Raw genomic sequence first — 57,671 nt, 5'->3', positions numbered from 1 at the left:
GAGGGGCCGCTGCCGTCCGCGGTCGCGGCGCGCCTCACGGTGCTCGTCGACGGTGTCTCGGAGAGCGGCGGCACGCCCCTGGTCGTCGCGGTGAAGGACGCCCACGGCGCCCGCCTGCTCGGCGTCGTGCACCTGAAGGACGTGGTGAAGGACGGGCTCGCCGAGCGCTTCTCGGAGCTGCGCGCGATGGGCATCCGCACCGTGATGATCACGGGCGACAACCCGCTGACCGCGAAGGCGATCGCGGCGGAGGCGGGAGTCGACGACTACCTCGCCGAGGCGACCCCCGAGGACAAGCTCGCCCTGATCCGGCGCGAGCAGGAGGGCGGCGCGCTGGTCGCGATGACCGGCGACGGCACCAACGACGCCCCGGCCCTCGCGCAGGCCGACGTGGGCGTGGCGATGAACACCGGCACCTCGGCGGCGAAGGAGGCGGGCAACATGGTCGACCTCGACTCCGACCCCACCAAGCTCATCGACATCGTGCGGATCGGCAAGCAGCTGCTGATCACCCGCGGCGCGCTCACCACGTTCTCGATCGCGAACGACGTGGCGAAGTACTTCGCGATCATCCCGGCGATGTTCGCGGGGGTCTTCCCCGGGCTCGCGGTGCTGAACGTGATGCAGCTGCACTCGCCGGCCTCGGCGATCCTCTCGGCGATCGTGTTCAACGCGCTGGTGATCGTCGTGCTGATCCCGCTCGCGCTGCGGGGAGTGGCGTACCGCCCGGTCGCCGCCTCGCGCATCCTCAGCCGCAACCTCCTGGTCTACGGGCTGGGCGGAGTGATCGCTCCGTTCCTCGGGATCAAGCTCGTCGACCTGATCGTCGCCGCGATCCCCGGCTTCTGACCCGCCCGACCCGACCACCGAAGACAGAGAGAAGAGACCATGTTCCGTCCCTACGGTGTCGCGCTGCGCGCGATGATCGTGCTCACCGTGCTGCTGGGAGCGGCGTACCCGCTCGCGGTGCTCGGGATCGGGCAGCTCGCCCTGCCCGCCCAGGCGAACGGCTCGCTGCTGCGCCAGGACGGCGCGGTGATCGGCTCGTCGCTGATCGGCCAGTCGTTCACGGACGCCGACGGAGCGCCCCTGCCGGAGTGGTTCCAGTCGCGTCCCTCCGCCGCGGGCTACGACGCCGCGGCCTCGACCGGCAGCAACCTCGGCCCCGAGAACGCCGACCTGGTCGCGTCCGTCGAGGAGCGCCGGGCCGCGATCGCCGCCTTCGAGGGCGTCGACCCGGCCGCGGTGCCGGCCGATGCGCTGACCGCCTCCGCCTCGGGGCTCGACCCCGCGATCAGCCCCGCCTACGCGCAGCTGCAGGCGCCCCGCGTCGCCGCCGCCCGCGGGCTCGACGTGAGCGCCGTGCGCGCGCTGGTCGAGGAGCACACCGCGGGCCGCGAGCTCGGGTACCTCGGCGAGCCGACGGTGGACGTGCTCGAGCTCAACGCCGCTCTCGCGCGGCTGTGACCGCTCCGGTGGCGCCTCCGGCTCGTAGAATCGCGATCGGCTCGTCGGGACCGTCCGATCGAGCGGATCGACGCCGGTCCCGCGAGCCCGGGACGCCCCGGAGCCGCGAGCACGAGGGGAGGCCGGGAGCATGACGAAGGGCCGCCTGCGCGTGCTCCTCGGAGCCGCGCCCGGAGTGGGCAAGACCTACACGATGCTCGAGGAGGGCCGCCGGCTCGCCGCCGAGGGTCGCGACGTCGTGGTGGCCGTGGTCGAGACGCACGGCCGCTCCGCCACCGCCGCGATGGTCGAGGGGCTGGAGGTCGTGCCGAGGAGGGCCGTCGAGCATCGCGGCGTGCTGCTCGACGAGATGGACCTCGACGCGGTGCTGGCCCGCCGGCCCGACGTCGCGCTGGTCGACGAGCTCGCGCACACCAACGCCCCCGGCTCCCGGCACGAGAAGCGCTGGGAGGACGTGCGGACGCTCCTCGACGCCGGCATCACCGTCTTCTCGACCGTGAACATCCAGCACATCGAGTCGCTCAACGACGTGGTGCACGCGATCACCGGAGCGCCGCAGCGCGAGACGATCCCGGACGCGGTCCTCCGCGCCGCCGACCAGATCGAGGTCGTCGACCTGGCGCCCCAGGCGCTGCGCGACCGCCTCGCCGACGGCCGCGTCTACCCGCCCGAGCGCATCGACGCGGCGCTGTCCAACTACTTCCGGCTCGGCAACCTGACCGCCCTGCGCGAGCTCGCGCTGCTCTGGCTCGCCGACGAGGTCGACAGCGCGCTGCGCGACTACCGCGTCGAGCACGGCATCGACAGCACCTGGGAGGCGCGCGAGCGCGTGGTCGTGACCCTCACCGGCGGGCCGGAGGGGGAGACCCTGCTGCGGCGCGGCGCGCGGATCGCGGCCCGCGCCTCCGGGGGCGACCTGCTCGCCGTGCACGTGGTGACCCCCGACGGCCTCCGCACCCCACGCCCGCACGTGCTCGAGGCGCAGCGGGTGCTGGTCGAGAAGCTCGGCGGCAGCTACCACCAGGTGGTCGGCGAGGACGTGCCGCGCACGCTGGTCGAGTTCGCCCGCTCGGTGAACGCGACGCAGCTGGTGATCGGCGTGAGCAGGCGGAGCCGCCTCGCCTCGGCGCTGACGCCCGGCACCGCGTCGACGGTGATCCGGGAGTCCGGCAACATCGACGTGCACATCGTCAGCCACTCCGCCGCCGGGCGCACCGCGGTGCTGCCGAGGCTCGACGGGGCCCTGACGCTGCGGCGCCGCCTCCTGGGACTGGCCCTCGCCCTCGTGGGCGGCCCGCTGGTGACCTGGCTGCTCTCGAGCCTCCGCAGCGACGAGTCGATCACGAGCGACGTGCTCTCGTACCAGCTGCTGGTGGTGGTGGTCGCGCTGGTCGGCGGGCTCTGGCCGGCCCTCTTCGCGGCCGTGCTCTCGGGGCTGACCCTCGACTTCTTCTTCGTCGATCCGCTCTACACGATCACCGTCGACGAGCCTCTGCACGCGCTGGCGCTGGTGCTCTACGTGCTCAACGCGGCGCTCGTCAGCGCCGTGGTCGACCGCGCGGCCCGGCGGGCGCGGGCCGCCAAGCGCTCGGGGGCGGAGTCGGAGCTGCTGGCGACGATCGCCGGTGGCGTGATCCGCGGGCAGGGGGCGCTGCAGGCGATCCTCGAGCGCTCGCGCGAGGCGTTCGGGCTGACCGGCGTGCGGCTGCTGCGCGGCGGCGAGCTCGTCGCGGCGGACGGTGAGCCGCAGCCGGAGGGCGATCCCGCGCGCATCGCGGTGGGCGAGGGCGCGGTGCTCGAGCTGCACGGCCGCGAGCTGGAGGGGAGCGAGCGGCGGCTGCTCCAGGTCGTCGCCGCCCAGCTGGACTCGGTGCTCGAGAACGCGGCTCTCAGCGAGACGGCCAGCTCCCTCGCTCCGCTGGCCGAGACCGACCGGGTGCGCAGCGCCCTGCTCTCGGCCGTCAGCCACGACCTGCGCCGGCCCCTCGCCGCGGCCACCGCGGCCGTCAGCGGACTGCGCTCGCCCGAGGTGGTCTGGAGCGAGCGCGACCGGGAGGAGCTGCTCGCCACCGCCGACGAGAGCCTCACCGTGCTGGCCGCGCTGGTCACCGACCTGCTCGACGTGACGCGACTGGAGGCGGGGGCGCTCGCCGTGGCGCTCGCTCCGCTCGACGCCGCCGACGTGGTGCTCCCCGCGCTCGACGAGCTCGGTCTCGGACCCGGCGAGGTCGACCTCGACCTCGATCCGGAGGGCCCGGCGCTGCTCGCCGACGCGGTTCTGCTGCAGCGCGTCGTGGTCAATCTGCTCGCGAACGCCGTCCGCTACGCGCCGTCCGGCACCCGGGTGCGCGTGGCCGCCAGCGCCTTCGGCGGGAGCGCGCAGCTGCGGATCGTCGACCACGGCCCCGGGGTGCCCGAGGAGCGCCGCGCGGAGATCTTCGTGCCGTTCCAGCGACTCGGCGACGACGACAACCTGACGGGCCTGGGCCTCGGCCTCGCGCTCTCGAAGGGGTTCACGGAGGGGATGGGCGGCACGCTCGAGACGGAGGACACTCCGGGGGGCGGGCTGACGATGGTGGTGACGCTGCCGCTGGCGCCGGAGACTGCTGCCGCTGCTCCTGCGGTTCACGTCGCTCCGGCCGCCCCGCACGACGGCGGGTCGGGCGCCGCCCCGCACGAGGACTCCGGAGGAGCCGCATGAAGATCCTGATCGCCGACGACGACCCGCAGATCCTGCGCGCCCTGCGCATCACCCTCACCGCCCGCGGATACGACGTGGTGACAGCCGGCGACGGCACCGAGGCGATCAACCGTGCGGTGGACGAGCATCCGGACCTCTACATGATCGACCTCGGCATGCCCCGGCTCGACGGGGTCGAGGTCATCCACGGACTGCGCGGCTGGACGAGCGCGCCGATCCTGGTGGTGTCGGGGCGGACGGGCGCGGCCGACAAGGTGGGCGCGCTCGACGCCGGCGCGGACGACTACGTCACCAAGCCGTTCTCGATGGACGAGGTGCTCGCGCGCATCCGGGCCCTCTCGCGGCGGGTGCAGCCGGCCGACGGCGAGCCGCTGGTCGTGATCGGCGAGGTGACCGTGGACCTGGTGGCCAAGAGCGCGACGCGGGACGGCGTCTCCGTGCGGCTGACTCCGACGGAGTGGCAGGTGCTCGAGATCCTCATCCGCAACGCGGGCAAGCTGGTCACCCGCCGATCGCTGCTGGCCGAGATCTGGGGCCCCGCGCACGTCACCGACACCGGCTACCTGCGCCTCTACCTCGCGCAGCTGCGCAAGAAGCTCGAGCCCGACCCCGCGCATCCGCGGCACCTGCTGACCGAGGCGGGCATGGGCTACCGCTTCGTGCCCTGACCGGCCTGTGCCCGGCGGGGGGAACCCCGGACCGTCGAGGGGGCCCGCTGGCCGTGGCTCCCTCGACGGTCCGGGATCGCCTCGGCGGAGGGGGGCAGGTCACCAGTCGTGGACGGTGCCGTCGGCGAGGCGGTTGAAGGGCAGGTACGCGCGCACGTAGGGGTACTTCCCGGCGGCGTCGACGTCGAGCTCCACGCCCAGACCCGGGGCGTCGCCCGGGTGCAGCCGTCCCTCGCTCCAGGTGAACGACTGCTGGAAGACGCTGTCGGTCCGCTCGCCGTGCTTCATGTACTCCTGGATCCCGAAGTTGTGGATCGCCAGGCCGAGGTGCATCGCGGCCGCCATGCCCACCGGGGAGACGTCGGTGGGTCCGTGCATCCCTGACTTGATCTGGTACTGCGCGGCGTGGTCGAGGATCCTCCGGAGGTGGGAGACGCCTCCGGTGTGCGTGACCGCGCTGCGGATGTAGTCGATCAGCTGCTCGCGGATCAGGAGCTGGTAGTCCCAGACGGTGTTGAAGACCTCGCCGATCGCCAGGGGTGTGGTGGTGTGCTGCCGGACGAGGCGGAGGGCCTCCTGGTTCTCGGCGGGCGTGCAGTCCTCGAGCCAGAAGAGGTCGTACGGCTCGAGGGACTTGCCGAGGGCCGCGGCCTGGATCGGTGTCATCCGGTGGTGGCCGTCGTGGAGGAGGGGGAGCCCCGGCCCGAACTCGTTGCGGACGGCCTCGAAGACGCGGGGGACGTGGCGCAGGTAGGCGCGGGTGTCCCAGTCCTCCTCGGTCGGCAGGCCGCCGCGCTGCGCCGGCTCGTGGTCGTAGCGCACGCCGGCGTTGCCCTCGAGGACGGCATTGGAGGCGATGCCGTAGATCGAGGTCAGCCCCGGCACCGCGGTCTGCACGCGGATCGCGCGGTACCCCTGCTCCTGGTGCTCGCGGATGCTGTCGAACAGCTCCGCGTCCGTCCGCCCGGACGCGTGGCCGTAGGCGAGCAGGCCGGTGCGGGACGCGCCTCCGAGCAGCTGGTAGAGCGGCATGCCCGCGGCCTTGCCCTTGATGTCCCAGAGGGCGGTGTCGACCGCCGCGATCGCCGCCATCGTGACCGGCCCGCGGCGCCAGTAGGACGACCGGTAGAGGAACTGCCAGGTGTCCTCGATGCGCGAGGCGTCGCGGCCGAGGAGCAGCGGCACGACGTGGTCGGCGAGATAGGAGACCACGGCGAGCTCGCGGCCGTTGAGGGTCGCGTCGCCGAGGCCGGTCAGCCCGTCGTCGGTCGTGAGCTTGAGGGTGACGAAGTTGCGGTCGGGACTGGTGACGACGACCTCGGCCTTGTCGATCTTCATGGGGTGCCTTTCGTGGTGGGGGATCGGGTCAGGGGTTCCGGCCGGGAGCGCGGTCCATCGAGAACGCGGCGGTCGAGAGGCCGGGCGCCACGGGCGCGGCCTGCCCCGTGCTCTCGCGGCGCTCGGCGATCTCGGCGACGATCTGCGCGTGCCGACGGTCGGTCAGCGGGTAGAACGCCATGATCAGCACCGCGAGCAGGGCCGCGACGGCCGGGATGAGGCCGGCGGCGGCGCGGATGCCCCACTCGGCGTGCTCGCTCTGCTCCGCGGCCCCGGCCACGTAGCCGCCCCAGGCCAGCGCGTACGCGGCGAGGGCGCCTCCGACCGCCTGGCCGGTCTTGCGGGTGAAGGAGAACAGGGCGTAGATCGTGCCCTCGGAGCGGATGCCGGTCTTCCACTCCCCGTACTCGACGGTGTCGGCCTCGATCGCCCAGACGAGCATGTTGACGAGCTGGATGCCGACGTAGGCGAGGACCAGTCCGCCGAAGCCGACCGCCACCGCGTCGCCCGGGGCGAGGAAGACGACCGTTCCGCCGCTGATCAGGACCCCGACTCCGGCCATGTAGGCGTTGCGCTTGCCGAACCGCCGCACGATCGTCGGGACGAGGGCGGCCAGGCCGAAGGTCAGGGCGAGCTGGATCAGCGACATCGCGGCGTAGAGCTGGACCGATCCGAGCACGTCGCGCAGGTAGTAGAGCTGCACGGTCTGGAGCGCGAGCGTCCCGGTGAGGAACAGGAACGAGCTGAGGCAGAGGAAGAGCAGCGGCCGGTTGGAGCGGAGGGTCGTCATGCTCTGACGGAACGTGACGTGCGCGACGTCGCGCTGGACGCGCTCCTTCGCGGTCAGGATCGTGAAGAGGTAGAGCGCGGAGCCGACGACGACGAAGCTCAGCGTGACGATCGAGAAGAGCGACTGCAGATCGGCGCCGGGGACGACCAGCGGGGCCATGAAGGTGCCGAGCCCGGCCCCCACGATCGCGCCGCCGATGGCGCGGGCGCTGGCGAGCTTCGCGCGCTCGGTGCCGACCTGCGTCATCGCTCCGGCGAGCGAGCCGTAGGGGATGTTGACGAGGCTGTAGGCGAGGCCGAGCGCGGCATAGCTCAGGTAGGCGTAGAGCAGGGTTCCGCTCTCGCCGATCTGCGGGACGGAGAAGGTCGCGGCCGAGAGCAGCAGGAGCGGGACCGACCCGAACATCAGGAAGGGCCGGAACTTGCCGAAGCGCCTGCTGTAGGTGCGGTCCACGATCCGGCCGGCGAAGACGTCGGCGAACGCGTCGAAGATCCGCACGACGAGCAGCAGCGTGCCCGCCGCGGCCGCGGAGATCCCGGCGACGTCGGTGTAGTAGACGAGCAGGAACATCGTGGCGGTGGTGAAGGCGAGGTTGTTCGCCGTGTCGCCGGCGCCGTAGCCCACGATGCTCAGCTTCGAGAGCTTCTCAGCGGCGGGCGCTCCGGGCGCGGTGGTGCGGGGGGTCATGCGGGCTCCTTTACCCGGGCGCGGACCCGTCGGGGATCCGCGCCGCATCGAGACGGTGCGAGGGTGGCAATCGGTTGCCGACGGCGCCGGGAGGCGCCGCGCGGAGAGGCGGGGTGGAGGTCTAGGCCGCCTGAGCGGCGACCGCGGCGGCGAGGGCCGGGTCGTCGGCGAGGCGCGGGTCCACGAGCCGCAGCAGCGCCTCGACGGGCCGGGCGGAGCCGAGGGCGCGGTCGAGGGCGGGGCGCTGCGCATCGGGCAGGCGGTCGCCCTGGAGCAGCAGTGCGATCCAGTCGGCGACGGCACGGAGGGAGGCGGCTCCGCCGTGTCCGCCCGCGCGCTCGGCGAGGAGCACGGGCACGATCCGGATGCGGAGCTTGGCGGTCGCGTCGGCGCCGATCTGCTCGAGCCGGTGCTCGATCCGGGGGTTGCCGAAGCGCTCGAGGAGGGCGGCGCAGTAGGCGTCCGCGTCGAGACCGGCGGGGAGGCCGGCCGCCGCCTCCGCCCAGAACGCCTCGACGGCGCTCCGGCAGGCGGGGTCGGCGATCGCCTCCGCGACGGTGGCGAGACCCCGCCGGCGGCCGGTGGCGGCGAGGAGCGTGTGCGCGCCGTTGAGGAGTCGCAGCTTGCGCCGCTCGAAGGGCTCGATGTCGTCCACGAAGCGGGCTCCGGCGCGCTCCCAGGCGGGTCGGTCGGCGGGGAAGCCGCCGCAGAGGACCCAGTCGCGGAACGGCTCGGTCACGACGGCCGCGGCGTCGCTGATGCCGGTGAGCTCGGCCGCCGCCTCCCGGTCCGCCGCCGTGGTGGCCGGGGTGATCCGGTCGACGGAGGTCGACACGAACGAGACGGTGCGGTCGATCCAGTCGGCGAGCGACGGGTCGAGCCGCTCGGCGAGCAGGAGCAGTCCACGGCGCACGAGAGGGCCGTTGCCGGAGAGGTTGTCGCAGGGGACGACGGCGAGAGGGCCGGAGCCGGCGTCGCGCCGGGCGGTGAGGCCGAGGAGGAGGCGGCCGAGCGCGGTCGTCGGCGCTCCTCCCGATCGGAGGGCATCGAGGTCGCTCCGGACGGCGGGGTCGTCCAGGTGGGGGCCGCCGTCCGCGGCGAGACGGTACCCGGCCTCCGTGATCGTCAGCGTGACGATCGCCGTCCCTGGAGCTGCGACGAGCTCGACGAGACGCGTGACGTCCGCGCCGTCGACCGCCTCGACGATGCTGCCCACGACCGTCGCCGAGTCGCCCTCCGGTCCGCGCTCGATCAGCGTGAACAGGCCGTCCTGCGCGGCGAGCTCCTCGGCCGCGCGGGGGCTCCGGCCGGTGAATGCGGCGATGCCCCACTCGTGGTCGTCGTCGACGGCGTGCGTGTACCAGGCCTGGTGCGCTCGGTGGAAGGCGCCGAGGCCGAGGTGGACGATGCGGACGGGAGCCGTCGGCAGGCCCGCGGACGCGCGATCGAGACCGCCTCCTCCGCCGTGCCCGCTCACAGCTTGAAGACCTTCCGCGGCTGGGCGTCGACGAGGTCCAGGATGACGGCGCTCGCCGTCTCGGAGTCGATGCGCCCCTCGGCGACCAGGCGCGCGAGGAACGCGGCGTCCAGCCTCCGCGCCATGTCGTGACGGGCCGGGATGGAGAGGAACGCGCGGGTGTCGTCGATGAAGCCGGAGCTCCGCGAGAAGCCGGCGGTCTCCGTCACGGCGGCGCGGAAGCGCAGCACCGCGTCGGGCGCGTCGAGGAACCACCACGGCGCTCCGAGGAACACCGACGGGTAGTAGCCGGCGAGGGGAGCGAGCTCGCGCGAGTGGGTGCTCTCGTCGATCCCGAAGAGGACGAGGTGGAAGCCCGGTGCGTTGCCGAGCTCCTGCAGCAGCGGGCGGAGGGGCTCGGCGAACCGGGTCGCGACGGGGATGTCGTGGCCGGTGTCGGGACCGAAGCGCTCGAACGTCGGCCGATCGTGGTTGCGCAGCACGCCGGCGTGGACGGTCATCACCAGGCCGTCGTCGACGCTCATGCGGGCGGACTGCAGCAGCAGGTGCGCGGCGAGGACGCGGCTGCCCTCGGCGTCGATCGTGCCGGCGCGGGCGCGGGCGAAGAGGGACTGCGCCTCGGCGGGGTCGAGGTCGACGGTCAGCGGCTCCAGCACTCCGTGGTCGGCGGAGACGGCGCCGTGGTCGAGGAAGTACCGGCGCCGGGCGCGGAGGGCCTCGAGGAATCCGGGGAAGCTGGACTCCTTCGTTCCGGTGGCGGCGGCCAGGGCGGCGACGCGCTCGGGCCAGCCGGGGGTGGAGGGATCGAGGTAGGCGTCGGGGCGGAAGGTCGGCAGCACCCGGCCCGGGAACGCCGGATCCTCCGCCAGAGCCCGGTGGACGGCCAGGTCGTCCAGCGGATCGTCGGTCGTCGCCAGCACCTCGATCCCGAACCGCTCGAAGAGCGCCCGCGGGCGGAAGGCGTCGGACGCCAGCCGGGCCCCGATCGCCGCGAAGAGGGCGTCGGCGGTGGAGGCGTCGGGCTGCTCGGTGATGCCGAACTGCTCGGCGAGGATCGACTGGAGCCAGTAGCCCGAGGCGGTTCCCGCGAAGATCCGCCAGTGCGCGCAGAACGTGCGCCACACCTCCTCCGGGCCGGCGAGGCGCTCGCCTCCGGGGATGCCGAGATCGCCGAGGTCGATCCCGGCGGAGTGGAGCAGCCGGGTGACGTAGTGGTCGTGCCGGAGGAAGAGCTCGGCCGCGTCGGCGAAGGGGCGGTCCTCGAGCAGGAGGCGCGGATCCACGTGCCCGTGCGGGGAGAGGATCGGCAGGTCGGCGACGCTCGCGTGGAGGTCGCGGGCGATCGCCCGGGTCGTCGGGTCGATCGGCAGGAGTCGGTCGGGATCGTTCAGCAGCTTCGTCGGCACGGGGCCATCCAAGTATGGGTACGGGGGAGTGTCAACCGATTGCCACGGCTGTCGCACCGGTTGGCGCGCCGGGGCGCGGACCGGGGTCAGGAGTCGCGGCGGGGTCCCGTCGAGGCGCGCGGGACGAACTCCGTCGGCAGGTCGTCGGCCCGCTCCGGAGGCTCCTCGTCGCCGAGCACCCGGCGGACCGCCCGCTCGCCCATCCGGCCCAGCGGTGCGCTGATGGTCGACAGCGGCGGCGAGGTGAAGTCGCTCCCGAAGATGTCGTCGAAGCCGATGATGCTGAGCTGCTCCGGGATCGCGACGCCCGACTCCTGAGCCGCGCGCATCAGTCCGATGGCGACCAGGTCGTTGTAGGCGATCACCGCGCCGACGCCGGAGGCGGTCACCCTCGCGAGCGCGCTCCTCCCGCCCTCGAGGGTCGAGACGCCCGGCCCGATCTCGACGACCGTCATGCCCCGCTGCGGAGCGCGGTCGAGGAGGAGCTCCCATCGCGCGGCGCTCATCCACGAGTCGGGCGGACCGGCGATGAAGGCGAGGGAGCGGTGGCCGAGGGCCGCGAGGTGGTCGAGCGCGGCGTCGATCCCGGGGGCGAGATCGGGCACGATCCCCGCGACACCGGGGACCACGCGGTTGAGGACGACGACCGGGATGCGCCCGGCCAGCGCGATGATCTCCTCGTCGCTGAGGCGGGTGCTGACGAGGACGAGCCCGTCGGTGGAGGCGGCGATGCGGTCGGCCGCCTCGGCCTCGCGCTCCCCGGACTCCTGCGACTCGGCGAGGATCATCGTGAAGCCGCGGAGCGACGCCGCCCGCTCCGCTCCGCGCACGGCGGGGAAGAAGGCCGGGTTGGTGATGTCGGCCACCAGCAGCCCGAGGGTCGAGGTGCGGCCCGTCGGCAGCGCGCGCGCCATCGGGTTGAGCCGGTAGCCCAGCTCCTTGGCGGCGGCGCGGATCCGCTGCTCGGTCGCGGCGTTCAGCCGTCCGGGCGTGCTCAGCCCGCGCGAGACGGTGGAGGGGGCGACGCCGGCGAGTCGGGCGACGTCGTAGATCGTCGTCGCGGAGCGGCCGCGGCGTCTCGCGGCGGAGGGGCCGGTGGGCGCGTCTTCGCTGGGCACGATCGCGGTCTTCTCTCGAGGGGCACGGCGGCGGACGGGGCGCCGTCCGCCGCCCATGCTGCCACAGGGCCGAGAAGCCCGCCCGGCCCGTTGCTCGCGTCCGGGTCGGGCCGGATCGGGGAGCCCGCGCTCCGGGAGGCCGCCGTCAACGGCCGGCCGCCCACCGCTCCGGCCCCTCCAGCGCGGGTCCGCGCGGCTCCGCCCCGTCAGCTCCGCTCCGGGAACGCCCCCTCCTCGCGGATCCGCTCGTTGAGCGCCGCCAGGAACACGCCCTCGTCGAGGTCGAGCGGTACCTCGCGTTCCGTCCAGCTCGAGTAGTGGATGGCGTTGGCGAGCCGGACCCCGAGGATCCCCTCCGCCCCGGGTGCGAGCAGCGGCGTGCCGTGCAGGATGCTGTCCGCGAAGTCCTGCAGGACGGCCGTGTGCTGCTCGCCCCAGACCGACGCCGACTCGATCCGCTCCGTCGTGGAGAGGCCCGCGGTGTCGTAGCGACCGCTGAGCAGGAGGCCCACGTCCTCGGCGCTGAGGGCGGCGCTGACCTCGCGCTCGGGGGCGCTCAGCCGGGTGATGGTCGCGACCCGGGAGTCGTCGACGACGATCCGGCCGCGGTCGCCGACGATCTCGAGGCGGTCCGTGCCGATCGGGTCGTGCGTCGTGGTGACCAGCACTCCGGTCGTGCCCCCGCCGAAATCGGCGAGCACCGTGACCTCGTCCTCCACCGCGATGTCGCGGCACCGCCCGTAGCCGGCTTTCGCGACCACCGACTCCGGCACTCCGCACAGCCACTGCCACAGGTCGAGCTGGTGGGGCGCCTGGTTGACCAGGACGCCTCCGCCCTCGCCTCCCCACGTCGCACGCCACGCGCTCTGGTCGAAGTAGGCCTGCGGCCGCCACCAGGTCGTGATGATCCAGTTCGAGCGCAGGATCCGGCCGATCCCGCCCTCGTCGACGACCTCCTTGAGCCGGCGGTAGAGCGGGTTCGCCCGCTGGTTGAACATGATCGCGAAGCGCTGACCGGGACGGGCGGCGGCGGCCTCGTTCAGCTCCGCCACCTGCGCGGCGTAGACGCCCGCCGGCTTGTCGACCAGCACGTGCAGCCCGTGCTCGAGTGCGTCGATGCCGATCCCGGGGTGGAGGTAGTGCGGAGTGCAGACGACGACGGCGTCGACCTCCCCGCTCGCGAGGAGGGAGCGGTGGTCGGCGTGGAAGGACGCTCCGGGCGCGAGCGCGGCGGCCGCCGCCTCCCGGGCGGGGTCGACGTCGGCGACGGCGGTGACGACGAGGTCGCGCACCCTGCCGTCGGCGAGGAAGCGGGCGTAGGAGGAGCCCTGGGCGCCGAATCCGATGATGCCGAGGCGGACGGTGGTCATGGGAGGAGTCCTTCGTTCGGGGTGGAGTGGGGGATCCGCGCGGGCGCGCTCGGGGCGTAGGCGGCCTGGACGATCGCGAGCGACCTCGCCGCCTCGCGGGGCGAGATCCAGAAGGGCTCGTCCTCGCCGAGGCGGGCGTAGAAGTCGTGCACGAGCAGCTCGTGCGAGGCGCCCCAGTACGAGCGCCCGCCGGATCGGCGCTCCGTGTCCGGGACGACCTCGACGGATCCGTCGTCGCGCCGCACGGTGAGGGCACCGCGCAACGAGACGGTGGCGCGCTCGGTGCGCAAGCGGAGCTCGACCGGCTCGTCCCACGCGTTCGCCACGGTCGCGTAGAGGACGCTGCGCGCGCCGGAGGCGTGGGTGAGCACCAGGTCGGCGGTGTCCTCGACCTCGATCGGCAGCAGGCGCGTGGAGGCGGAGCCGCTCACCGCGACCACCTCGCCGAGGAGCCACTGCAGGAGGTCGACGGTGTGGATCGCCTGGTTCATCAGCATCCCGCCGCCGCCCTCGGCCCGCATCCCGCGCCAGGGGCGGTCGAGGTAGTAGCCGGGAGCGCGGTGCCAGAGCACGGTCGCGGCCGCACCTGTCACGGCACCCAGGGAGCCGGACGCCAGCAGCTCGCGGAGGCGCTGCACGGGCGGGTTGTAGCGGTTCTGGAAGCAGACGCCGATGCGCGCCCCGCCCCGCTCGGCCGCGGCGATCACCTGCTCGCCCTCGGCGACGGAGGAGGCGAGCGGCTTCTCGAGGAGCACCGCGACGCCGCGGTCCAGGGCCGCGACCGCCAGCGCGGCGTGCGTGCTGTGCGGAGTGCAGACGTGCACGACGTCGGGGCGGACGGAGTCGAGCATCCGGACCGCCTCGGGGAAGCCCGGCACCGCGTGCCTCTCGGCGGCCGCGGCGAGCCGGCCCGGGTCGGTGTCGCAGACCGCCACCAGCGCCGCGCCGGGTGCGGTGCCGATCGCCGCGAGGTGGACGGAGGAGATGTCGCCGCAGCCGATCACCGCCGCGCGGACGGTCATCGCAGGTCGATCCCGAGCGAGGAGGCGAGCCCCCGGAAGGCCCGAGCGGCCACTCCGAACGACTCGGGGCCGGAGAATCCGCCGAGGGCGTCCGTGATCGCGAGGTGCGGCTCCAGCGAGGCGACGCCCGTCCAGCCGTCGTCGCGCAGGGCGGTGAGCGTCTCGCGCAGCTGGCCGTCGCCCTCGCCGGCGGGCACCACGGTGCCGGTCGCGGCCACCGCGTCCTTCACCTGCAGGTAGTCGACGTAGGGCCGGAGCGCCGCCCAGCCGTCGTCGAAGGGCCGCACCCCGCACTGCACGAAGTTCGCGTTGTCCCAGGCGAGGCGCAGGGCGGGCGAGCCGACGGACTCGATCAGATCGAGGATCCGCTCGGGGACGTCGCCGTAGATGTCCTTCTCGTTCTCGTGCAGCAGCACCACGCCCTCGCGCTCGGCGCGATCGGCGAGCCTGCGCATGCGCAGCAGGACGTCGTCGCGGATGCTCTCGACCGGCACTCCCTCGCCCCGGTAGAACGAGAAGACGCGGATGCTCGGTGTGCCGAGGGCGTGCGCGGCGCGGATGACGCGGTCGAGGCGCGCCACCTCGAGCTCGGGGTCGAGGGCGACGTCGACCTTGCCGATGGGCGAGGCGACGGCCGAGACGGACTGGCCGCCGCGCTCGAGCACGGCGGCGAGGCGGGCGAGGCGCTCGTCGTCGAGGTCGACGACGTTCCGGCCCCAGGCGCTGCGCACCTCGATGCTGTGCGCGCCGAGCGCTCGGAGGACGGCGACCTGGACGACCGGGTCGGGGTCGATCTCGTCGCCGAAGCCGGAGAGGGTCCAGGGTGCGGGGTTCGCGGGTGCGGTCGTCACGGGTGCGGTGGTCACGGTGCGTGCCTCGTTCTCGTCGTCGGGAACCGGCGGGCAGGAGCGCCGCCGTGCCACGACCATACGCGTATTGGCAACCGATTGACAAGATCGGAGACAGGCCTCTACCGTCGGGGGCGTTCCGGGCCGCGGAGACGCCGGCCCCCACCGCGACCGGGAGGACTGCCGTGACCAGGATCGGCGTGCAGGCGATGATGCTGAAGGACGCGTTCGCCTCGGCGGGCGCCTTCGCGACGCTCCGGGAGGTCCGAGCGATCGGCTACCGGTCGGTGGAGATCTCGCAGATCCCGCTGACGGCGGCCACCGTGGCCGAGCTGCAGCGGGCGCGGGACGAGCTCGGCGTGGAGATCGCGGCGATCTCGGCGGGCCTGGCACCGGAAGACTCCCCGGGCGCCGCGCTCGAGGGCGGGCTCGCCGGGATCGTCGCCGACGCCCGTGCGCTCGGCACGCGCACGGTCCGGATCGGCATGCTGCCCGCCTCCGCGGCGGCCTCGCCGGCCGCCCTGCTCGACTTCGCCGACCGCTGCCAGGCCGCCGCGGCGAGGCTCCGCGACGACGGGCTGCGGCTGCTGCTCCACAACCACCACCACGAGTTCGCGCGGCACGGCGGCCGCCTCCTGCTCGACGTCGTCGCCGGCCGGGCTCCGCTGCTGGGGCTCGAGCTCGACGTGCACTGGGTGCAGCGGGGCGGGCTCGATCCCGTGACGACGCTGCGCCGGTACGGGGAGCGCGTCGCCCTGGTGCACCTGAAGGACTACCGGGTCGGGCCGCCCGCCGATGTGTCCGGCGGGTGGTCCGTGCACGCCTTCACCTCGAACGTGCAGTTCGCCGAGGTGGGGGAGGGCAACCTCGACTTCCCGGGGATCATCGGGACGAGCCTCGCGCTCGGCGTCGACCACCTCCTCGTCGAGCAGGACGAGCGCTACGGGCGGAGCGCGCTCGACTGCCTGCGGACCTCGCACGCGAACCTCGTCGCAATGGGGTTCTCGGACCTGTTCTGAGGAGCGGCCGAGGCTCCTCCCCAGGGATCGGAGCGGCCCGTAATTCACTGATCAGGGGCCTGGTTCCCCGCCGCGCAGGGCGCGACGTCATGCTCGACCCGTCGACGGAGGAGGTGGCGGCGATGGTCGTTCCTGACAGTGTGCTCGGCGTGACGGCGCTCGTCGCGCTGGTGCTGCCCGGGGTGCTCCACTCCTCCGTGCGGGGCGGCGGGTCCCGCTGGACGACCGCACGGTCTCCGCGCGCCTGTTCGAGGCGGTCCTGGTGAGCATCGCGCTCGACGCGGCGTACCTCGTCGTGGCCGGCGAGGAACTCCTCGCATCCGGGCGCAGCCCCGGAGAAGAAGCAGCCGGATCCGCCGGGGTCCGCCTCCGCTCCGCGGAGCGGAGGACAATGGAGGGACCCCCAGCGAAGGAGACCACCGTGGATCAGCCGCGCATGAACGTCGAGTCGTTCAACCTCGACCACCGCACCGTCGCCGCGCCGTACGTGCGCCTCGCCGACGCGAAGACGCTGCCCGCAGGCGACCACCTCGTCAAGTACGACGTGCGCTTCACCCAGCCCAACCGCGGGCACCTCGAGATGCCCACCGTGCACTCGCTCGAGCACCTGTTCGCCGAGAAGTCCCGCAACCACTCCGACCGCGTGATCGACTTCTCGCCGATGGGCTGCCAGACCGGCTTCTACCTGCTCCTCTCGGGCGAGCCCGAGCTCTCCGAGGTGCTCGGCCTGGTCGAGGCGACGCTCCAGGACATCACCGAGGCCGACGAGGTCCCGGCGGCCAACGAGACCCAGTGCGGCTGGGGCGCCAACCACTCCCTCGAGGGGGCGCAGGAGGCGGCGCGCACGTTCCTCGCGCACCGCTCGGAGTGGGAGACGGTCACCGCGTGAGCACGGCGATCGTCCTGGTCGCGATGGACGAGGAGGCCGCGCCGTTCCTCGCCGCCGCGTCCAGCGCCTCCGAGCCGCGCGCCGTCGGCAACGCGCTGCAGTGGGAGCTCGAGCTCGACTCCCGCGCGGTGCTGCTCGTCCGCACCGGCATCGGCCTCGTCAACGCGGCCGGCGGTCTCACCGCAGCGATCCTTCGGGAGGCCGGCGAGCGGCCGCTCGTGGTGAGCGCGGGGACCGCCGGCGGCCTGGGCGCCGACGTCCGCGTGGGCGAGGTCGTGATCGGCGCCGAGTACGTGCAGACCGACGCCGATGCGCGGGCGTTCGGCTACGCGCTCGGGCAGGTCCCGGGGATGCCCGCCCGTTACTCCGGGGACGACGCGGCGCTCGCCGCGGAGCTCGAGTTGCCCGAGGGGCCCCGGGTGCGCCGCGGCGTGATCGTCTCGAGCGACGTCTTCGTCTCCAGCGCCCACGTGGACCGCGTGCGGAGCGACTTCCCCGGCGCGCTCGCCACCGACATGGAGTCGGTCGCGCTCGCGCAGACGGCGCACGTGCACGGGCTGCCGTTCGTCTCGGTCCGCGGGATCTCGGACCTCTGCGCCCCCGGCGAGTTCGAGGCGCACGTCGACGACGCGGCCGATCGCTCCGTCGCCGTGGTGCGGGCGCTGCTCGGCGGGCTCGGCGTCCGGGACTGACGGACGGGCGGCCCTCCGCGACTGCGCGGAAGGGCCGCCCCGGGGTCAGTCGTTGCCGACGTGCTGGTCGCCGGCCTCCTGGGCCTTGTCGACCTGCCCGGCGAACCTCCCGCCGGTCGCGGAGTCGGCGGCGTCGCCCGCCTTGTCGAGTCCCTTGTCGGTCAGCTCCTCGCCCTTGTCGCTGCTCGCGGCGTTCTTCGCCTTGTCCGCGAGTCCTCCGAGATCCACCATGGGGTCGTTCCTTCCGTCGATGAGCGCCCGTCGAGCAACGGGCCGTCGCCAGTCTCCGCCGCTCGGCGAGGGTCTGCGCGGGGGTTGCGGCTCACGGCCGCGCCGAGGACGATGCGCCTCCGGATCCGCTGTTCCCCCGGGGCCGCCGACGCGCCAGAGTGAGCGGTGCGCCCCCGCGCACCGACCCCAGGGAGACCCGATGAAGTACATGCTGATCATGCGCGCGACCGATGCGGCGAAGGAGGCCTACGCCTCCATCCCGTTCGACGAGATCATCACCCGGATGGGGCAGTACAACGAGGCGATGATCGAGGCGGGCGTGCTGCTCTCGGGCGACGGCCTGGCCGACGACGTCGCCTCCTCCGGCTTCGTGGTCGACTTCTCCTCCGAGCCGCCGACCGTCGTCGACGGCGCCTACGGCCCGACCGAGTCGCTCTTCAACGGCTTCTGGATCATCGGGGTCGACTCCAAGGAGCAGGCCCGCGAGTGGGCGCTTCGCTGCCCGCTGGTGCCCGGCAACCGCCTCGAAGTGCGCCGGATCACCGACGAGAGCGACTTCGCGGAGTTCGCCGACAACGAGTACGTGCAGAAGGAGGCCGGCTGGCGCGAGGACGAGGCGGCCCGCGCCTCCGGGGACTGACGCGGCGGCGGGCGTCACGCCTCCGTGACGACGCCCGCCTCGACGTGCCAGTGCCGCGTCAGCTGCACCGTCTCGAGCATCCGCCGGTCGTGGGTGACCAGCAGCAGGGTGCCCTCGTACGCCTCGAGCGCCTCCTCCAGCTGCTCGATGGCGACGAGGTCGAGGTGGTTGGTCGGCTCGTCGAGCACCAGGAGGTTCGTGCCGCGGGCCTGGAGGAGCGCCAGGGCGGCCCGCGTCCGCTCGCCCGGCGAGAGCTCGCCGACGCGGCGGCCGACGTGGTCGGCCTTCAGCCCGAACTTCGCCAGCAGCGTGCGGACCTCGGCGGTCGGCCACTCGGGCACCAGCGCCTCGAACGCGTCCGCGAGCGGCACCTCGGCGGCGAGCATCCCGCGGGCCTGATCGATCTCGCCGATCGCCACGCTCGCTCCGAGGGAGGCACCGCCCTCCTCCGGCTCGGCGCGGCCGAGGAGGAGCGACAGCAGCGTCGACTTGCCGGCGCCGTTGGGCCCGGTGATGCCGATCCGGTCGCCCGCGTCGACCTGGAGCGACACCGGCCCGAGCGTGAAGGCGCCGCGGCGGGCGACCGCGCCGTTCAGTGTCGAGACGACCGAGCTCGAGCGCGGGGCGCTGCCGATCGTGAAGGCGAGCTGCCACTCCTTGCGCGGCTCCTCGACCTCCTCGAGCCGCGCGATCCGGCTCTCCATCTGGCGCACCTTCTGCGCCTGCTTCTCGCTCGACTCCGCCGAGGCCTTGCGGCGGATCTTGTCGTTGTCGGGGGCCTTCTTCATCGCGTTGCGCACGCCCTGGCTCGACCACTCCCGCTGGGTGCGGGCGCGGGAGACCAGGTCGGCCTTCTGCTCGGCGAAGTCCTCGTACTTCTCGCGGCGCTGGCGGCGCGCGGTCTCGCGCTCCTCCAGGAACGCGTCGTAGCCGCCTCCGTAGACCCGGTTGGTGCCCTGCGCGAGATCGAGCTCGAGCACGCGGGTGACGCTGCGGGCGAGGAACTCGCGATCGTGGCTCACGAGGACCGCGCCGCCGCGGAGTCCGCGGACGAAGGCCTCCAGGCGCTCCAGGCCGTCGAGGTCGAGGTCGTTGGTCGGCTCGTCGAGCAGCACCACGTCGAAGCGCGAGAGCAGCAGCGCCGCGAGGCCCACCCGCGCCGCCTGCCCGCCGGAGAGGGAGGTCATCGTCGAGGAGGCGGCCGCGGCGCCGAGCGACAGGCCCAGGTCGGCCAGGACGACCGGGGTGCGCTCGTCGAGGTCGGCCGCGCCGCTCGCGAGCCAGCGGTCGAGCGCGAGGGCGTAGCGGTCGGCGATCGAGCCGTCGGGATCGGGGTCGGCCAGGGCGGAGGCGGCGGCGTCGAGCTCGGCGGAGGCCTCGGCGCAGCCGGTGCGGCGCGCGATGTAGCCGGCGACGGTCTCGCCCTCGCGGCGCTCGTGCTCCTGCGGCAGCCAGCCGACGAAAGCGTCTCCCGGCGAGAGAACGACGGAGCCCTCGAGTGGAGCCGTCTCGCCCGCGAGGATGCGCAGGAGCGTCGACTTGCCGGCTCCGTTCGCCCCCACGACGCCCACCACGTCCCCGGGGGCGACCGTCAGGTCGAGTCCGTCGAACAGGGTGCGGTGCGCATAGCCTCCGGAGAGGCCCTTGGCGACGAGGGTGGCGGTCACCGGTCCAGCGTAGGCGCGGGCGACTCGCTAGACGGCCTGGTGATCAGCCGGTCTAGGATGTGCGGATGAGCGACACGAGCCTGCGGAGCGGCGCCGGGTACTGGTACCCGGACGAGTCGTCCACCCGCCGCGCTGTCGAGGTGCTGAGCGCGATGCGCACGTACCGCGTCTCCGAGGTCTCGATGCGCCGCCGCACGCGCGAGCGGATGGCGATGGGCGAGACGGACCTGATCGCCATCCAGTACCTGCTCCGCCAGCAGCGCAAGGGCGAGCTGGTGACCGGCAAAGACCTGGCCTCGCACCTCTCCATCTCGTCCGCGTCGACCACGGTCCTCATCGACCGCCTGGTCCGCAGCGGCCACCTCGTGCGCAAGCCCAACCCGACCGACCGGCGCGGGATCGTCGTGGAGGCGACCGTCGACAGCGACGACGAGGTGCGCGCCACGCTCCAGGAGATGCACCGCCGGATGCTCGAGATCGCCGAGGACCTGGACGCCCCCGAGGCCGAGGTCGTCGTCAACTTCCTCCGCCGGATGAGCGCGGCCGTCGACGAGATCGACGCGGAGCACGGCGACGGGCACGATACGGACGAAGCCGACCCGGCGGAACCCTCCGCGGCGAAATAGCTAGACGGACTAGTAATAAGCCGAGGGGCCTATAGTCTGGCGGCATGGGTCAATTCCTCTACGGCACTCCTCCCGCCGTCATCGAGATCGAGGACCGGACCCTGGCCCACCTCCAGATCGTGATCTACGCGAAGTTCCGCCGCGACGAGCGCTTCAGCCTCACCCTCGACTCGATGCCCGAGGGGGCGCGCGGCCGCCACTCCTTCTGGATGAACCCGAACATCGCCCTGCAGTTCCACTTCGCGGGGAGCCGGCAGCCGACGATCAACCCGACCTGGGTCGAGCTCCTGATGGACGCGGCGAACAGCGGCGGCGGGCTGCGCCTGCTCCCCGAGCCCCCGTCCTGACCAGGTCCCGGTGAGGCCGACCCGGTCCGGACGACCGCGGAGCTCCCGGCACGACGGTGGATCCGCAGCACCGGCCTCCTGCGACAGCGCACGTGCCCCCTGCCGCCAGGTCTCCTAGGGTGGAGCGGGCGCCGCGGGGCGCGCGGAGGGCGGGGGACATGCGCAGGACGGTCATCGGAGCGACGGCACTGTTTGGTGTGCTCGCGCTCGCAGGGTGCTCGGCGCCCGCTCCGGCTCCCACGGTCACGGTCACCGTGTTCGCCACGGCGACGCCGACCCCGGTGCCGGACCCGACCGTCACGGCGGCGCTCCCGCAAGCGACGGCCACGGTCTTCGCGCCGGTCCCCGAGGCGACGGTCACCTTCACGCCGAACGCTACGCCGGACATCCCCGAGACGGCCTTCGCCGTCGACAACGGCGCGGTTCCCGGGGCGAACGGCCAGCCGACCCGCGACGGCGCGGGCGACATCGTGAGCTACACCGTGGTGCAGGGCGACACGTTCTTCGACATCGCGCAGCGCTTCGGGATCCCGGTGCAGCAGCTGCTCCGGATGAACCCGACGATCGCCGGAGCCGGCGAGGCGGTCTACATCAATGCAGTCGTCAACCTCGACGCGAGCACGCTGGGCTGAGCGGAGCGGCGAGCCGCGGAGGCGGCCGCCCGGAGCGACCCGGCTACTGCGACTTCGGCAGGACGTGGAACGCGACGGCGAGCGATCCCGAGATCATCAGGATGCCGCCGACGAAGAGGAATCCGGCGATGTCGGGCAGCAGGAACGAGTTGCCGAGAACGAGGATCCCGCCGAGGAACAGCACGAACGAGAGGACGACGCCCAGACCAGTCATGCCCTCATCGTACGCAGGTCACGGGAGCAGGAGGTCCGCGAGCTCCTCGGCGCCGGACACCAGCGCGATCGTCCCGACCGCCTCGAGCGGCGATCCGTAGCCCCACTCGACCATGATCGTCGGCACGCCGTGGGCGGCGGCGCCCTGCACGTCGTGCTCGCGGTCGCCCACCATCACCGGCGCCGAGAGGTCGACGCCGAGCTCGCGGAGCCGGCGCAGCGCCTCCTCCACGACGTCGGCCTTGGCGCTGCGGACCTCGTCCTCGGAGGCGCCGCAGATCACCGTGAAGTACTGCGCCAGTCCGTAGTGCTCGAGGATGCGCGTGGCCGCCGACTCCGGCTTGGAGGTCGCGAGCGAGAGCGGCACGCCGGCCTCGGCGATGCGCGCGAGCACCTCGGGCAGCCCCGGGTAGACCGAGGAGTCGAACAGTCCGCCCGCGTTGTAGCGGCGGCGGTAGACCACGAGCGCGGCCTGCGCCTCCTCGACGGTCATCCCGCCGAGCTCGCGGAACGCCTCGAGCAGCGGAGGGCCGACGTAGGCCAGCAGCTCGGCCGGAGCGGGCACGGGGCGGCCCAGCTCGACGAAGGTCTCGACGAGGGTGCCGGTGATGCCGGGGGCCGAGTCGGTGATCGTGCCGTCGAGGTCGAACAGGATGCAGGACCAGGTGCCGGCTCGCGCGTCGAGGCCGGTGGCGGCGAGGGTCGTGTCGGACATGGCGGGCTCCTGACCTCGGAGGACGGGGTGACGCCGGCGCTGCCCCGCCGGGGGCCACACTCTACGGCCGTTCGGCGTCCAGAGCCCGTTCGACGAACGAACGGGTGACGACCTGGGCGATCGAGCCGGGGTCGAGCTGCACGGCGACGAAGTCGGCGGTGCGGATCAGCGCGAAGGCCTCGCGTCCGGGGAGGACCAGCATCTGCACCCGCGGATGCTGCTGCCGGGGGACCGCGGTGCGCACCTCGTCCGTGGAGGTGAACAGCGGCAGGACCTGCTCCCCGGTGGTCGTCGCGACGGTGCGGACGTGCGGCACGCCTCCGGGCTGGGAGCCCGTGACGTCGACCACGAGGGAGCCGTCGAGGCAGGCCTCGAGCAGCCGGTCGACGGCCTCGGCGGTGGGAGCGGCGACGAGCGCCTCCAGTGCTTCCCGAGCCTCCGCATTGCGGTACGGACCGGGTCGCGCCGGGCGTGCAGGGGGTCCGCCTCGTCGTGCCATGGCTCCACGCTAACGAAGACCGGGGCGTGATCGGAATCGCCGGGTCCGGTTCCCGGGAATGCGCGCGATCGGTGTCCGGAATCGTTACGGCCGTCTGCGGACACCGTGTCCTCTATTCGACGGCTGGCGGCGAACAGCTCGATTCAGCCGTGATTGCCTCCGCTTATCCTGAACATTCCCCTCGACATGGCGCGAGAAAGGGACGAATGGCGCCATTCATGGCGCACTCGATTGTGAAAGGGGGTAATGTCTCTCCCGGTCCGGGTCGAGACAGTCCGGTCCCGCGAACTCCAGGAGGAAAAGTGGCCCAGAAGATCACGCTTGTCGACGATATCGACGGAACCCTTATCGATTCCGGTGACGGCGGTACCGTCCGCTTCAGCATCGAGGGCGCCAACTACGAGATCGATCTCGGCCCCGACAACATCGCCGAGCTCCACTCGGCGCTCGAGAAGTTCGTCTCGAGCGCCCGCCGCGTCGGCTCGCGCCCCGCGGCCGCCACGAGCGTCGCGACCGCCTCCAAGAGCGACCCCAAGCAGCTCAAGGCCATCCGCGAGTGGGCGAACGCCAACGGCCACCCCGTCTCCGACCGCGGACGCATCCCCTCCGAGGTCCAGGCCGCCTACCAGGCCGCCCACAAGTAGCGGCCGCCGGGCTCTCGACCCGGTGAGACGCCGCATTCCCGGGCCTCGCGCCCGGTGAGCGGAAGGCCCCCGTGATCCGATCGCGGGGGCCTTCGCCGTGCCTGTCGCCGTGCCTGTCAGAACAGGCGCGTGTGGGAGTCGTCGGTGCCGCGCATGGCCTCGTAGTCGAGCACCACGCAGCGGATTCCGCGGTCCTCGGCGAGAGTCCGCGCCTGCGGCTTGATCTCCTGAGCGGCGAAGACTCCCGTCACCGGGAAGAGGTGCGGATCGCGATTCATCAGCTCGAGATAGCGGGTGAGCTGCTCCACTCCGTCGATCTCGCCGCGGCGCTTGATCTCGACGGCGACGGCGGCTCCCGAGGAATCGCGGGCGAGGATGTCGACCGGGCCGATCGCGGTCATGTACTCGCGCCGGACGAGAGTGTGCCCCTCTCCGAGGAGGCCGATCTGCTCGGCGAGAAGGCGCTGGAGATGCGACTCCACTCCGTCCTTCACGAGTCCCGGATCGACGCCGAGCTCGTGCGCCGAATCGTGCAGCACCTCGTGGATCGAGACGACGAGAGCGTCGCCGGTCTTGCGGTGCGCGACGGTCCACTGCTGCGTCACTCCCGCGGCGCGCGCCTCCTCGTCGGGCTCGCCCGTGATCAGCGTGCAGGGCGGGCTCATCCAGTTCAGCGGCTTGTAGGAGCCGCCGTCGGAGTGGATGAGGACGCTCCCGTCGGCCTTGACGAGCAGGAGGCGGGTGGCGAGCGGGAGGTGGGCGCTGAGACGGCCGGTGTAGTCGACGGAGCAGCGCGCGATGACGAGACGCACCCGTCGAGGATAGACGGCGCGGCTCCGGCGGGCTCCGGCAGGCTCCCGGCTCAGCGCGCGGCGACGGGAGGCCGGCGGCCGAGCGGAGGAGCGGGCGGCGGCACCGAGAGCGAGGCGCGCAGCGCGACCGCGAACTCGGCCGGCGCCTCCGCCCACGGGTGGTGGCCGCTCGACTCGATGACGGCCAGGCTCGCCTGCGGCAGGAGCGCGGTGAGCGCCTCCAGAGCGGCGACGCCCGTCACCGGATCGTCCTCGCCGCCGAGGACGACCGCGGGGCAGTCGAGGCGCTGCAGAGCGTCGCGGATCGCCGCGGTGTCGTCGGAGCCGGCGGGAGCGGTGTGCTCCTCACGGGGAGCGTGGTCGTCGATCCCGAGCCAGGCGGTGCCGGGGGCGATCAGGAGCAGGTGGGCGACGCGCTCGGGCGCGCCCACGGCGGCGAGCAGGACGGCGCGGCAGCCGGAGTCGTGCGCGGCGAGATCGAGCTCGTCGACGCCGAGGTGACGGCGCAGGTCCTCCACGTCGGCGGCCGTCGTGGCCGGGGGAGCGGGAGGCAGCTCCGCGGAGCCGCCCACTCCGCGCGGGTGCAGCACGAGGACGCGGCGCGTGCAGGCGATCGAGGCGAACGAGCCGAGGTAGGAGGGGTGGCGCTCCGGCTCGCCGGGGACGACCACCAGGGGCCGCCCCTGACCGGCTCCGTGCTCGTCGACGTGGAGCAGGGCGCCGTCGCGCGCTCGGTACCGCATCCGCTCCCCCTCCGCCGCCGTCCTGGGAAGCCTAGGGGGAGGCGCGTCGGGGCGCCCGGGCCGCACGGGGGCTTGCGGCGGCGGCGGTCAGCTCCGCCGGCTGCGGGCGGCGGGGGAGGCGAGCCCCGCCACGACCACCAGGGCCAGAACCAGGAAGAGGGCGTTCAGCAGGCCGTAGTGCTCGCCGAGGAAGCCGATCGCCGGCGGTCCGACCAGGAACGCGACGTAGCCGAGCATCGCCACCGCGCTGACGCGGGCGGCCGAGTGCGGCCCCTCCGCCGCGGCCGACATGCCCACCGGGAAGCCGAGCGAGCAGCCCAGACCCCAGGCGACCGCGCCGACGACGACGAGCGCGTCGACCGGGGCGAGGATGAACAGCAGGATGCCGACGATCGCGAGCCCGGCGGAGGCGCGCAGCACCGGGACGCGGCCGAAGCGGTCGAGCACGGGTCCGCCGATCACGCGTCCGACGGTCATGGCGGCGACGAACACGCCGAACACGACGGCGGCGGTCGTCTTGTCGGTGCCGTGGCCGTCGACCATCGCCAGGGTCAGCCAGTCGTTCGCGGAGCCCTCGGCGAAGGCCATGCCCAGCATGATCAGGCCGATGAGGACGAGGCGGCCGTCGCGCCAGACGCCGAGGGAGGCGGCGACGCGCTCGCGGACCGGCGGCTTCACCGTGGTCGCCGCGCCGGAGGTGTCGAGCTCCTCGCGGACCGGGACGAAGCGGATCGCGATCACCGCGGTCACGGCGATCACCACGGCGATCGCGCCGAGGTGGACGGCGACGGGCACGGCCAGGGCGGAGGCGCCCGCGCCGATCAGTGCGCCGGCCACGGTGCCGAGGCTGAAGAAGGCGTGGAACAGCGGCAGGAGCGTCTTGCCGAAGGCCTTCTCGTTGGCCGCACCCTCGACGTTCATCATCACGTCGACCGCTCCGTTGCCGAAGCCGAGCATCGCCATGCCGGCGAAGGCCGCGGGGAGGACGCCGATGACGTCGGCCGAGACGCCCAGCACCGCGAGGCCCGCCGCCGAGACGGTGAGGCCGAGCGCCATGCCGCGCCGGGCGCCGATCGCGCCCATGACCGGCGTCGAGAACGCGAGTCCGACGATCGCGCCGATCGACATCGAGAGGATCAGCAGGCCCACTCCGGCGGTCGAGAGCTGGAGCTCGTCGCGGATGGCGGGGGTGCGCGAGACCCAGGTGGCGATCGAGATCCCGCTGAGGACGAAGATCGTGAAGACGGCGTTGCGCCAGGCGACCAGCTGCGGGCGCGTGAGCGCGGACGTCGAGGTCATGGCGGTTCTCCTGGTGCGGGCGGGATCCGGACACCGGATCGAGAGGCACGGTCGAATCGATTCGAAGCGAGCCGGTCTAAGCTATCCGGAACCCCGGGGACGGTCAACCGACGACGAGCGCGCCGCCCCCACGAGGAGGAACGTGGAACCCCGCAAGAGCCCCCGGCCGACGCTCGCCCGCGTCGCGAGCCGGGCCGGAGTGTCCCCCTCCACCGCCTCGCTGGTCTTCAGCGGCTCCGGCCCCGTCTCGGAGGCCACGAAGGAGCGGGTGCTGCGCGCGGCGTCCGAGCTCGACTACGCCGGCCCCGACCCGCGGGCGCGCTCGCTCCGCCGCGGCCGCTCGGGGATCGTGGGGGTCGTCGTGGACGAGCGGATGCTGCACGCGTTCCGCGACCCGATCAAGATCGCCATGCTCGACGGGATCGCCGACGTGCTCGGCGGGGTCGACGCCGGGATCCTGCTGCTCACCGAGACCGGCGACGGCGCGGGCCTGCTGGCGACGGCCCCGGTCGACGCGATGATCCTGGTCGGCTGCAGCCCGTCGGTCGACGACTCCGTCGCCGTGCTGCGTCGCCGGGGGGTGCCGGTCGTCGTGGTCGAGGGCCTCTCGGAGCTGGGCGGCGCCGTGATCTCGCTCGACAACCGCGAGGCCAGCCGCACCCTCGCGGAGCACCTGCGCGAGCTCGGCCACGAGCGGGTCGCGGTGGTCTCGCTCCCGTTCGCGAAGGACCGCCGTCGCGGCGCGATCCCGGCGGGCTGGCGCTCGAGCCCCAGCATCACTCCGGTCGACCGCCTCCTCGGCGTGCAGGACGTCTTCCCGGACGCGTCGGTCGCCGCCGCCGCGGCGAGCTCGGTCGACGAGGGCGTCGCCGCGGGCCGCACGCTGCTCGAGGGGGCGGAGCCGCCGACCGCGGTCGTCGCGCAGAGCGATCTGCTGGCCGCGGGCGTGATCCTCGCGGCGGAGGAGCGCGGGCTGCGCGTGCCGGAGGACCTCTCGGTGGTCGGCTTCGACGGCGTGCAGGTGCCCGGTCTCGCGGCCGAGTACGACCTCACGACGATGGCCCAGCCCGCGGTCGAGAAGGGCCGCGCGGCGGGACGGGCCGCTGTCGCGCTCCTGGCCGACGAGGAGGCGGAGGCGGTCTGCTTCCACGCCGTCTTCCACCGCGGGAACACCAGCGCACCGCCGCGCTGACCGGAGTTGTCCACAGGCTTCTCCACAGGGGAGGAGTGCGGTCAGCGGAGCCAGACGTCGCTGCGGACCCGGAGCCCGAGGGTGACCGCGCGGGCGCCGAGGAAGCCGACGGCGAAGGCGAGCCAGAGCGCGAGGAGGCGCCATTCGGCGGGCGCGGCGGGGGCGAGCAGGGCGAGCGGGACGAAGACGGCGAGGTTCGCGAGGCCGCTGAGCGCCAGGTAGCGGCCGTCGCCGGCGCCGATCAGCACGCCGTCGAGCACGAAGACGTAGCCGCCGAGCGGAGCGGTGAGGCCCACGGCGGCGATCGCCGCGGGCAGCAGCCGCAGCACCTCCGGGTCGCTCGAGAAGACGTACGGCAGGACACCGCTCAGACCGGTGACCAGCGCTCCGAGCACTGCTCCCGCACCGATTCCCCAGGTCACACAGCGTTTCGTGACGGCTCGGGCCTGCTCGGCGTCGCCCGCGCCGAGGAGGCGGCCCAGCAGAGCCTGCGCGGCGATCGCCACCGCGTCGAGGGCGAAGGCGACCGTCGAGAACAGCGTCATCGCCACCTGGAAGGCGCCCAGCTCCTCCGCCCCGAGCGAGGTGGCGGTCGCGACCGCGAGCAGGATCGCCGCGCGCAGGCTCGCGGTGCGCAGGAGCATCCAGCCGCCGGATCCCGCGGAGGAGGCCAGGCCCGCGAGGTGCGGCCGCAGCGGCGCGCCGACCCGCCGGGCGAGCCGCAGCGCGACTCCCGCGTAGGCCGCGAGCATGGCCCACTGCGCGATCACCGTCCCCAGTGCGGAGCCGGTTATCCCCAGGCCGGCCGGGTAGATCAGCACAGCGTTGAGAGCGGCGTTGAGAGCGAATCCGCCGGCGGCGATCACCAGCGGAGTGCGGGTGTCCTGGAAGCCGCGGAGGAGCCCGGTGAGCGCGAAGACGCCGAGCATGGCGGGGATCCCGGCCATGCTCACCGCCAGGTACCGCACGCCCGCCTCGGCCACCGCCGGCTCCGCGCCGAAGAGCGCCACGACGGCCGGAGCGGTCAGCGCGCCCACCACGGCGATGCCGGCGCCGAGGACCAGGGCCAGCCAGCCGCCGTCGATCCCGGCCGCCACGGCCCTCCGCTCGTCGCCCTCGCCGAGGGCCCGGCCGACCCGCGGAGTGGTGCTGTACGCGAGGAAGACCATCAGGCCGACGATCGTCTGCAGCACCGTGCCGCCCAGCGCGAGCCCGGCGAGCGGGACGGCGCCGAGATGGCCGACCAGGGCGGAGTCGGTGAGCAGGAACAGCGGCTCGGCGACCAGCGAGCCCAGCGCCGGGACGGCGAGCCGGAGGATGCTGCGGTCGAGGGCGGAGGTCACCGCTCGACGCTAGCGGCTGCCGCAGCTCCGGGACGGGCGTACCGTGGGCGGGATGCAGCGCTTCGGGATCGGGCTGGCGGCCGTGGGCCGGCCGGCGTACATCACGGCAGGGCGCGACGACGACCTCGGCCCCGCGGCTGAGCGGAGCGTCGACGCGCTGCGCGAGCGCACGCACCTGCTGCTCGACGCGGCGTGGGACGCCGGCGTCCGCTTCCTCGACGCCGCGCGCTCCTACGGGCGGGCGGAGGAGTTCCTCGGCGGCTGGCTCGCCCGGCATCCGGAGCGGCGTGCGGCGCTCACGATCGAGTCGAAGTGGGGCTACGAGTACGTCGGCGGGTGGGCGATGGACGCGCCGGTCCACGAGCGCAAGGAGCACTCGGTCGCGATGCTCGACCGCCAGTGGCCGCTCACGCTCGACGCGCTCGGCTCGGCGCCCGACTCCTACCTCGTCCACTCCATCACTCCCGAGAGCCCGGCCCTCACCGACCGACCGCTGCTGGACCGCCTCCGCGGCCTCGCCGGCTCCGGAGTGCGCGTCGGCCTCTCCACCAGCGGACCCGAGCAGGCGCGCGTGATCGAGCTCGCCCGCGCGATCCCGGAGTCGCCGTTCAGCGCGGTCCAGAGCACCTGGAATCCGCTCGAGCAGTCCGCGGGCCGGGCGCTCGCCGCCGCGCACGACGACGGCTGGCTGGTGGTGGTCAAGGAGGCCCTCGCCAACGGGAGGCTCGTGGCGCACCCGATCGAGCACGCCGGCGCCGCGCCGGACGCCGTCGCCCTGGGGGCCGCCCTCGCGCAGCCCTGGGCCGACGTCGTGCTGAGCGGCGCGGCGACTCCGGGGCAGCTGCGGGCCAACCTGCGCGCGCGGCCCCTGGAGCTCCCGGACCTCCCGGCGCTCGCCGTGGATCCGGTCCGCTACTGGGCCGAGCGCTCCGCTCTCGACTGGACCTGAGAGCACTCGAACGAAGTGAGGCGTGCGCTCCGGCGCCGCACGGGATAGCGTTCCTCTCAGCGCCCCGTCTGCCCTCTCTGCGAGGGCTGGCGCGCGGATCGGCCCTCGTGATATCGCCCGAGGGGATCCGCCCCGGCCCGCCACCCCTCTTCGAGTGCGGCCGAATCGAGCTTTCCTCCGCACCCTTCCGAGCACCTCCGCCGGTCCTAGCGTGACGCGCAGGTCGTCGATGCGGCCGGCTCGCCACCACCCCCAGGCGAGCGTTCGATCCTCGATCCGACGCCCAGCGGAGTGCCCCCATGTCCCGTGCCCGAACAGTCCTCCTCGTCACCGCCGCCCTCGTCGCGGGCCTGCTCACGGCGCCGAGCGCCGCGTCGGCCGCGACTCCCGGGACCAGTCCCGTGACGGGCTTCGAGAGCGGCTCGCCCGCGCTCGCGACGGTGACCGGCACGGCCTCCACGGCCGTCTCCGACGACAGCACGGAGGGCGACTCGTCGCTCGAGGTCTCGTACGACGTCACCGGGGGGCTCGCCGAGCTCGGCTTCGATCCGCTGCAGGCGCCCGTCATCCCCGCGCCCGCCTCGTCCCTGACGGTCGACCTCCGCGGCGACGGCTCCTACAACACCGTCTACCTGCGGGTCCGCGACACGAGCGGCGAGACCTTCGTGCACCGCGTCGACGCGATGCGCTCGACCCAGTGGCAGACGCTCACCGTCGACCTGACCGCGGAGCCGGTGGCCCGCGACGGCGGCGACGGCAACGGAGTCATGGACGCGCCGCTCACCGTGGCCGGCGTCCTCGTGGTCCGCAACGGCGAGCAGCCGCCGACCGGCACGTTCGCCCTCGACGACCTGCGCGCGGACACCACCGGCTGGACCCTCCCCGTCGCCGCGTCGACCTACATCGCCGCCGGGGCGAGAGCCGCGCTCGCCTTCGACGCCGGGTCCGCGGGCGACTGGGAGCTGCGGCTCGCGGACGCCGCCGGGCTCTCGCGCACCCTCACCGGCACGGCCGCCGCGGCGGGGCCCGTCGCCGTCGACTGGGACGGACGCGACGACTCCGGAGCCGCGATGACCGGCGACGTGCGCGCGGTGCTCCGCCAGGACGACTCGGCCGACGGCTCCCTCGGCGCCGCGACGACGACCGGCGTCCCGTTCCTGCTCACCCTGGCCGCGGCCGACGACCCCGACGCGACCTCGGTGGTCGAGGCCTTCGACGGCGGAGACGCCGGCTGGGGAGTCGCCACCGGATCCGCCACCCTGCGCCGCGCCTCCGCGGCCGGGGGCGGCGCGGCCGGCATCGAGGGCACCGACGCGCTCGCCGTCGACTACGACCTCACCGACGGCATGGCCGGCATCACGCGGACCGCTCCGCTCGACGTCGCCACCGGCCCGGTCACGGGGCTGAAGGTCGACCTCAAGGGCGACGGCAGCTACAACACGGTCTACCTCCGCGTCACCGACGCGAGCGGCGAGGCGTTCACCTACCGGATGGACGCGATGCGGCAGACCACCTGGACCACGGTGCCCATCGACCTCACCCAGGACCCGGTGCTCGCCGAGGGAGGCAACGCCGACTCCGTGCTCGACATGCCGCTGACGCTGACCGGCTTCTACGTCGTGCGCAACGGCGAGCAGTCCGCCACCGGCTCGCTCGTGCTCGACAACCTGCGCGCGGTGAGCAGCCGGTGGACGATGCCGGTCGCCGACACCGAGTTCCTCGTGCCGTCGGAGGGCGGAGTCGCGAGCCTCGCGTTCTCGGCCGCCACGGCCGGCGACTGGATGATCGTCCTCCGCGACGGCACCGGCCGCAGCCGCTCCCTCACCGGCACCCTCGCGGAGCCCGGCGAGACCGCCGTGCAGTGGGACGGGAAGGCCGAGGACGGACAGGAGATGGACGGCCCGATCCGCAGCACCTTCCTGCAGGACTCGACCCCGGACGGGCAGTTCTCCGCGTCGCGGACCCGCTCGGCGACTCCGACCCTGCTGACCGTCGCCGCGGCGCAGCCGTCGACGACCAGCGTGGTCGAGGGATTCGAGGGCGCGGCGTCGGGCTGGAGCGTCGCAATGGGCTCGGCGGCCGTCTCGCGCACCAGCGCGCAGAAGACCCAGGGCTCCTACGCGCAGCGGATCGACTACGACGTCTCGTCGGGCCTGGTCGAGACGGTGCAGAGCACCCCCGCGACCGTGATCGCGAAGCCGGCCTCGTCGCTCCGGATCGACCTCAAGGGCGACGGCACCTACAACACCGTCTACACGCGCCTCCGCGACGCCTCGGGCGAGACCTTCACCTACCGGCTCGACGCGATGCGCTCGACGGCGTGGGCGACGATCGACGTCGACCTCACCGCTCCGGCCGCGCTGATCGAGGGCGGCGACGGCGACCAGGTGCTCGACTTCCCGGTGAAGCTCTCCGGCGTGATCATCGTGCGCAACGGCAGCCAGCCCGCCACCGGGACCGTCGTGCTCGACAACCTGCGCACCCTCGCCACCGGCTGGTCGCTGCCGACGGCCGCGACCGCGTTCTTCACCCCCGGCGCCTCGGCGACCACCTCGTTCTCCTTCACCGCGGCAGGCCCGGGCGACCACCGCCTCGAGCTGCGCGACAAGGAGGGGCGCGTGAAGACGATCACCGGGCGTGCGGCCGCGGCCGGCCCGGTCACCCTGACCTGGGACGGCTCGGACGACTCCGGGACCCGCATGCGCGGCGACGTCAGCGGCGTCTTCTCGCAGGACGGGACGGACGACGGCGTCCTCGCCTCGAACGCCACCCGCAGCGGGATCCCGCTCCTGCTGACCCTTGCGGAGATCGACGCGGACGCGAGCCTCGCGCAGTCCTTCGACTCCGCCGGGACCGACTGGGTGCAGGCCGCCGGCACCGCGACCCCCTCGACCTCGGCCACCCGCACCGAGGGCTCGGGCGCGCTGAGGATCGCCTACGACCTCTCCCGCGCCGACGCCGAGATCGAGACCGCGACGACTCCGGTGCCGCTGCTGACGCAGCCCGCGACCGCGCTCAAGGTCGACCTGCTCGGCGACAGCAGCTGGAACACCGTGTTCCTCAAGCTGCGCGACGCGACCGGCGAGATGTTCTTCTACCGCGTCGACGCGATGAGCCTCAGCCGGTGGACGACCGCGACGATCGACCTCCGGTCGCCCGCCGCGAACACCCACCTCGGCAACGACGACGGCGTGCTCGACTACCCGGTCTCGCTGGTGCGGATCAACGTGGTGCGCAACGGCGCCTCGGCCCCCGCCACCGGCACCGTCGTGCTCGACAACCTGCGCGTCCTCGACAAGGACTGGACGCTGCCGACCGCGAGCGCCGCGCGCTTCTCCCGCGAGAACGCGGCCACCACGACCGTCCGCTTCACGGCGGGCGGGCCCGGCGACTACGCCCTGGTGCTGCGCGACAGCGCCGGCCGCACCCGCACCTTCGGCGGGACCGCCGCCGCCGCGGGCGAGATCACCGCGGCCTACGACGGCACCGACGACAGCGGAGCCGCGATGGCCGGCAGCATCGCCGGCCGCCTCACCTGGGACACGACCGCCGACGGCGCGCTCTCGGGAGCCGCCACGGCGACCCGCCCCTACCTCACCGGAGTGAGCGCCCGGGTCACCGAGGCGTCGCCCACGTCGATCAGCGGCATCAACAGCTTCCTCACCGAGCAGGACTCGCCCGTCGAGGCCGACCGGCAGGCCGCCCTCCTCGAGGACGCGCAGGTGCGCTGGGCCCGCGAGGAGTTCGAGTGGAAGCGCGTCGAGCCGCGGAAGGGGTTCTACGACTGGGCGAAGTTCGACCAGGCCGTCGCGATCAGTCAGGCGCGCAACGTCGACATGATCGGCAAGCTCGCCTACTCGGCGCCCTGGGCCTCGTCGGCCCCGGCCGGCACCGCGGCGGAGGACGCGCAGTACTACCCGCCGCGCAGCAACGCCGACTTCGCGTCGTACGCGGCGGCGACCGTGGCCCGGTACAAGGACCGCGTGCACGTCTGGGAGGTGTGGAACGAGCCGAACACCGACTACTACTGGCGCGGAGGCGCCACGGCCGGCCAGTACGGCGAGATGCTGAAGGCCGCGTACACGGCGATCAAGGCCGTGGACCCGACCGCGACCGTGCTGGTCGGCGGGCTCGACCAGTTCAGCGACCCGTTCATGGCCGACGTGCTGGCGGCCGGGGCGGGCGACTCCTTCGACGGACTCGCGATCCACACGTACACGGTCGACGGAGCGCCCGAGACCGGAGCGATCCCGACCTACCTCGACGCGGCGCAGAACTTCCTCACCCGCAGCGCGCCGGGCCGGAGCCTGTGGATCACCGAGGTCAGCTGGGCGACCTGCACCACCTGCACCGGCGCCACCAGCGAGGCCGACCAGGCGTCGTACCTCTCGCGCTCCTACCTCGACGCCGCGGCCCGCGGGATCAAGGCGATCGCCTGGTACAACCTCGTCGGAGGCCCCGACCCGCAGGCGCCGCTGGACACCTTCTCGGTGACCGAGCGCTCCGGACGGCAGAAGCCCGCGTACGCGGCGCTGAAGGAGGTCGGCGCGGTCCTCGCGACCGGCACCGCGGTCGGCCGGGCGAGCGCGACCGCCTCCGCCTCGCCGGTGAAGGTCGACGACCTCTCCTCCACGAGCGGGTGGGCCGTGGCGCCGATCGGCGGCGGGACCGCCTCGCTGGCCGCGACGTCGACCGGCTACTCCGGCGCGGGCGCGCTGAAGCTGACGTACGACTTCTCCGGCGCCTCGAAGGGCGCGCAGCTCCACACCTCGCGCACCCTCCCCGGCTCGCCGACAGCGGTCTCGGTCCGGGTCAGCGGCGACGCGAGCACCAGCCCCGTCTACCTGAAGCTGCAGGACGCGACCGGGGAGACCTTCCAGGGCCTCGTCGGCAACGTCGGCGGCTCGCCGTGGCAGAAGATGACGCTGTTCTCGGACGGGCTGAACGCCAACTACACGCACTCCGGCGGCGACGGGGACGGGGTGTGGGACTACCCGGTGAAGCTCGTGGACGCCTTCGTCTACAAGGCGATGTCGGGCGTCTCCTCCGGCACGGTCTCGATCGACGACGTGACGGCCGACTACGGAGTGAATCTGCACGGGACGGTGCTGCAGACGCCGACCGAGACGGTGCAGGCGCTCTACACCGCGGGCCCGTCGACGGCCTCGGTGCAGGTCTCGGGGGCGACGGCGTCGATCCGGACCACCGCGGGCAGCACGGCGCTGACCGTCGCCGACGGCCACGCGACCGCGACGCTCGGCCGGACGCCGGCGTTCGTGGTCTCGGCGCCCGCGGTGACCCGCCCGGGCGGCACGACGACGCTCGACTGGATGACCGGCGACGGCGCGACGACCAGCGTCGCGGTGCTCACGGCGTCCGGCGGAGTCGCGAAGCAGCTGACCTCGTCGATCCGCCACCTCGCGGGCCGGCAGACCCTCGCCTGGGACGGACGCCTGACGAACGGCGCCGTCGCCCCGGCCGGGTCGTACAGCATGCGCATCACGACGACGACGCTCGACGGACGCACCAGCGTGCAGAAGGTCGCGTTCACGCAGCCCTGACGCGGATCGCCCTCCTCGACTCCCCAGGAGTTGTCGCATTCGGCGTCGAGTGCGACAACTTCTGGACAGTGGGGGAGCGGCGGCCGGTGCTCAGAGGGCGGCGAGGATGGCCGCGGCCGTCGCGGCGTCCGTCACGAGCGTGTTGATCAGGGAGCCGCGGACGGCGCCGATGATGCTCGCGGTCTTCTCGGCCTCGACCGCCACGCCCACGGCGTGCGGCACGGCGGCCAGGTCCTCGCGCGAGACGCGGACCATCCGGTCGCTGCCGGGGAACTCGAGGGCGCTCCCGTCGGCGTGGAAGAAGTCGAGGGACGCGGAAGCGCACCGCCCCCGGAGAGACGGTGCGCTTCTGCGACGGATCAGACCGCGACGAGCCAGGTGAGCTGCGAGTGCGGCTCGACGATCAGCGGGCCCAGCTCCCTGTTGAACTCGGCTCCGTAGTCGGCCGAGATGTGCGCCTGGAAGGCGTCCTCGTCGCGGTAGACCTCGTAGACGAAGAACCGGGCCGGATCGTCCTCCCGCCGGTAGGGCGTGAACTCGACATTGCCCGGCTCCCGGCGGACCAGGACGGCGAGGTCGGCGATCATGCCGGCGACCGCCTCCTCGTGACCGGGCTTCGCGGTGAACTCGGCGTAGAGGATGCGGGCGCTCATGCCGTCGCCGCCCCGGTCATGATCGCGACCGCGTCGGTCATCGAGTGCGACTGCGGGGTGATCGTCGCGGCCTTCTTGCCGAGGCGCTGGATGTGGATCCGGTCGGCCACGTCGAACACGTGCGGCATGTTGTGGCTGATCAGGATGACCGGGATGCCGCGGTCGCGCAGATTGCGCACGAGCTGCAGCACCTGGTTCGACTCGCGGACGCCGAGGGCGGCGGTCGGCTCGTCGAGGACGACGACCTTCGAGCCGAACGCGGCGGCGCGGGCGACGGCCACGGCCTGGCGCTGTCCCCCGGAGAGGTTCTCGACCGGGACCGTGACGTCCTGGAGGGTCGAGATGCCCAGCTCGGTCAGCTCGGCGCGCGCCTCCTTGCGCATTCCGGCGGTGTCGAGCATCCGGAAGACGGAGCCGAGGATCCCCTTCTTGCGCTTCTCGCGGCCGAGGTAGAGGTTCGAGGCGACGTCGAGCGCCGGGGAGACGGCGAGGTTCTGGTAGACCGTCTCGATGCCGGCGCCGCGGGCGTCCTGCGGGCGCTTGAAGGTCACCGGCTGCCCGTCGAGGAGGATCTCGCCCTCGTCGGGGATCTCGGCGCCGGTGAGGCACTTGATCAGCGTCGACTTCCCGGCGCCGTTGTCGCCGATGATGGCGAGGACCTCGCCGGGGTAGAGCTCGAGGCTCACGCCGTCGAGCCCGACCACGCGGCCGAAGGTCTTGACGAGGCGCTTGGCCTGCAGGACGGGGGTGCGGGCGGCGGCGGGAGCGGTGCCCGCGGCATCGATGAGGGTCACTTGCGAACCTTCCGGATCCACTGGTCGACCGAGACGGCGACGATGATGAGGACGCCGACAGCGAGCGTCTGGTAGAGGACGTCGAGTCCGGCGAGCGAGAGCCCGTTGCGGAAGACGCCGACGATGAGGGCGCCGAGGAGCGTGCCCCAGACCGTGCCGCGCCCGCCGAAGAGGCTGGTGCCGCCGATGACGACCGCGGTGATGGAGTCGAGGTTGAGGTCGGCTCCGGCGTTCGGGCTCGCCGCGTTGGTGCGGCCGATCTGGATCCACGCGCCGATGGCGAGGATCGCGCCGGCGGCGAGGTAGACGCTCATCAGGACGCGGTTCACGCTGATGCCGGCCAGGCGGGCGGCCTCCTTGTCGTCGCCCACCGCGTAGACGTGGCGGCCCCAGGCGGTCTTGCCGAGGATGAACGCGATCACGATGTAGACGAGGAGCATCAGCAGGACGCCGTAGCTGATGCGGACGCCGAGGATGTCGAAGGTGCCGCCGGTGGAGGGCAGCAGGGCCGGCATGTCGGTGCCGCGGACCGTCGAACCGCTCGAGTAGAGGAGCGTCAGCGCGACGAAGATGTTGAGCGTGCCGAGGGTGACGATGAACGGGGGGAGCCGGAGCTTCGTCACGAGCAGGCCGTTGAAGGCGCCCGCTGCGAGGCCGACGATCAGGCCCAGGAGCAGGGCGACGACCGCCGGGAGCCCGTTCTCGGTCGCGGTCTGCGCGATGACCATCGAGGTGAGGACCATGACCGCGCCGACCGAGAGGTCGATGCCGGCGGTGAGGATGATCAGCGTCTGCGCGACGGCGAGGGTGCCGACCACCGCGACCTGCTGCGTGATGAGCGAGAGGTTCGACGGGTCGAGGAAGCGGTCGTTCAGGAGCCCGAAGACGATGACGGCCAGGACGAGGACGACCGCCGGGCTGACGGCCGGATAGCGGTGCAGGACTCCGCGGACGCGGTCCAGCGGCGTGCGGCGGTCGAGGAACTCGCTCGCGAGGTCGAGTGCGGAGGTCGGCGGATTCGGGTCGGTGGTCTTCTGAGCCACGATGGCCTTTCTGGAGTCGCTGGGAGCGGGAGGAGGAGGGCGGGGCGCCGGAGCGCCCCGCCCGCGGGGGGCTACTCGCCCCAGCAGATCCCGGCGGCGTCGTCGGAGGTGATGCTGTCGAGGCCGTCGACGGGGGTGTCGGTCACCAGCTGCGAGCCGGTGTCGAAGAAGTCGAGGCCCTCGCTGGTGCTGGGCTTGGTGCCGTCCTCGGCGAGCTGGGCGATCGCCTCGACGCCGAGCTGGGCCATCTTCACCGGGTACTGCTGCGCGGTGGCGCCGATGAGACCCTCCTTGACGTTCTTCACGCCGGCGCAGCCGCCGTCGATCGAGACGAGCAGGACGTCCTTCTCCTTGCCCGCGGCCTGGAGGGCCTGGTAGGCGCCGTAGGCGGCGGGCTCGTTGATCGTGTAGACCACGTTCACGTCGGGGTTCTTGGACAGGAGCGTCTCCATGGCGGTGCGGCCGCCGTCCTCGGCGCCCTGGGTGGCCTCGTTGCCGACGATCTCGTAGTCGCCGCCGCTGTAGCTGCCGGTCTTCGCCTCGTCGCCGTTGGTCTGGTCGTCGGCGACGTCGATCCCCATGCCGGTGAGGAAGCCCTGGTCGCGGTTGTAGTCGACCGAGACGACCTTGTCGTCGAAGAGGTCGAGCATCGCGATGGTCGCCTTCTTCCCGTCGAGCTGCGCGGCGGTCCACTCGCCGATGGCCTCGCCGGCCTTGAAGTTGTCGGTGGCGAAGGTGATGTCGACGGCGTCGGCGGGGTCGGGCGCCGTGTCGAGGGCGATGACGAAGAGACCGGCGTCGCGCGCCTTCTGGATGGCGTCGACGACGGAGGGGCCGTTCGGGGTGATCAGGATGCCCTTGTCGCCCTTCGAGATCGCGTTCTCGATGGCCTGGATCTGGGTGTCCTCGTCGCCGTCCTCCTTGCCCGCGGCGAGCGTGAGGTTCACGCCGGCGGAGGTGGCCGCCTCCTTGGCGCCGTCCTCCATCGCGACGAAGAAGGGGTTCGTCGTCGTCTTGACGATGAGGGTGACGCCGACGCCGTCTCCGCTGCCGGCGGTGGAGCCGGCGTCGGACGAGCCGGGGCCGGAGCTGGAGCAGGCGGTCATGCCCAGGGCCGCGAGGATCGCGACGGAGCCGAGGCCGATGTACCGGGTGAGGCGAGGGGAACGGTTCGTCATTGAAAGTCCTGTTCATAGGGCGGGAGCAGCCTCCCGACAACGATGTCAGAGGTAGGTCTATCGGGTCGGTGACGCTAAGGTCAAGCGATCCTCCAGAAAGCGAGACCCGACCGTGACATCGTTGTCAGATCGAAGCGGCGCCGGTGCAGGCCGCCGTCCGACCATGAAGCACGTCGCCGCTCTGGCCGGAGTGGGCATCAAGACGGTCTCCCGGGTCATCAACGGCGAGCCGAACGTGTCGGCCGCCACGATCGAGCGGGTGCAGGCCGCCGCCTCGCAGCTGCAGTACCAGCCGGATCTGCACGCCGGGAACCTCCGCCGCTCCAACGGGCGCACGAACACGCTCGGACTGCTGGTGGGCAGCGTGGCGAACCCCTTCTCGGGTGCTCTCCACCGTGCCGTCGAGGATCTCGCGAACGAGCGCGGGGTCGCGGTCTTCGCCTCGAGCCTCGATGACGACCCCGCCCGTGAGCGCTCCTCGGTGAACGCCTTCGTCTCGCGGCGCGTCGACGGGCTCATCCTGACCACGGTCGCGCCCAGCCAGGCCTACCTGGGCGTCGAGGTCGACCGCGGCACGCCTGCGGTGTTCGTCGACCGCGTCCCCTCGGGGATCACGGCGGACGCGGTGATCACCGACAACGCCGCCGGCATCGCCCGCGCAGTGGGGCACCTCGCCTCCTTCGGGCATCGCCGCATCGCGTTCCTGGGCGACCGGCCCGAGATCTTCACCGCTCAGGAGCGGGAGCGCGGCTTCCTCGAGGAGATGAGCCGGCTCGGCCTGCCGGTGCCGCCCGCGTACGTGCGCCACGGCGCCCACGACGAGCACGCGGCGGAGGAGATGGCGACCGCTCTGCTCGACCTCGAGGTGCCGCCGACCGCCATCGTCGGCGGGCAGAACCTGATCACGATCGGCGTGCTCGCCGCGCTCCGCCGTCGTGGCGCGCACGGAAGGGTCGCCCTGATCGGCTTCGACGACATCCCCCTGGCGGAGCTCCTCGAGCCCGCCGTCTCGGTGATCGCGCAGAACCCCGCGGTCATCGGGCGGACGGCCGCCGAGCGGGTGTTCCTCCGCCTCGACGGCGAGGACGAGCCGGCGCAGACGTTCGTGATCCCCACCGAGCTGATCGCCCGCGGCTCCGGCGAGGTGCCCTGCCCCGACTGAGAGGCGGTGGGACGGGATCTGATCTTTCTCGAAGACCGCTCTTGAATTGTCCGGAGGACAGTCCGTAGATTGCCCAGCAATTGACAACGTTGTCACTCGTGACACGCGCAACGAAGGGCGTTCTTCCGTGCTTTCTCCTCATCGCTCGCTCCCACGGCGCAGCGGCCTGGTGGCCGTCGCCGCCGCGCTCTGCCTCGTCGGCGGCGGGCTCTCCGTCCCCGCTGTCTCCGCCGCTCCGCTCGACGCGGCAGCGGAGACCTACCGTCCGGCGATCCACTACTCGCCGACGAAGAACTGGATGAACGACCCGAACGGGCTCGTGTACTACGAGGGGGTCTACCACCTCTACTACCAGTACAACCCGCAGGGGACGCGCTGGGGGAACATGAGCTGGGGCCACGCCACCAGCACCGACCTCACGCACTGGACCGAGCAGCCGCTCGCGATCCCGGGCGATGCGGAGTCGGACATCTTCTCCGGCTCGATCGTCGTGGACAAGGACAACACCTCCGGATTCGGCACCGCCGAGAACCCGCCCCTGGTGGCGATGTACACGGCCGCGTACAAGACGGGGGAGCAGGCGCAGGCGCTCGCGTACAGCACCGACGCCGGGCAGACGTGGACGAAGTACGAGGGCAACCCGGTCATCGACCGTGACCAGAACGACTTCCGCGACCCGCACGTGTTCTGGTACGACGGCGGCACTCCGGAATCCTCCTACTGGGTGGTCGTCACCGTGGAGGCCGACGACCACAAGGTCCTCCTCCACAAGTCGACGGACCTGCGGAACTGGACCGAGCTCAGCGAGTTCGGCCCGGCCAACGCGACCGGAGGCGTCTGGGAGTGCCCGGACCTGTTCCCGCTGGCGGTCGACGGCGACCCGTCGAACATCAAGTGGGTCATGGTCGTCAACCTCAACCCGGGGGCGGTGGGCGGCGGCTCCGGCGGCCAGTACTTCGTCGGCGACTTCGACGGCACCACCTTCACCTCCGAGTCGACCGTCGGCTCCGACACCCTCCCCGAGGGCACGACCCTCGCCGGCTTCGACGACGGCACCTACAACGGCTGGACCGTGGACAACGAGGCCGGCAACTGGAAGAACGGGCCCTTCGGCTCCGCCCCCGCCACCGGTCCGATCGACGGCCAGCAGACCGTCACCGGCTTCTCGGGGACGGGACTGATCAACGGCTTCAACGACGGCGACTGGCCGGTCGGCACGATGGTATCGCCCGACTTCACCGTGGACCAGGACCACCTGAACTTCCTCGTCGGCGGCGGCAACCACCCGCACGTCGACGGCACGCAGCTCGCCAACGACCCGCCCGCCGGGAGCGAGCTGCTCTTCGAGGGCTTCGAGTTCCCGGACCAGCAGGGCCTCGCGGACAACGGCTGGGCAGTGACCGGCGACCTCGTCGGCGGCACCAACCCCTCGACCAGCGGCGGCGAGTTCTTCCTCGGCCAGAAGCGGATCAACACCTTCGACGGCGGACCGAAGGGCGACGACAACCTCGGCACCCTGACCTCGCCGGAGTTCACGATCGACAAGAGCCACCTGAGCATGCTCGTCGGCGGGGGCTTCCGCCCCGAGGGTGACGCCCAGGCCCTCGAGGTGCAGCTCGTCGTCGACGGCGAGGTCGTGCAGACCACCGCCGGCACGAACGACGGCGCCCTGAACTGGAAGAGCTGGGACGTCTCGGCCTACCAGGGGAAGGCGGCGCGGATCGTCGTCGTGGACGACGCGACCGGCGGCTGGGGTCACCTGACGGTCGACCACATCGTGCTCGCCGACGCCCCGGCGCAGGTCCGCTCCAACGAGACGAGCGTGAACCTCGTCGTCGACGGGGAGATCGTCCGCACTGCGACCGGCAGCGACAGCGAGACGCTGGACTGGAAGAGCTGGGACGTCGCGGACCTCGCCGGCCGCACGGCGCACCTGCAGGTCGTCGACAACAACCGCGCCGGCTGGGGCCACATCCTCGCCGACCAGTTCATGCTCGCCGACGAGCCCGCGCAGAGCCGCCTCGTCGACTACGACTGGCTCGATTGGGGCCGCGACTACTACGCAGGGGTCACCTTCGACAACGCGCCCGACGACAAGCGGATCATGATCGCGTGGATGAACAACTGGCAGTACGGCGAGGCCATCCCGACCGGGACCTGGCGGGGAGCGATGGCCCTCCCGCGTGAGCTCTCCCTCGAGACCGTCGACGGCGCCCCGAAGCTCGTGCAGAAGGTCGTCGATCAGACCGCGGCCCTCGAGCGCGGCGACGAGGCGTTCACGCTGGGCGCCACGGACATCGCCGACGGTGAGACCGCACTCCCGGCTGCCGCCGAGGGCAGCGTCTACAAGCTCGACGCCGTCTTCAGCGCCGGGGACGCGGACTCCTTCGGCCTCTCGGTCCGCAACTCCGCCGACGGCTCCCAGCGCACGCCGATCACCTACGACGTCGCGTCCGGTCAGCTGAGCGTCGACCGCACCCGCTCGGGCGACATCGGCTTCGACGCCGACTTCCCGTCGGTCGAGACCGCACCGGTGGCCCTCGACGACGGGGAGCTGCACCTCGAGCTCTACGTCGATCACGCCTCCGTCGAGACGTTCGCGCAGGGCGGCCGCGCGACGATCACCGACCAGGTCTTCCCCGACCCGAGCAGCACGGGAGTCTCGCTCCTCTCCTCCGGAGGGACGGCGCGCCTCGAGAGCCTGACGGTCACACCGCTCACTCCGTCGATGTTCACCGATCCGGCGGCGGTCGCCTCGCTGACCCCCGCGGGCGCGGCGCAGACCGTCGAGACCGGAGCGGCGATCGCCGGCCTCGGAGTCACCGCAGCGAACGCGGCCGGCGAGCCGGTGGCGGGCGCGGACGTCGCGTACACGATCGAGGGTCCGGCCCGCTTCGCCGACGGAGGCACGACCGCCGCCGCGACGACCGGCGCCGACGGCTCCGCTCCGCTCCCCGCGGCCACGGCGGGCCCCGGCACGGGTGCCGTCTCGATCACCGCGGTCTCGGGAGGCGTCAGCCGACTCCTCCCCGCCGTCACCGTCGTCGCCCCGGCGACCCGGGTCGACGTCGACGTGACGATCACCGGCGTGAAGCGCGGCGGCTCGGTCGTGCTGACCGCCACCGCGACGAACGAGGGGAGCACGCCGGTCCGTCTCAGCATCCCGACGGCCTTCGTTGAGCTGAAGGTCGCCTCGCTGGCGGCGGGCCGCACGAAGACGGTCTCGGTCGACACGCACCTCTCGCGGGTGCCGTCGGGCTCGTTCCGCGTGACGGCGACCGCACCGGACGGGACCCGGGAGACCTTCCGGGTGGCGTACCGCGGTACCGGCAAGTAGCGGCGAGGAGGGGCGGCGGCTCCGGGCTGGACCCGGGGCTGCCGCCCCTTTCCCGCGCCCGCTGCCGGCCGACGGACGAGCCTGTCGCGCGAACGGGACTCCGATGCGTCACGAACGGTCCTCAAGCGCGCCCGGAAGCGACTGTTCGTGACGCCTCGATCGCGGGCCGCGGACCGTGCGCGGGGAACGCCGGACGGAGAGGGGCCGTCAGGCGAGCGGATCGCGGTCGCGCGTCAGCGGGGCCGCCCGCAACGCCCGCATGTAGATCCCGTACCGCCGCAGCTGGCCGGCCGCCGCCGCGGCGCGTCCGGGGCGCAGGCCGGACAGCCGGTACACCAGCATCCGCGACGCCATCCCCGCGAGCACGACCGCCCGCCAGACCTGCTGCTGCAGGTCCGAGCGCGCCATCCGCCAGCCGTACAGGTCGAAGAGGTTGACGATCCAGGCAGTGCCGACGCGGCCGTCGACGCCGCTCGAGGAGCCGCCCATCGCGTGCAGGGCGTGCAGGCGCGGATCGAGGACCACGCGCAGGCCCTCGGCGCGCAGGCGGAGGCAGATCTCGACGTCCTCGGCGTACATGAACCAGCGGTCGGTGAGTCCGCCGACGCGGTCCCAGACGGCCAGCGGGATCATCAGGCAGCCGCCGCTCACCCAGTCGACGTCGCGCGGGCGGCCGTGCAGGTCGGCGGCGAACAGGTAGTGGCCCTCGAAGGAGGGGAAGCGGCGACCGAGGCGCGAGAGGCCGGTCTGGTGCACGAGCATCCGGCGGACCGTGGGGGCGTGGCCGGCGGCGACGATCACGACGTCCTCGCCCTCGTTCTCGAGGAGGGGGGAGACGGCGCCGATCGTCGGATCGCTGTCGAGAAGTGACGCGAGCGAGCCGACGACCTCCGCCGAGATCTGCGCATCCGGGTTCAGCAGCAGCAGGTGGCGGCCGGTGGCGTGGGCGGCGCCGAGGTTGACGGCCCGCGAGAATCCGGCGTTCTCGGTGTTCTCGACGACCTGGACGTCCGGGTACTCGGCGCGCAGCACGGCGACCGTCTCGTCGCGCGAGAGGTTGTCGACCACCAGGATCTCGACGCTCTCGTCGCGGCCGGCGAGCGCGTCGAGGCAGGAGCGGATGACGCCGATGCTGTTGTAGGTGACGATCACGATCGACACGGACGGCCCGCTCACGGCAGTACCGCCACCATCGCGGCGCGCAGCCGGGCGACCACGGCGTCCCAGCTGTAGTACTCGAGCACCGGAGTCGGATCGAGCGGCTCCGGCGGGTCGGCGACGAGCTCGCGGATCGACGCCGCGATCGCCGGCACGTCGCGCGGATCGACCAGGCGGGCGTGCTCGCCGAGGATCTCGCGGAACACGGGGATGTCGCTGGCGAGGATCGGCGTGCGGCAGGCCAGGGCCTCGAGGGTCGGCAGGCCGAAGCCCTCGTCGAGGGTGAGGAAGAGGAACAGTGCGGCGTTCTCGTAGAGCCAGCGGAGCTCCTCGGTCTCGATCCGCCCGAGCAGGCGCACCGAGCCGTCGTCGAGCGCGGCGCGCACGGTCGGGGGGAACTCGGTGCGGACGCCCGAGGCCTCGCCGACGACGAGGAGCGGGAAGGAGGGGGAGAGCACTCCCGAGGCGAGAGCGGCCTCGATCGTGGTCGCGAGGTTCTTGCGCGCGTTGAGGCGGCCGACGGCGAGGAGGAAGCCGTCGAGGCCGTCGACGCCGGCGGGCGCCACGGGCTCCGCGGCGGCGAACGCCCGGTTGAGGCCGAGGCCGACGGGCACGGCGCTCGTCGCGGCGGAGGTGCGGACGATGCGGCGCGACTCCGCGACGCTGCTCGCGATCACCACGTCGGCGCGGCGGACGCTGAGCGGCATGAGCGAGAAGTAGGCGCGCTCCTTCCGCGTGAACCACTCCGGATTCGTGAGGAAGAGGAAGTCCTGGATGAACACGGCGGACCGCCCCAGAAGGGGGGTGAAGTTGTGCGCCAACGTGATGTCCGGACGCAGCCGGAGAGAGAGCAGAGCGAGTTCGATAACGGCACTGATCCCCTGCGGCCGGAGTCTCGTCGGCACTACTCGGGCGATTCCCGCTAACTCTCGCCTCGCCGTCTCCACCCCCGTCAGGGGGACAGCAATGACAAGGGAATCCTCAGGAAAGAGTCGCGCCCAGGAGAAGGTGATCTCTCGCATGACCTCACGGTTGGAGATCGGGCCGCGAATCCACCAATTACCATCGAGCAGGACCCGTAGGGATCCTCGGTGCGAACCTGTGCCGGGCATTCGACCCCTGTCTGGGAATGGGTTCTCATGGATGTCCCGACTGTAGCGAACGGACTCCTGCCCCGGACGCCCACGAGTACCGGCCCGAGGGTCGCCGCACCGAGGAGAGGGCCCCATGAGAGCTCGACGCCGCACTGCACTCGTCCGCTGGGCCGTCGCCGCGCTGGGGGCGGTCGTGGTGGTCAACGCGGTCGTCGTCGCCCAGACGCAGGTGGGCTCGGACGCGACCGCCGACTTCCTGAGCTCGGTCACGGCGCTGACCAACATCCTCTCGATCGCCGCCTTCGCGATCGCGGGCCGGAGCGCCTGGCGATCCGCGCGATCCGGGGGCAGGAGGAGTGCTGCGGCACCGGGGGAGTCGCGGGCCGTCACCGCGATGCGCACCCTCAACACCGCCACGCTGCTGAGCATGTCGGGCCTGTTCCTGGTGATCTACGGGCCCGCCGTGCTCGGCGACCCGGCTCAGCTGAACCCGAGCACGGTGGTCCTGCACGTGCTCGTGCCGGCGCTCGCGCTGGTCGAGCTGCTCGCCGTCCCGGGCGCCCGCCCGGTCGACCTCCGGCTGGTCTGGGCGGTGATGGTGTTCCCCGTCCTGTGGTTCGCCTACACCTTCGTCAGGGGCGCTCTCACGTCGCGCTACGTGTACGAGTTCCTCGACCCGGAGCTCTCCGGCGGGGAGCGGATCATCGTCGGGATGACCGTCCTGATCCTCTCGATCTTCTTCCTGATGGGTGTCGCGATCCTGTCCCTCCAGCGGTGGCGAACGGCGGTCCGTTCGCCGCTAGTATGAGCGCCAATACCCGCCTTCGGGGGTGCGAGTTAAGCCGTCGAATGAATGCTGTGCACCGTCGCATACGCCTGGTATTGCGACAGCAGATTTCGTCCGGCGATCGCCTGTGACGAGGCGACGCACAACAAAGGGAGAACCGGGACATGGGCAGGTCGGTCGCCATTATCGGCACGCGGGGCTATCCCAGTTACTACGGGGGATTCGAGACAGCCGTCCGACGTCTCGCGCCATTCCTTGCGGAGCAGGGATGGGAGGTCACGGTCTACGGAAGGCCGGGCACCACGGCCCTGCAGGACCCGGACCGCGACGAGCGGGTGATCACCCGGCAGACGCGGGGCGTCGAGAGCAAGTCGCTCAGCACCCTCTCCTACGGGCTCACGGCCGCTCTCGACGCGGCGAAGCGCAAGCCCGACGTCGCCCTGGTGCTCAACTGCGCCAACGGCTTCTGGCTGCCGATCCTCAAGCAGCGCGGCATCCCCACCGTCGTCAACGTCGACGGCATCGAGTGGGACCGCGCCAAGTGGGGCCGCTTCGCGAAGTTCGTCTTCCACCAGGGCGCGGTCTGGACCGCCCGCCACGGCGACCGCATGGTCTACGACGCCGCGGCGATCGAGACGCGCTGGAAGCGGGAGTTCGGCCGCGACGGCGACGTCATCCCCTACGGCGGCGACGTCCCCCCGGAGCACCCGGTCGAGCCGGGGCTCACCCACCGCGGCTACGCGCTGATCGTGGCGCGCTTCGTTCCCGAGAACACGGTGCCCGAGTTCATCGAGGCGGCCGAGCGGATCGCGCGGACCCACGACGTGGTCGTCGTCGGCTCCTCCGGCTACGGCGGGCCGATCGACCAGGCGGTCAGCGCCCTCGCGCAGCAGAACGCGCGTGTGCACTGGTTCGGGCACGTCAGCGACGACACCCGGCTCCACTCCCTCTGGCAGCACGCCGGGGCCTACTTCCACGGGCACAGCGTCGGCGGCACCAACCCGGCTCTCGTGCAGGCGATGGCCTGCGGGGCTCCGGTCGTCGCCCGCGACACCGTCTTCAACCGCGAGGTGCTCCAGGAGGCGGGGCGCTTCGTCGCTCCGACCCCGGACGCGATCGCCGAGGGCGTGCTCGCCGTGCTGAACGACCCGATCGAGCAGGAGCGGCTCTCGTACCGCGGGCACCTGCGGGCCGTGCACTCCTACTCCTGGGCCGAGGTGAACGCCGGCTACGAGCGCTCGCTGCTCAGCGTCATCGCCGAGCGGGCCTCCGCGGGAGCGAGCAGGAGCCGGGCGTGAGGGCCCCGCGCGACCTCGGCTACGACGACCTCCTCATCAGCTACCACGTCGGCCCGCTGACGGGCGTGACCGCGGAGCGTGTGCGCACCGCGCTGCGCGACCTCCTCCTCTCGCCCCGCGGCGCCGTGCTCCTGCGGCGCCGCACCCGGCTCCGCGGGTGGCGCCGGGTCGACGTGGCTGCCGCCCTGGACGCGGCCGAGCGCGCCGTGCGGGTCGTCGACGGCCCGCTCGAGCGCGAGGACCTGGCGCACCGCCTGCTGGCGCCGCAGTTCGCGCCGGGCGAGCTGCCGGTCCGGATCCTGTTCGACGGCGCGACGGTCGGCTTCACCCTCCCGCACAGCCTCTTCGACGGCACCGGAGCGACCGCGGTCGTCGCGCTCGTGATCGAGAAGCTGGGCGCCCCGGGGGCCGACGGCACCGCTCCGAAGCCGCTCGCCGCCGCTCCGCTGCGCGAGATCGCGGAGCGCTTCGAGCTCACCGGTCTCGCCGGCGCCAGGAGGGCCCGCGACACCTTCCGCACCCTGACCGCCGCGACCGGCACCGGCTACCAGCTGGACGCGACCCTCTCGAAGGAGGAGTCGGACCGCCGCGCGCGCCTGGTGACCGCGGTGCTCGGCCCCGAGACGCTCCGGGCGATCGCCGCGACCCCGGAGCAGGCGCGCGACGGCCGGCGCCCCGCCCGCCCACCGGTGTCGCTCAAGACCGCGAGCCTCGTGCTCCGCTGCCTGCAGGACTGCGCCGCCGACGGCCTCGACTTCCGCGTCGTCGTACCGGTCGACGCGCGCCGCTGGGTCGCGAAGGGCACCGAGGTCGGCGGCAACCTCTCGCCGTCCCTCCCGCTCGGCCGCCTCCGCGCCGACGACTGGTCCGCGACCTCGCTCCTCGAGCGGCTGTCCGCGGCCACGAAGTCCGGCCTCCCCGCGACCTGGCTGCTCGCGAGCGCGCTGCTGAGCATCAAGACCCTCGTGCAGCACCCGCTGGCACCCCTGCGCACGCAGCGCGGGACGCCCCGCGTGCCGTGGGAGATCCACGTCTCCCTCCCCTCCACCGAGGTGCCCGTCCCGGAGGAGCTGCTGCCGCGGATCGAGCCGGACACCATGGTCGGCGGGATGCCCGCCCACCTGCGCTTCCCGCTCGGCGTCTGGGTCGAGATCGCGCCGCTGCGCGACAGCATGCACCTGACCGTCCACGACGAGACCGGCACCTTCGCTCTCGACGGCTTCGAGGAGCGGCTGCTCGCCGCCGTCGGCGCCCGGGCCGCGGAGGCCTCGTGAGCGGGCTGCTGCGCCTCCTGAACTCCCCGATCACCATGCTCGCGAGCCGGCTCTCGGTGGCGGCGCTCGGGCTGGTCAGCGCCCCGCTGATCGCGCAGGCCCTCGGCCCGAGCGGACGCGGCGAGACGGCCGCGGCCCTCGCCTCGATGTACCTGATCCCGATCGTGCTCGCGCTCGGCATGCCCCTCGAGATCCGCCGGCGCGTGCTCGCCGCGGCGGGCGACCTGGGCGCGGTGCGCACGGCCAGGCGGCTCGCGCTGCTGACCGCGATCCCGGCGGCGCTGATCGCCTGGCTGCTCACCTCCACCCTCCTCTCGGCGCTCGACGAGGCGGCCACGATCGCGGTGTTCGTCGCGATCACCGGCACCCCGCTCATGGTCTGCTGGATGATCGACATCGGCGTCGTCGGGGCGCAGCGCCGCTTCGGAGCGGTCGCGCTGCTCCAGGCCACGCAGCCGCTGGTCTACGTCGGCGGGATCGTGGTGCTGTTCCTCCTCGACTCGATCACCGTCTCGGGCGTGATCTGGTCGAACTTCGCCGGCTCCGTGATGACCGCGCTGATCGGCTCGCTGCTCGACCGACCCCGCGGAGCCGCTCCGGCGCCCTGGCGGCCGCTCGTCCGCGGCTCCGTCACCTTCTACGGCGCGCAGGCCTCGGACGCCGCGTACCAGCGCCTCGACCAGGTGATCATGCTGCCGCTGATCGGCTCGCACCAGGCCGGTCTCTACTCGGTCGCCGTGACGATCGGCACGCTGCCCGTGTTCCTCGCGCACGCGGTCGCCGCTCCGGTCTTCTCGGACATCAGCCGGACGGAGGGGGGCGCCCGCGTCACCGCGACCGGCGACGCGCTGCGCTCGGCCTTCGCGGTCGGTCTGGCCTCGGCCGTGTTCCTCGCCGTCGTCACCCCCTGGGGCGTGCCGTTCCTCTTCGGCGACGAGTTCGCGGAGGCGATGCCCGCGGTCTTCTTCGCGATCCTCGGCTCCGTCTTCGTGGTCGTCACCGTCAGCGCCGGCGAGGTGCTCTCGGCGCGCAACCGCGGCATCAGCCTCACCGTCGCGCAGGGCGCCGGGCTGATCACCTGCCTCGTGCTCCTGTTCGCCTTCGGCCCGGCGAACGGCGCGATCGCCGCCGCCATCGCCAACGCGAGCGGGATCCTGATGGCGCTGGTGGTGATGGTGCTCGCGATCCGGCCCCCGGCGCGGACCATCGTCCCGCGGCCCTCCGACGTGCCGCTGGTCGTCCGGCGCCTCACGATGCGGGGCGGCGCGGCATGACCCGCACCGCGGCGCCGCTGCCCCGGGCGGGCTCCCGCACGGTCGCCCGCGGACCGGTGCGCACCCGCCGCACGCTCCGCGCCCTCCTCGGCCGCGACGGGCTCGGCCTGCCGTGGCTGGGCGTCCTGCTGCTGGTCTTCGCCCTCCCCGCGAACGGAGTCGCCTCCGCGTTCCTGCCGGGCGCCTCGGCGACCGCGTTCGGCGCGATCAAGGACGCCACCATCCTCGGACTCTTCCTGCTCGTGCTGGTCAGCGGGCGGATCAAGCGGGTGCCGGTGCCGATCGTCGTGCTCGTGCTGATGATCGTCGGCCTCGGCGCCGTCTCGGCCGTGTGGACGGAGAACCCGATCCAGGCCGCCTACGGCTGGCGCAACGACTTCCTGCCGTTCCTCGCGCTCATCGTGGTGCCCGCGTTGCTCGAGAAGCGCCACCTCGGGATCCTCGCGACCGCGTTCGTCGTCGCGCTGCAGCTCTCGTCGATCACGACGATCCTCACCTGGAACCAGGGGCTCGACTGGCTGTTCACCCTCGGGGTGTTCCCGCTGGCTCCCGGGACGCCGTTCCCCTCCTCCCTCTTCGTCGCCGGGAGCATCGTGCCCCGCGGCTTCAGCCCCTACAGCGCCCCGAACGAGAGCGCCGTCGCCGTCACGATCGCGCTCGCCGTGCTGTGGACCCGCCCCCGCTGGCCGCTGTGGCTGAAGGGCGCTCTGACGCTCCTGCCGCTGGTGGCCGTCTACCTGACGCAGTCCCGGAGCGGCTACATCGGCCTGGCGATGCTCGCGGTGACCCTGGTGGCCTGGGCGCTGTTCCGCGCGAAGCCGATGCTGGTGTGGGCGATGCTCACCGTGACCACGGCCGCGGCCGTCGGCGGAGTCACGCTCTACCTCTACATCGACAAGGTGATCTCGCACGTCGCCGACCCGTCGCTGATCGGCCACAGCGACAGCCTGCTCGAGAACATCCCGCTGCTCGTCGCGCACCCGTTCGGCTTCGGCCTCGGCAAGGTCGGCCCGCGCGCGCAGCTGTACTCGACCGACAGCGTCCTCGTCGAGAGCTTCTTCCTCGTGCTCGCGATCGAGTCGGGGATCATCGTGATGCTGCTGTTCGCGGCGCTGCTGGTGTACCTGTTCCTCCGCGGGCTGCGCGCGCCGACGCTCGACGGCTTCCTGCCCACGGCCGTGGTCGCGGGCACGCTGGTCAGCTACACGGTGCTGCCGACGCTCCAGGAGGGTCCGGTGGCGTACACGCTCTGGATCGTCTGCGGCATGGGCGTCGTGGCGGGGCGGGCCGAGCAGGCGGTGCGCGCGGGCACCGCCCGGGTCCGCGAGCCCTCACCCTCGCGCAACGCCGCCCACCTCGACGGGCCGCGCGCCGGCACCGGGGCGCACGTCGTCACTCCCCGCGGGGAGGGGCGCCGGCACCGGCTGCAGCGCTCCCGGGTCTCAGGCGGACGCCGTCGCCGCGGCGGTGACGACCGTGCTGCGGGGAGCCTGCGCGACCACGGTCCCGAGGACGTCGCCCCCGACGTCCTGTAGCCGGTCGGCCGCGGCGACGAGGTCGGCCGAGGACGAGACCCCGGCTCCCGCGACGAGGACGGTCGTGGCGACCATCTTGCCCAGCAGCACCGCGTCGGTGGCCGAGAGGATCGCGGGGGAGTCGACGATCACGTGGTCGTAGCGGCGCGAGAGGTGCGCGATCACGCGCTCCATCGCGGGGGTGCCGATCAGGTCGCTCGGGTTCGCCTGGCTGCCGCCGGCCGTGAGCACCGTGACGCCCTGCGCGCTGACGGGCAGCGACCCGTCGGCGGGCAGAGTGCCGGTGCGGAGCAGGTCGGCGAGGGTCGGTCCGCCCGTGGGGACGCGGAAGACCGTCGACTGCGCCGGGTCGCGGAGGTCGGCGTCGATCAGCACCACGGTGCGGCCGATCTGGGCGATCGAGACGGCGAGGTTCGCGGCCACCGTGCTCTTGCCGTCGCCCTCGCGGGCGGAGGTGACGAGCAGGGTGCGCTCGTGGGTGCCGGAGCCGAAGAGGAGCGTCGTGCGCAGCATCCGGAACGACTCGGCGACGGCGCTGCGGCCGTCCACGACGAGGGGGGAGCGGCGGACGGCCGTGTCGAAGGGGATCGACTCGAGCACCGGCAGGGTGGTGCCGGCGGCGACGTCCTTCGCCGAGCGGATGCGGGAGTCGCCGAGCGAGCGCAGCACGACGACGCCGACGCCGAGGATGAGGCCGGTCGCTCCGCCGAGCACGAGGTAGACCAGCAGGTCGGGGCTGAGCGGCGATCCCGGCACGGAGGCGGCCTCGAGCACCTTCACGTCGACCCGGCTCGCGCCGCCCGTGACGGGGCGCTCGATCTGCGCGACGTAGCTGCGCAGGCTCTCGGCGACCGCGTCGGCGATCCGCGCCGCCTGCTGGGCGTCCGCGTCGACCACGTCGATGCTCATGATGACCGTGCCGGGGAGCGCGGCCGGCGTGACCTCGCCCGCCAGGTCGCCGACGGTCATGTCGAGTCCGAGGTCGTCGATGACGGGCTGCAGCACCGAGCTCGAGTCGACCAGCGCGACGTAGGAGGCCACGCGGGCCTCGGCACTGGTGAAGGACGCGCCGACCTCGGCGCTGGACTGGTTGTCGGCGGTCGCGACGGAGACGAACACGGTCGTCTGCGCCCGGTACTCCGACTCCGACGCCATGGTCGCCACGGAGGCGGCCGCGAGGCCGAGGGCGACGAAGATCGAGATGACGAGCCAGCCCCGGCGGAGAAGACGTCCGTACTCGCGAATTCCCACAGTGCCGTCCTTGTCGAGGAGGGATCCGGCGGACCGGATCGAGACGATGAGCGTGCTGGTGTCGATCCTGGCAGAAGCGCGCCGCGTGTCACCGGCGCCGGGCCGAGCCGGCACCCCCGGACAGGCGCGGGAGAGGGCCTGCGGCGGGATCGGGGGGTCAGAGCTGTCGGGCCCCGCCCGATCGGCGTCGCGAGACGACGGACGGCCACTCGTCCGGAAGGCCTCCGCTCCCGTCGAGGGGCCGCCCCCGACCGCGCCTACTTCTTGTAGCTCCTGGTGACGGTGTTGTTCGCGGGGGTGGGGTCGCCGATCGCGGTGGAGCTCTTGGCGGTGATCGTCGACGTGCCCGTCCGGGGGGTGAGGACGACGGTCCGGGTGGTGCTCTGCCCGGCTCCGAGGGTGGGGATCTTCCAGGTGAGGACGGTCGTCCCGGCGATCCTGCCGGGGGTGCGGGTGGCGCCTCCGGTGTCGGTGACGGTGGTGGGGACGATCATCTGGATGACGGTGGATCCGGTGTCGCGGGTGCCGACGTTGGTGACGGTGGTGGTGGCGGTGAGGGTCCTGCCGGTGATCTTCGTGGCGGTGGGGGTGAGGGCGACCTTCAGGTCGGTGCGGCTGCCGGAGACGATCTTGACGATGCGGGTGGCGGTCGCGGCGGCCCAGGTGCCGTCGCCGGCCTGGGCGGCGGTGACGGTGCAGGCGCTCGTCCCGGTGAGGGTCACCGTTCCCGCGGAGGTGACGGTGCACGGGCCGGTGGCGGTGTAGGCCACCGGGAGACCGGAGGAGGCCTTCGCGGCGAGGGAGTAGGCGACTCCGGTGGTCGGGGTCGCCGACGTGTTCGCGGTGAACGCGACGGTCTGCGGCTTCTTCTCGATCGACGCGGCGGTCACCACGAGGGTGCGGGTCGCCTGCGGGGCGGCGTTCCGGTCGGCGTCGCCGGCCTGATCCAGGGTGAGCACGCAGTCTCCCGGAGCGGCGAAGGTCACGGTGCCGTTCGCGACGGTGCAGGCCGCGGAGGCGGTCCCGAGGACGATCGGGGCGCTCGACGCGCCGCCGGTGACGGTCGGAGTCCACGTTCCTCCGACGACCGCCGCGGGAGCGGTGGAGGTGAAGGCGACGGTCTGCGCAGCCCTGCCGATCGTGAAGGCGCGGTCGGCGTGAGCAGCGGCGTGCGCAGCGTCGCCGGCCTGCTCGAGGGTCAGGGTGCAGGTGCCGGCGTGGTCGTAGGAGACCGAGCCCCCGGAGACCGAGCAGGCTCCCGAGGCGGCGAGCAGCGGATCGGCGGAGGACGGGCCCCGGACGATCACCGGCGTGGACGATCCGCCGACGACCGCGTCGACCGGAGCGTCGCCGCCGAACGAGACGGACCCGGCGGCCAGGCCCACCGCGATGGTCTGCGAGACCTGCGCAGCGGCGAGATGACCGGAGTCGCCGGCCTGATCGGCGGTGACGGTGCAGGTGCCGGCGCCTCCGAAGGTGACGACGCCGTCCGTCAGGGTGCAGGCGCCCGAGGCGGCGAGCACGACCGGCTGCCCGGACGCGCCGCCCGTCGCGGCGGGCGTGTAGGTGCCGCCCGGGACGGCGGGGGAGGGGGGAGTGGAGGTGAAGGCGATCGTCTGGGCCGGAAGGGTCACCTGAACGGTGCCGGCGACGTTCGGAGCCTGCTGATAGGTGGAGTCGCCCTGCTGGAACGCGTAGTACGAGCAGGTGCCGACAGCGGTGAGGAGGATGTCGACGGAGCCCGGATCGACCCGGGTCGTGCGGCAGGCGTCGTACGCGACGGCGAAGGCGGGCAGGCCCGAGCTCGCGGTCATCGTGAGGGTGACGGTGTCGCCGACGGCTCCGGTCGTGGGAGGGGTCGGGGCGAGGGTGATCGTCTGGGGTCCCTTCCGCACCGTGAAGGTGGACGACCGCTGCAGAGCGGGCGCGTAGTCCGCGTTCCCGAGCTGGTCGGCGGTGACGACGCACTCCTCGCCGACCTCGGTGAAGGTCACCACGCCGTCGGCGATGGTGCAGCCGCCGGTCGCGCCGTAGGTCGTGGGAAGCCCCGACGTGGCTGTCGCGACGGGGGAGTAGGTGGCGGAGCGCGCGGTGTCGATGCCGTGCGGGTAGTCGTAGACGATGCTCTGCGGGAGGCGGTCGACGGTGAACGATCCGGTGCGCTGCGGCGCGGGGAGGTAGAGCTCCGAGCCCTCCTGGTCGAAGCGGATGGTGCAGGTGCCCGGGCGGAGGTTGCGCACGGAGGTGCCGCCGATGATCGAGCAGACCTCCGGGGTCGTGCTCGTGACCGTGACCGGCAGACCGCTGCCGGCACTGGCGCGGAGGTCGGCGTCCTCATCCGTCGTGAGAGCGCTCGTGGGGAGGAGGAAGTCGATGCTCTGCGCCTTCCGCACCACCTCCTCCACCGGCTTCGCGACCACCGTGAAGCTCGTCTCGACCGCCGGGGCCGCCGCGTAGCGCTGGTCGCCGGGCTGGCCGGCGCGGACGACGCAGGTCCCCGCGGCGACGCCCGCGAACACGGACCGGCTCAGTCCCTCGAAGAGGAACGGAGTGCCGTCGAGCCGGCAGACCTCCGGCGTCGTGGTCGTGAAGTCCACCGGGAGACCCGAGGTGGACGTCGCGGTCACCGAGTAGGAGCCGGTCGAGTACGCGTAGCCCGCCAGAGCGAACGCGACCGACTGGGACCTGGGCGAGAGAGTCCTGGTGCGGACGACGTCCGGAGCCGCGGTCCAGCCCGTGCCCCCGGCCTGGGAGGCGGTGATGGAGCAGAGCCCGCCGACCCGGCCGACCGCGCGTCCCGCGGTCACCGTGCACACGTCAGGAGTGGTGCTGACGTAGGTCACCGGCAGACCCGAGGACGCGGTGGCCTGCAGGACGAGGTCCCGACCGTCGGTGTCGAGGCCGGTCAGCTCCGGGAACGCGATCGTCTGCCCGGTCTGCGCGGTGAGGGTGAAGGTCGAGCGCGTGATCGGTGTCCGTGCGTAGACGACGGGATCCCGGTTGTACCCGTTGAATCCGGTGTAGAGCGCGCGGATCTCGTGGCTCCCGCGCGCGAATCCCTCCGGGACCTCGATGCTCACGGTCTCGGACGTCTCCGCACCGGTCAGCGTGACGGTGCCGAGCGGTCGCTGCGTCTGGCCGGTGAACTCGGTGAACGAGATCGATCCTCCGCCGATCTGGTCCGGCTTCCTCGTGTAGCCGGTGTCGACGTCCCGGTACGAGTTCTTCGAGAGAGTGGCGGTGAGGGTCGTGGGGACGTCGATCGCGGTCGTCGACGCGCTCACCGTCATGGTGGCGTCGGGGAGCCAGGCGACCAGTGCGTCGCCGACCTTGTAGGGGCTGAGTCCGGGATCGGCGATCGGCCAGCTCCCTCCGCCTCCGCCTCCGCCGCCGGCTGCTCCCAGGTTGGTGTAGATGAACTCGCCGCCGCCCGCTCCGCCTCCGCCGCCGCCCGCCGATCCGGCGCCGCCCTGTCCGCCGCTGGCGTAGACGTCGCCCGAGGCCCGCGCGCCTGCTCCGCCGAAGCCGTGAGGGTCGGCGCCCAGGCCGTCCCAGAACATGTGCCCGGTCCCGCCGCTCGCCTCCGAGCCGAACGTCGGGACGGCATCGAGGAAGCCGCCGAGGTAGGCGGTGTCGCCACCGCTGCCGCCGGTCCCCGGGGTGTCGATCGTCGCGCCGCCGCCGCCGCCCCCGGGGAAGCCGCCGGTGCCGTGGCCCGCTTCGCCCGGCCGGCCGGCGGCACCGCCGTCGGAGCCGTCGTACAGGATGGTCGCGTTCGATCCGCTTCCTCCGCCCGCGGCGACGGCGATGACATCGCCGCCGACTGGGTCGCAGTTCTCGTCGGGTTCGCTGAAGGACACCCACTTGGCGTCCCCACCCCCCTCGAAGCCCCCGCTCCGGAGGCTTCCCCAGTAGATCGTCTGACCGGGCGTCACCTTCACGTCGTAGAGCGTGAAAGCCGCGCCGGCGCCGCCGGTGCCCCCGGTGTTCCCCACGCTGTCGAAGTCCTGACCGTCGGCTCCTCGGTTGCCCCGGGCGGTGACGTCGGCGGTGTGGACGTTCGCAGGCACAGTGAACCTGCCGTCCGTCGTGCACGCGTCGTAGAACCGATTGGCGGAGGCGGGGGGTGCGCCGACCAGCGTGAGCGCCGCGGCGGCGAGGACCACCGCGAGACCGCCGGCGAGGGGGCGCCGGAGGCGGGACCGCGTCGAGGGGGACGGGGTCGAGG

General features: G+C 72.9%; 48 protein-coding genes (1 of these 48 running past the window's edge). 22 read left to right on the top strand and 26 right to left on the bottom strand.

What is annotated here, in order from left to right:
• The 4 genes from kdpB to C5D66_RS06495 form a co-directional block, all read left to right on the top strand.
• Nucleotides 1–849, top strand: partial view of a potassium-transporting ATPase subunit KdpB gene (kdpB, locus tag C5D66_RS06510; RefSeq protein ID WP_104255656.1) — the 3' portion only. Its footprint begins 1,287 nt before the window's first position; only the last 849 of its 2,136 coding nucleotides appear in the window; its start codon lies off the left edge, out of view; it ends in the stop codon at nt 847–849.
• A 39-nt stretch (nt 850–888) separates the two neighbouring features.
• Complete coding sequence (gene kdpC / locus C5D66_RS06505) at nt 889–1,467, top strand: K(+)-transporting ATPase subunit C (protein WP_104225770.1); 579 nt, start codon at nt 889–891, stop codon at nt 1,465–1,467.
• A 130-nt stretch (nt 1,468–1,597) separates the two neighbouring features.
• Complete coding sequence (locus tag C5D66_RS06500) at nt 1,598–4,168, top strand: ATP-binding protein (RefSeq protein WP_104255657.1); 2,571 nt, start codon at nt 1,598–1,600, stop codon at nt 4,166–4,168.
• Nucleotides 4,165–4,836 carry a response regulator gene (locus C5D66_RS06495; RefSeq protein WP_104222647.1) on the top strand — a complete coding sequence of 224 codons (672 nt, stop codon included), beginning with the start codon at nt 4,165–4,167 and terminating at the stop codon, nt 4,834–4,836. The genes C5D66_RS06500 and C5D66_RS06495 overlap by 4 nt, the downstream gene beginning before the upstream one ends.
• A gap of 99 nt (nt 4,837–4,935) precedes the next feature.
• On the opposite strand, the gene manD is transcribed toward C5D66_RS06495, so the two are convergent.
• From manD to C5D66_RS06455, 8 genes are all read right to left on the bottom strand, one after another.
• A complete protein-coding gene (gene manD / locus C5D66_RS06490) occupies nt 4,936–6,174 on the bottom strand; it encodes a D-mannonate dehydratase ManD (protein ID WP_104222646.1) in 1,239 nt (412 codons plus the stop codon).
• Between the two features lie 28 nt (nt 6,175–6,202).
• Complete coding sequence (uidB, locus tag C5D66_RS06485) at nt 6,203–7,651, bottom strand: glucuronide transporter (protein WP_104255658.1); 1,449 nt, start codon at nt 7,649–7,651, stop codon at nt 6,203–6,205.
• Between the two features lie 121 nt (nt 7,652–7,772).
• Nucleotides 7,773–9,128 carry a mannitol dehydrogenase family protein gene (locus tag C5D66_RS06480; RefSeq protein ID WP_181067890.1) on the bottom strand — a complete coding sequence of 452 codons (1,356 nt, stop codon included), beginning with the start codon at nt 9,126–9,128 and terminating at the stop codon, nt 7,773–7,775.
• Nucleotides 9,125–10,534: a glucuronate isomerase gene (gene uxaC / locus C5D66_RS06475; protein ID WP_104255659.1), complete on the bottom strand. Its 1,410-nt coding sequence runs from the start codon at nt 10,532–10,534 to the stop codon at nt 9,125–9,127. Before uxaC ends, C5D66_RS06480 begins: the two co-directional genes overlap by 4 nt.
• Before the next feature lie 86 nt (nt 10,535–10,620).
• Entirely contained in the window at nt 10,621–11,652 is a 1,032-nt protein-coding gene (locus C5D66_RS06470) for a LacI family DNA-binding transcriptional regulator (RefSeq protein WP_159940282.1), read from the bottom strand.
• 206 nt (nt 11,653–11,858) lie between these two features.
• Nucleotides 11,859–13,022: a Gfo/Idh/MocA family protein gene (locus tag C5D66_RS06465; RefSeq protein WP_104255660.1), complete on the bottom strand. Its 1,164-nt coding sequence runs from the start codon at nt 13,020–13,022 to the stop codon at nt 11,859–11,861.
• Entirely contained in the window at nt 13,019–14,044 is a 1,026-nt protein-coding gene (locus tag C5D66_RS06460; protein WP_104255661.1) for a Gfo/Idh/MocA family protein, read from the bottom strand. The genes C5D66_RS06465 and C5D66_RS06460 overlap by 4 nt, the downstream gene beginning before the upstream one ends.
• The gene (locus C5D66_RS06455; RefSeq protein WP_258074848.1) at nt 14,041–14,910 is read right to left on the bottom strand and encodes a sugar phosphate isomerase/epimerase; all 870 of its coding nucleotides are present in this window, start codon (nt 14,908–14,910) and stop codon (nt 14,041–14,043) included. The genes C5D66_RS06460 and C5D66_RS06455 overlap by 4 nt, the downstream gene beginning before the upstream one ends.
• Nucleotides 14,911–15,077: 167 nt before the next feature.
• Between C5D66_RS06455 and C5D66_RS06450 the strand changes: the two genes are divergently transcribed.
• The 3 genes from C5D66_RS06450 (at nt 15,078) to mtnN (ending at nt 17,492) form a co-directional block, all read left to right on the top strand.
• On the top strand, nt 15,078–15,911 hold the full coding sequence (locus C5D66_RS06450) for a sugar phosphate isomerase/epimerase (protein WP_258063854.1): 834 nt from the start codon (nt 15,078–15,080) through the stop codon (nt 15,909–15,911).
• Nucleotides 15,912–16,347: 436 nt separating this feature from the next.
• Complete coding sequence (locus C5D66_RS06445) at nt 16,348–16,800, top strand: S-ribosylhomocysteine lyase (protein WP_104255663.1); 453 nt, start codon at nt 16,348–16,350, stop codon at nt 16,798–16,800.
• Entirely contained in the window at nt 16,797–17,492 is a 696-nt protein-coding gene (gene mtnN, locus C5D66_RS06440) for a 5'-methylthioadenosine/S-adenosylhomocysteine nucleosidase (protein WP_258063852.1), read from the top strand. Before C5D66_RS06445 ends, mtnN begins: the two co-directional genes overlap by 4 nt.
• Nucleotides 17,493–17,537: 45 nt before the next feature.
• Here the strand turns inward: mtnN and C5D66_RS06435 are convergent, their stop codons facing one another.
• Nucleotides 17,538–17,723 (bottom strand): antitoxin, encoded by a 186-nt coding sequence (locus C5D66_RS06435; protein ID WP_104255664.1) that lies wholly within the window; start codon nt 17,721–17,723, stop codon nt 17,538–17,540.
• Nucleotides 17,724–17,922: 199 nt separating this feature from the next.
• Between C5D66_RS06435 and C5D66_RS06430 the strand changes: the two genes are divergently transcribed.
• Nucleotides 17,923–18,363 carry a YciI family protein gene (locus C5D66_RS06430; protein ID WP_104222630.1) on the top strand — a complete coding sequence of 147 codons (441 nt, stop codon included), beginning with the start codon at nt 17,923–17,925 and terminating at the stop codon, nt 18,361–18,363.
• Between the two features lie 14 nt (nt 18,364–18,377).
• Here the strand turns inward: C5D66_RS06430 and C5D66_RS06425 are convergent, their stop codons facing one another.
• Complete coding sequence (locus C5D66_RS06425; RefSeq protein ID WP_104222629.1) at nt 18,378–20,030, bottom strand: ABC-F family ATP-binding cassette domain-containing protein; 1,653 nt, start codon at nt 20,028–20,030, stop codon at nt 18,378–18,380.
• A 65-nt stretch (nt 20,031–20,095) separates the two neighbouring features.
• Here C5D66_RS06425 and C5D66_RS06420 point away from each other — a divergent pair, with 65 nt between their 5' ends.
• The 3 genes from C5D66_RS06420 to C5D66_RS06410 all read left to right on the top strand — a co-directional run bounded on the left by C5D66_RS06420 (nt 20,096) and on the right by C5D66_RS06410 (nt 21,635).
• Nucleotides 20,096–20,656, top strand: coding sequence for a MarR family winged helix-turn-helix transcriptional regulator (locus C5D66_RS06420; RefSeq protein ID WP_104256423.1), 561 nt, complete (start codon nt 20,096–20,098; stop codon nt 20,654–20,656).
• Between the two features lie 44 nt (nt 20,657–20,700).
• A complete protein-coding gene (locus tag C5D66_RS06415; RefSeq protein ID WP_104225758.1) occupies nt 20,701–21,003 on the top strand; it encodes an ATP-dependent DNA ligase in 303 nt (100 codons plus the stop codon).
• A 158-nt stretch (nt 21,004–21,161) separates the two neighbouring features.
• Nucleotides 21,162–21,635 carry a LysM domain-containing protein gene (locus C5D66_RS06410; RefSeq protein ID WP_104256424.1) on the top strand — a complete coding sequence of 158 codons (474 nt, stop codon included), beginning with the start codon at nt 21,162–21,164 and terminating at the stop codon, nt 21,633–21,635.
• A 43-nt stretch (nt 21,636–21,678) separates the two neighbouring features.
• Here the strand turns inward: C5D66_RS06410 and C5D66_RS17095 are convergent, their stop codons facing one another.
• The 3 genes from C5D66_RS17095 to C5D66_RS06400 form a co-directional block, all read right to left on the bottom strand.
• Nucleotides 21,679–21,849, bottom strand: a complete 171-nt coding sequence (locus tag C5D66_RS17095; protein ID WP_159911733.1) for a hypothetical protein — start codon at nt 21,847–21,849, stop codon at nt 21,679–21,681.
• A gap of 18 nt (nt 21,850–21,867) precedes the next feature.
• Nucleotides 21,868–22,563, bottom strand: a complete 696-nt coding sequence (locus C5D66_RS06405) for an HAD hydrolase-like protein (RefSeq protein ID WP_104222626.1) — start codon at nt 22,561–22,563, stop codon at nt 21,868–21,870.
• Nucleotides 22,564–22,624: 61 nt separating this feature from the next.
• Nucleotides 22,625–23,062 (bottom strand): SseB family protein, encoded by a 438-nt coding sequence (locus C5D66_RS06400; RefSeq protein WP_104222625.1) that lies wholly within the window; start codon nt 23,060–23,062, stop codon nt 22,625–22,627.
• A 302-nt stretch (nt 23,063–23,364) separates the two neighbouring features.
• Between C5D66_RS06400 and C5D66_RS06395 the strand changes: the two genes are divergently transcribed.
• Nucleotides 23,365–23,706 carry an Lsr2 family protein gene (locus C5D66_RS06395; RefSeq protein WP_104222624.1) on the top strand — a complete coding sequence of 114 codons (342 nt, stop codon included), beginning with the start codon at nt 23,365–23,367 and terminating at the stop codon, nt 23,704–23,706.
• Between the two features lie 116 nt (nt 23,707–23,822).
• On the opposite strand, the gene nucS is transcribed toward C5D66_RS06395, so the two are convergent.
• The 3 genes from nucS to C5D66_RS06380 form a co-directional block, all read right to left on the bottom strand.
• On the bottom strand, nt 23,823–24,518 hold the full coding sequence (gene nucS, locus C5D66_RS06390; RefSeq protein WP_104222623.1) for an endonuclease NucS: 696 nt from the start codon (nt 24,516–24,518) through the stop codon (nt 23,823–23,825).
• Between the two features lie 50 nt (nt 24,519–24,568).
• A complete protein-coding gene (locus C5D66_RS06385; RefSeq protein WP_104256425.1) occupies nt 24,569–25,261 on the bottom strand; it encodes an alpha/beta fold hydrolase in 693 nt (230 codons plus the stop codon).
• 87 nt (nt 25,262–25,348) lie between these two features.
• Nucleotides 25,349–26,560, bottom strand: a complete 1,212-nt coding sequence (locus tag C5D66_RS06380) for an MFS transporter (protein WP_104225755.1) — start codon at nt 26,558–26,560, stop codon at nt 25,349–25,351.
• Between the two features lie 142 nt (nt 26,561–26,702).
• Here C5D66_RS06380 and C5D66_RS06375 point away from each other — a divergent pair, with 142 nt between their 5' ends.
• Complete coding sequence (locus C5D66_RS06375) at nt 26,703–27,752, top strand: LacI family DNA-binding transcriptional regulator (RefSeq protein WP_258063850.1); 1,050 nt, start codon at nt 26,703–26,705, stop codon at nt 27,750–27,752.
• A gap of 41 nt (nt 27,753–27,793) precedes the next feature.
• On the opposite strand, the gene C5D66_RS06370 is transcribed toward C5D66_RS06375, so the two are convergent.
• Nucleotides 27,794–29,095 carry an MATE family efflux transporter gene (locus tag C5D66_RS06370; protein WP_104256426.1) on the bottom strand — a complete coding sequence of 434 codons (1,302 nt, stop codon included), beginning with the start codon at nt 29,093–29,095 and terminating at the stop codon, nt 27,794–27,796.
• A gap of 52 nt (nt 29,096–29,147) precedes the next feature.
• Here C5D66_RS06370 and C5D66_RS06365 point away from each other — a divergent pair, with 52 nt between their 5' ends.
• A complete protein-coding gene (locus tag C5D66_RS06365) occupies nt 29,148–30,044 on the top strand; it encodes an aldo/keto reductase (RefSeq protein WP_104256427.1) in 897 nt (298 codons plus the stop codon).
• 299 nt (nt 30,045–30,343) lie between these two features.
• Nucleotides 30,344–35,605: a FlgD immunoglobulin-like domain containing protein gene (locus tag C5D66_RS06360; RefSeq protein WP_104256428.1), complete on the top strand. Its 5,262-nt coding sequence runs from the start codon at nt 30,344–30,346 to the stop codon at nt 35,603–35,605.
• Between the two features lie 90 nt (nt 35,606–35,695).
• Here the strand turns inward: C5D66_RS06360 and C5D66_RS06355 are convergent, their stop codons facing one another.
• From C5D66_RS06355 to C5D66_RS06335, 5 genes are all read right to left on the bottom strand, one after another.
• Entirely contained in the window at nt 35,696–35,965 is a 270-nt protein-coding gene (locus tag C5D66_RS06355) for a sugar-binding domain-containing protein (protein WP_258063861.1), read from the bottom strand.
• Nucleotides 35,965–36,258 carry a putative quinol monooxygenase gene (locus tag C5D66_RS06350; RefSeq protein ID WP_104256430.1) on the bottom strand — a complete coding sequence of 98 codons (294 nt, stop codon included), beginning with the start codon at nt 36,256–36,258 and terminating at the stop codon, nt 35,965–35,967. The genes C5D66_RS06355 and C5D66_RS06350 overlap by 1 nt, the downstream gene beginning before the upstream one ends.
• Nucleotides 36,255–37,052, bottom strand: a complete 798-nt coding sequence (locus C5D66_RS06345; protein ID WP_104238957.1) for an ATP-binding cassette domain-containing protein — start codon at nt 37,050–37,052, stop codon at nt 36,255–36,257. Before C5D66_RS06345 ends, C5D66_RS06350 begins: the two co-directional genes overlap by 4 nt.
• On the bottom strand, nt 37,049–38,095 hold the full coding sequence (locus tag C5D66_RS06340; RefSeq protein WP_104256431.1) for an ABC transporter permease: 1,047 nt from the start codon (nt 38,093–38,095) through the stop codon (nt 37,049–37,051). Before C5D66_RS06340 ends, C5D66_RS06345 begins: the two co-directional genes overlap by 4 nt.
• A 71-nt stretch (nt 38,096–38,166) precedes the next feature.
• A complete protein-coding gene (locus C5D66_RS06335; RefSeq protein WP_104238959.1) occupies nt 38,167–39,273 on the bottom strand; it encodes a substrate-binding domain-containing protein in 1,107 nt (368 codons plus the stop codon).
• A gap of 163 nt (nt 39,274–39,436) precedes the next feature.
• Here C5D66_RS06335 and C5D66_RS06330 point away from each other — a divergent pair, with 163 nt between their 5' ends.
• Together C5D66_RS06330 and C5D66_RS06325 are read left to right on the top strand one after the other, a co-directional pair.
• Complete coding sequence (locus C5D66_RS06330; RefSeq protein WP_104256432.1) at nt 39,437–40,435, top strand: LacI family DNA-binding transcriptional regulator; 999 nt, start codon at nt 39,437–39,439, stop codon at nt 40,433–40,435.
• A 298-nt stretch (nt 40,436–40,733) separates the two neighbouring features.
• Nucleotides 40,734–43,772 (top strand): GH32 C-terminal domain-containing protein, encoded by a 3,039-nt coding sequence (locus C5D66_RS06325; RefSeq protein WP_104274324.1) that lies wholly within the window; start codon nt 40,734–40,736, stop codon nt 43,770–43,772.
• 207 nt (nt 43,773–43,979) lie between these two features.
• Here C5D66_RS06325 and C5D66_RS06320 read toward each other — a convergent pair whose 3' ends face one another.
• Nucleotides 43,980–44,933 (bottom strand): glycosyltransferase family 2 protein, encoded by a 954-nt coding sequence (locus tag C5D66_RS06320; protein WP_181067889.1) that lies wholly within the window; start codon nt 44,931–44,933, stop codon nt 43,980–43,982.
• Between the two features lie 11 nt (nt 44,934–44,944).
• Nucleotides 44,945–45,712 carry a glycosyltransferase family 1 protein gene (locus C5D66_RS17090; RefSeq protein ID WP_181067888.1) on the bottom strand — a complete coding sequence of 256 codons (768 nt, stop codon included), beginning with the start codon at nt 45,710–45,712 and terminating at the stop codon, nt 44,945–44,947.
• A 445-nt stretch (nt 45,713–46,157) separates the two neighbouring features.
• Between C5D66_RS17090 and C5D66_RS17085 the strand changes: the two genes are divergently transcribed.
• The 5 genes from C5D66_RS17085 to C5D66_RS06290 all read left to right on the top strand — a co-directional run bounded on the left by C5D66_RS17085 (nt 46,158) and on the right by C5D66_RS06290 (nt 52,192).
• Complete coding sequence (locus tag C5D66_RS17085; protein ID WP_181067887.1) at nt 46,158–46,832, top strand: Pr6Pr family membrane protein; 675 nt, start codon at nt 46,158–46,160, stop codon at nt 46,830–46,832.
• 143 nt (nt 46,833–46,975) lie between these two features.
• A complete protein-coding gene (locus C5D66_RS06305) occupies nt 46,976–48,109 on the top strand; it encodes a glycosyltransferase (protein ID WP_104256434.1) in 1,134 nt (377 codons plus the stop codon).
• Nucleotides 48,106–49,383, top strand: coding sequence for a hypothetical protein (locus C5D66_RS06300; protein WP_104256435.1), 1,278 nt, complete (start codon nt 48,106–48,108; stop codon nt 49,381–49,383). The genes C5D66_RS06305 and C5D66_RS06300 overlap by 4 nt, the downstream gene beginning before the upstream one ends.
• A complete protein-coding gene (locus C5D66_RS06295) occupies nt 49,380–50,657 on the top strand; it encodes a lipopolysaccharide biosynthesis protein (RefSeq protein WP_104256436.1) in 1,278 nt (425 codons plus the stop codon). Before C5D66_RS06300 ends, C5D66_RS06295 begins: the two co-directional genes overlap by 4 nt.
• Entirely contained in the window at nt 50,654–52,192 is a 1,539-nt protein-coding gene (locus tag C5D66_RS06290; protein ID WP_104326819.1) for an O-antigen ligase, read from the top strand. Before C5D66_RS06295 ends, C5D66_RS06290 begins: the two co-directional genes overlap by 4 nt.
• Here the strand turns inward: C5D66_RS06290 and C5D66_RS17080 are convergent.
• Complete coding sequence (locus C5D66_RS17080; RefSeq protein WP_181067886.1) at nt 52,100–53,443, bottom strand: polysaccharide biosynthesis tyrosine autokinase; 1,344 nt, start codon at nt 53,441–53,443, stop codon at nt 52,100–52,102. The genes C5D66_RS06290 and C5D66_RS17080 overlap by 93 nt on opposite strands.
• A gap of 257 nt (nt 53,444–53,700) precedes the next feature.
• Nucleotides 53,701–57,513 carry a DUF11 domain-containing protein gene (locus tag C5D66_RS17590; protein ID WP_181125761.1) on the bottom strand — a complete coding sequence of 1,271 codons (3,813 nt, stop codon included), beginning with the start codon at nt 57,511–57,513 and terminating at the stop codon, nt 53,701–53,703.
• Between the last annotated feature and the right edge of the window lie 158 nt (nt 57,514–57,671).

The organism is Rathayibacter sp. AY1B4 (assembly GCF_002932815.1).
GTDB lineage: Bacteria > Actinomycetota > Actinomycetes > Actinomycetales > Microbacteriaceae > Rathayibacter.
This window is presented reverse-complemented; position numbering and strand designations above follow the sequence as displayed.

Excerpts from the sequence above, each read along its gene's own strand:
- kdpC (WP_104225770.1), top strand. The coding sequence starts at position 889 with ATGTTCCGTCCCTACGGTGTCGCGCTGCGCGCGATGATCGTGCTCACC.
- C5D66_RS06500 (WP_104255657.1), top strand. The coding sequence starts at position 1,598 with ATGACGAAGGGCCGCCTGCGCGTGCTCCTCGGAGCCGCGCCCGGAGTG.
- C5D66_RS06495 (WP_104222647.1), top strand. The coding sequence starts at position 4,165 with ATGAAGATCCTGATCGCCGACGACGACCCGCAGATCCTGCGCGCCCTG.
- manD (WP_104222646.1), bottom strand. The coding sequence starts at position 6,174 with ATGAAGATCGACAAGGCCGAGGTCGTCGTCACCAGTCCCGACCGCAAC.
- uidB (WP_104255658.1), bottom strand. The coding sequence starts at position 7,651 with ATGACCCCCCGCACCACCGCGCCCGGAGCGCCCGCCGCTGAGAAGCTC.
- C5D66_RS06465 (WP_104255660.1), bottom strand. The coding sequence starts at position 13,022 with ATGACCACCGTCCGCCTCGGCATCATCGGATTCGGCGCCCAGGGCTCC.
- C5D66_RS06460 (WP_104255661.1), bottom strand. The coding sequence starts at position 14,044 with ATGACCGTCCGCGCGGCGGTGATCGGCTGCGGCGACATCTCCTCCGTC.
- C5D66_RS06445 (WP_104255663.1), top strand. The coding sequence starts at position 16,348 with ATGAACGTCGAGTCGTTCAACCTCGACCACCGCACCGTCGCCGCGCCG.
- C5D66_RS06435 (WP_104255664.1), bottom strand. The coding sequence starts at position 17,723 with ATGGTGGATCTCGGAGGACTCGCGGACAAGGCGAAGAACGCCGCGAGC.
- C5D66_RS06430 (WP_104222630.1), top strand. The coding sequence starts at position 17,923 with ATGAAGTACATGCTGATCATGCGCGCGACCGATGCGGCGAAGGAGGCC.
- C5D66_RS06420 (WP_104256423.1), top strand. The coding sequence starts at position 20,096 with ATGAGCGACACGAGCCTGCGGAGCGGCGCCGGGTACTGGTACCCGGAC.
- C5D66_RS06415 (WP_104225758.1), top strand. The coding sequence starts at position 20,701 with ATGGGTCAATTCCTCTACGGCACTCCTCCCGCCGTCATCGAGATCGAG.
- C5D66_RS06410 (WP_104256424.1), top strand. The coding sequence starts at position 21,162 with ATGCGCAGGACGGTCATCGGAGCGACGGCACTGTTTGGTGTGCTCGCG.
- C5D66_RS17095 (WP_159911733.1), bottom strand. The coding sequence starts at position 21,849 with ATGACTGGTCTGGGCGTCGTCCTCTCGTTCGTGCTGTTCCTCGGCGGG.
- C5D66_RS06405 (WP_104222626.1), bottom strand. The coding sequence starts at position 22,563 with ATGTCCGACACGACCCTCGCCGCCACCGGCCTCGACGCGCGAGCCGGC.
- C5D66_RS06400 (WP_104222625.1), bottom strand. The coding sequence starts at position 23,062 with ATGGCACGACGAGGCGGACCCCCTGCACGCCCGGCGCGACCCGGTCCG.
- C5D66_RS06385 (WP_104256425.1), bottom strand. The coding sequence starts at position 25,261 with ATGCGGTACCGAGCGCGCGACGGCGCCCTGCTCCACGTCGACGAGCAC.
- C5D66_RS06380 (WP_104225755.1), bottom strand. The coding sequence starts at position 26,560 with ATGACCTCGACGTCCGCGCTCACGCGCCCGCAGCTGGTCGCCTGGCGC.
- C5D66_RS06365 (WP_104256427.1), top strand. The coding sequence starts at position 29,148 with ATGCAGCGCTTCGGGATCGGGCTGGCGGCCGTGGGCCGGCCGGCGTAC.
- C5D66_RS06360 (WP_104256428.1), top strand. The coding sequence starts at position 30,344 with ATGTCCCGTGCCCGAACAGTCCTCCTCGTCACCGCCGCCCTCGTCGCG.
- C5D66_RS06350 (WP_104256430.1), bottom strand. The coding sequence starts at position 36,258 with ATGAGCGCCCGCATCCTCTACGCCGAGTTCACCGCGAAGCCCGGTCAC.
- C5D66_RS06335 (WP_104238959.1), bottom strand. The coding sequence starts at position 39,273 with ATGACGAACCGTTCCCCTCGCCTCACCCGGTACATCGGCCTCGGCTCC.
- C5D66_RS06330 (WP_104256432.1), top strand. The coding sequence starts at position 39,437 with ATGAAGCACGTCGCCGCTCTGGCCGGAGTGGGCATCAAGACGGTCTCC.
- C5D66_RS06325 (WP_104274324.1), top strand. The coding sequence starts at position 40,734 with ATGAACGACCCGAACGGGCTCGTGTACTACGAGGGGGTCTACCACCTC.
- C5D66_RS17085 (WP_181067887.1), top strand. The coding sequence starts at position 46,158 with ATGAGAGCTCGACGCCGCACTGCACTCGTCCGCTGGGCCGTCGCCGCG.
- C5D66_RS06305 (WP_104256434.1), top strand. The coding sequence starts at position 46,976 with ATGGGCAGGTCGGTCGCCATTATCGGCACGCGGGGCTATCCCAGTTAC.
- C5D66_RS06290 (WP_104326819.1), top strand. The coding sequence starts at position 50,654 with ATGACCCGCACCGCGGCGCCGCTGCCCCGGGCGGGCTCCCGCACGGTC.